Source organism: Streptomyces sp. Ru72 (genome assembly GCF_002920635.1).
Lineage (GTDB): Bacteria > Actinomycetota > Actinomycetes > Streptomycetales > Streptomycetaceae > Streptomyces.
The window spans coordinates 57,187-113,535 of sequence record NZ_PQSR01000013.1 but is presented as its reverse complement, the minus strand read 5'-3'; the positions used below and the strand labels follow the sequence as shown (position 1 = coordinate 113,535).

Here is a 56,349-nt window from a genome sequence, read left to right as displayed (position 1 = left end):
GCCGGGACCGCGGCCGGGCCGCGCCCTGCGCCAGCAGGGCGCGGTACTCGTCCACGTCGAAGTCCGCCGCAGGGTACTGAGGATCCAGCTCGCGCAGGTGTTCCAGCAACAGGCTGCTGACGGCCCAGTTGCGGTACCACTTGTGGTCGGCGGGGACCAGGTACCAGGGCGCGGCCGGGGTGGCGCAGCGGGTCAGGGCCGTCTCGTACGCCCGCTGGTAGGCCGGCCACAGGGCCCGTTCGTCGAGGTCGCCGGGGGCGAACTTCCACCGCTTGTGCGGCTTGTCGAGGCGTTTGAGCAGGCGGCGCCGCTGCTCCTCGTAGGAGATGTGCAGGAAGCACTTGATGATCGTCACCCCGTCGTCCGTGAGGGACGTCTCGAACCCGTTGATCCGGTCGTAGCGGCTCTCGATCTCGTCGTACGGAGCCAGCGAGCGGACCTTGGCGATCAGTACGTCCTCGTAGTGCGAGCGGTCGAAGATGCCGATCTCGCCGGGGCGCGGGAGTGCCTTCACCACACGCCAGAGGAAGTCGTGCCGCCGCTCCTCGGGCGTCGGCGACTTGAAGGCGTGGATGCGGCAGCCCGCCGGGTTCAACAGGCCGATGACATGCTTGACCGTGCCGCCCTTGCCGCTGGTGTCCATGCCCTGGAGCACCAGCAGGACCCGGCGGCGGTCCCCGGCGGTCGCCGCGGCCCACAGGCGTTCCTGCAGGCCGGCCAGGTCCTTGCCGGTACGGGTGGTGGCCGCGAGCCCGGCGGCCTTGTCGCCGGGACCGCCGGGCGTCCCTCCGGCGTCGTGGGCGGTCAGGTCGACGGGCTCGCCGACGGGGAGGCGGAGCAGGTCACGCAGCGGGGCCTCGTCGCGCTTCTTCGCCATGGCGCACCTTGGTCGACGGCCGCACGCATCCGGGTCCTAGAACGGAGGCGTCACCGCGTTCTCGGAGGACAACAGTGCGCGGGTCGCTTCCTCGGGGAGGTCGCGGGTCGCCTCCTCCGGGAGGTCGGTCTCGGGCTCGCTCGTCGGCGGGGGAGCGAGCGGAGCAAGCGGGTCCTCGGCCTCCGGTTCCCGGGGGGCCGCGGCGTCGTCCGGCGCCGGCTGCCCGGCCGTGACCGCCGGTGGTGACTGTGCGGCCGTCGGCGAGGGGGAGCGGGCACCCTCTGCCGCCGGTTGCGCTTCGTGCTGCTGTGCCGCCCGTTCCAGGAACCTGAGCAGCTCCACCGGGAACGGCAGCACCAGCGTCGAGTTCTTCTCGGCCGCGACCGCCACCACCGTCTGCAGCAGCCGCAGCTGGAGCGCGGCGGGCTGGTCGGACATCACTCCGGCGGCCTCCGCCAGCTTCTTGGAGGCCTGCAGCTCCGCGTCCGCGTTGATGATGCGCGCGCGGCGTTCGCGGTCGGCCTCGGCCTGCCGGGCCATCGACCGCTTCATCGCGTCCGGCAGCGACACGTCCTTGATCTCGACCCGGTCGATCTGCACGCCCCACCCCACGGCCGGACTGTCGATCATCAGCTCCAGGCCCTGGTTGAGCTTCTCGCGGTTGGACAGCAGATCGTCCAGATCGCTCTTGCCGATGATCGAGCGGAGCGAGGTCTGTGCCATCTGCGACACCGCGAATCGGTAGTCCTCGACCTGGATCAGCGCGTTCGCGGGGTCGACCACCTTGAAGTAGACGACGGCGTCCACGCGGACGGTCACGTTGTCCCGGGTGATGCCCTCCTGCGCGGGGATCGGCAGCGTCACGATCTGCATGTTGACCTTCTGCAGCCGGTCCATCACGGGAACGATCAGGGTGAAGCCCGGCGGCCGGGGCGCGCCGAGGAGCCGCCCGAAGCGGAAGACCACCCCGCGCTCGTACTGCTTGACGATCCGTGCCGCCGAGGCGAGGCCCACGAGTCCCGCGATGCCGGCCCCCACCAAGGCACCCACCAGCTCCTGGAGCATGACGACCCCCTCGTCGAGAGGCCCGGTATGTGTGCACTTGCCACGATAGTTCCGCGGGAGCCCACCAGGCGAGGGACGGCCGAGGGCCCGCCGATGCACCACCGGCGGGCCCCAGGGGGTCGGGGGCCGAGCGGCCCCGGATCGTCAGGTGCCGGACGCCACCTGCAACGGCTCCGTGCCGGACGTCATCCGCACCGGCTCGGTCCCCGCCGTGCTGTGCCGCTCCGCCCAGTTGTCCAGGGCCGTACGGCAGGCGTGGTCCAGGTGGTGCAACCCGGAGAGGTCCAGCTCCACGGGCCGGTCCTGCGGGAGGGCCTCAAGGCTGTCGAGGATCTTCGGCAGCCGCAGGAACGTCGCGTTGCCCGAGAGGTACGCCTGAATGGGGCCGGCGCCCTTGTCGATGACCTCCAGCTTGACCTTCGACGCCTCCCAGGCGGTCTTGACGACCGACAGGGCCAGACCGATCAGCACGCCCTCGAACATGTTCACCGCGACGATGGAGACGGCCGTGACCACGAGGATCAGCGCCTCGCCCCGGTGCGACCGCCACAGTGACGCGACCTGCCGGAACGGGATCAGCTTCCAGCCGGCGTGGACCAGAATGCCGGCGAGGGCGGGAATGGGGATCAGCGCCAGGGCCCACGGCATCGCGGCGGCGAACAGCAGCAGCCACACGCCGTGCAGGACGCGGGAGGCCTTGGTCTTCGCGCCCGCGTTGACATTGGCGGAGCTGCGCACGATCACCGCGGTCATCGGCAGGGCGCCGAGCAGACCGCACACCGTGTTGCCCGCACCCTGGGCGATCATCTCCTTGTTGTACTCGGTGCGCGGACCGTCGTGCAGCCGGTCCACCGCCGCCGCGCTGAACAGACTCTCCGCGGAGGCGATCAGCGTGAACGCGACGATCGTGCCCCAGATGGCAGGGGAGGCCAGCTCACCCAGGGCCTCGGCTCCTGGCGGCTGGATGACGCCGAGCAGCCCCTCCACCTTCACCGTGGCGACCGGCAGGCTGAAGGCGAGCGTGGCGACCGTGGCCAGCACGACCGCCGCGAGGGCACCGGGCACGGCCTGCGCGGCCTTGGGCATCCTCTTCCACAGCACGATGACGGCGATGGTGCCCGCGCCGATCGCGAGCGAGGTCAGGGCCGCCGTGCTGCTCAGGGCGTCGACCAAAGCCCCCGGCAGGCCCACGATCTTGCCGACGCCGGTCTTGGGGGCCTTCAGGCCCGCCGCCGCGTATATCTGGCCGGCGATGATCACCAGTCCGATGCCGCAGAGCATGCCCTCGACGACGGAGACGGATATCGCCCGGAACCAGCGGCCCACCTTGAGAAAGCCCATGGCGAGCTGGAGCAGTCCGGCCACCAGCACGATCGCGCCGAGCGCCGGGACACCGAACTCGCTGACGGCCTCGAAGACCAGCACGGTCAGGCCGGCCGCCGGCCCCGACACCTGCAGGCTGCTGCCGGGCATGAGCCCCGTGACGAGCCCGCCCACGATGCCGGTGACAAGTCCGAGCTCTGCCGGGACGCCGGAGGCGACCGCCACGCCGACGCACAGCGGCACGGCGACCAGGAAGACGACTATGGAGGCGGCGAAGTCCTGCCTCAGGTAAGGGAACTTGGTCATCGCGTCGCTCACAGGGCCTGGAACGTGTCGGTCTCGGTGCGGTGTTCGTGCACCGATCCTGTGTGGACCTCGTAGTACCAGCCGTGCAGGCGCAGTCGATCCGCCTTCACACGCTGCTCGATGCACGGGTAGGAGCGCAGGCGCAGCAGCTGCGCGAGCACGTGGTTCTGCACGGCCTCCGCGACCGTCGGGTCGTCCGCGGCGGACGAGCGAGGCTCGGGCGCGGCGTGCGCGAGCCAGTCGCGCACGGCCGGTACGGCGGTCAGGTCGTCGCCGCGCACCAGCGCGCCGACGGCTCCGCAGTGGGAGTGGCCGCAGACCACGACGTCCTGGACGCCGAGGACTTCCACGGCGTACTCGATGGTGGCCGCCTCGCTGGTGGGGTGCTCGGAGGCGTACGGAGGCACGATGTTGCCCGCGGTGCGCAGTTCGAACAGTTCACCGGGCCGGGCTCCGGTGATCAGTGCGGGCACGACCCGGGAGTCGGAGCAGGTGATGAACAACACCTGCGGGGACTGGCCCTCGGCCAGCCGTGCGAACTGCTCCGGGCGCTGACCGTGCGCACGGGCGTTGTCGATGAGGGGCTGCATTGTCAGTTCCTCCTGGCGCGCCCTGGATGGCGCGTCGGTGTACGAAACGTGGCATATGCGGGTACGGCGACACGACCCACGTCGACGCGCTCGGCCAACGTGGCGTGGTGAGGGGAGGTCGATGTCAGCCCGTACCGGGTGATCGGCTCAGCAGCGGAACACCTGGAGTGCCGCCGCGGTGTGAGCCGTCGACGATCTCGATATGCGCAGCGACGCGGGCGTGGCGGCATGCGACCGTGCGGCCGTGACGTCCTTCGCCGGCAGCGCGATCGCGGGTGGCTCCGGGGTGGAGTCCGCCGCCGCGCGGTGGCGGTCACGGGTGCGCAGCGGGCCGGTGGGGCTCGCCGGGTGTTCGTGACCGTCGTGGGTGACGACCTCGTCCGCCTCGTCGGTGCGCTTACCGGTGACCGCCTCCGGGGTTTCGGCGACGGTCACATGGGTCTTGTGGTGCGAGGCGGCGGACGACGCGGTGGGTGCGAACAACTGCAGGGCCAGCAGGACGGCGGAGAGGGCCGCGAGCACGAACCGGATGGCCGTACCTCGTATCATGCGTCCCCTCCCGTCCCGTCGCGCAGTCCGCCCAGGTGTCTGGCCAACACGTTAACCCGGCAACCGCCTTTGCAGGGTTAACTTTACGTTTCAGGTAAAGGAAAGCCCAAAAATCGAGGTGGGGATGGCCTGAAGTCGCCACTGCCGCACATCAGTTTGGGTCTGCTATGCGTGAACGGCCCTGCGGTGCTACTGGTCTTGAACGAGGCTCGCGGCGTCGCGTGCGAGCGCGGTGAGACGGGAGATGGCGCGGAAGTACTTCTTTCGGTAGCCGCCCTTCAGCATCTCCTCGCTGAACAACCTGTCGAACGGCAGTCCGGAGGCGAGCACCGGCACCTCGCGGTCGTAGAGCCGGTCCGCGAGGACGACGAGGCGCAGCGCCGTCGACTGGTCGGGCACCGGACGGACGTCCGTCAGGCACACCGCCTTCAGCCCGTCGGTCAGTGCGCCGTACCGGCTGGGGTGCACGCGCGCGAGGTGGTCGAGCAGCTCCGGGAAGGCGTCGAGCGAGGCGCCCGCGGTGGCGTACGCCGTCTTCGTCACCTGCGCGTCGGTGTACGGCGCCGGCGCCTCGGGCAGCCCGCGGTGGCGGTAGTCCTCGCCGTCGATGCGCAGCGTGCGGAAGTGGGCCGAGAGACCCTGGATCTCGCGCAGGAAGTCGGCCGCGGCGAAGCGGCCCTCACCGAGCTTGCCCGGCAGTGTGTTGGAGGTGGCCGCGAGCGCCACGCCCGCCTCGACGAGCTTGCCGAGCAGGGTGGAGACGAGCACGGTGTCGCCGGGGTCGTCCAGCTCGAACTCGTCGATGCACAGCAGGCGGTGGCCCGAAAGCGTCTGCACGGTCTGCTGGAAGCCGAGCGCGCCGACCAGGTTCGTCAGCTCCACGAAGGTGCCGAAGGCCTTGAGCGAGGGCTCGGCCGGGGTCGCGTGCCACAGGGAGGCGAGCAGGTGGGTCTTGCCGACGCCGTAGCCGCCGTCGAGGTAGACGCCGCGGGGGCCCGCGGGCGTCTTGGGGGCCTTGCTCCTGCCGAAACCGAGGAACCCCCGCCTGCCGGTGGACTGCGCCCCGCCGAGCCCGGTCGCGAAGCCCTCGAGGACACGGACGGCCTCGCTCTGGCTGGGCTGGTTCGAGTCCGGGATGTACGTCGAGAAGCGGACCGAGTCGAAGCGCGGCGGCGGCACCATCTCGGCGACGAGCCGGTCGGCGGGGACGTGCGGCTCGCGTGCGCACAGGGACAGCGGGGCCGCGTCGGCTATCGGTTCGGTCCGGGAGGCGGCGGTGGAGGACGACACGCTTCCCCACTGTACGTGTCGTGCCACACTGCACGACATGCGACGCCTGTTCCCTGTGACCGACGAGACAGACGAAACGGCGGCCCGGCCGGGTGCTCCGGCCCTGGAAACCGGGCAGGCGCCGGGCGCCGGCGCGGTGGGCGGCTCCGTCGACCGCGAGTGGTCGCTGGAGGAGCTCGCCGCGGCCTACGCCTACCCGGAGCCCCCGCCCGGCGGCCGGGAGCCCTGGCTGCGCGCCAACATGGTCTCCACGCTGGACGGTGCCGCCCAGCACGAAGGGCGGTCCCACCCGATCTCCAGCGCCGCCGACATGCGGATCTTCGGCACGCTGCGGGGGCTCGCGGACGTGGTGATCGTAGGCGCCGAAACGGTACGGCAGGAGGGTTACCGTCCGGCGCGCGAGCGAGAGGCCTTCGCGGCGATGCGGGAGGCGGCCGGACAGGGCCCGGTGCCCGCCATCGCCGTGGTCAGCTCCAGCCTGGAGCTGGACTTCTCCTGGCCGCTGTTCACCTCGCCCCAGGTGCCCACGCTGGTGCTCACCGGTGCCGCGGCGGCACCGGACCGGGTGGCGGCGGCAGAGAAGGCGGGTGCCCGGGTGGTGATCGCCGGCGACGGCATGGGCGTGGACCCGGTCCGAGCCGTGCGCGCCCTCGCGGAGCTCGGCATGACGCGGCTGCTCACCGAGGGCGGGCCGCGCCTGCTGGGCCAGCTGGTCGTCTCCGGGGTGCTGGACGAGCTGTGCCTGACCGTCTCCCCGATGCTCACGGCGGGCGACGCGCAGCGGATCGCCGGAGGTCCCTCGCTCACGGTGCCCAGGCGCTTCGCGCTGGCGTCGTTGCTGGAGGAGGAGGGTTTCCTGTTCGGCCGGTACCGCCGGACCTGAGGGACAGGAGCGTACGGCCGCATCGACGCGACGTTTCGTGGTGGAAGCTCCCGATTTGCGGTGACGGCGTGGAATCACCCGTTCCGTTCAGTGTTCGGTGGGCACACTAGTTCTCGCGGATCCCGTGCCGGTGCCGGGGCAGGATGGTTTCCGCAAGGGCCGTGACGGCCCACCCGGGAAAGGTTCGCGGTCCCATGGAGGAGAAGGGCGCCTGTCGTGTTCACGAGCGTACTGATGATCGAGAAAGCCCTCACGTCCGCCGACGTCGAGTTCGTCACGACCTTGCACGGTGACGAGCCGGTCTCCTTCCACGTCCTGCTGCAGCCCCGCGGCGACCAGGCGGACCGCCTGCTGCGGGCCATCGACGACATCGCCCTGGGCGAGCTGGACGAGGCGGCGCACGAACGGGAGACGCCGGAGGGCAAGGACGCCGCCGAGCTGGGGCGGCAGGCCCTGGAAGTGTCCCTGGCCGCGCTGCGCGCGGCGGGCAGCGCGGCCAAGGGGCGCCTCATCGAGGACCACCCGCTGGACGCGCTCAAGGATCTGGTCGACGAGGTCCGCGCGGACGAGGTGATCGTGCTGACCGACCCGCACTACGTGGAGGAGTTCTTCCACCGCGACTGGGCGTCCAGGGCACGGCACAAGGTGGGGGTGCCGGTGCTGAAGCTGTTCTCGCACAGCAAGGCGTGAGCGTCAGCGGGGCCCTCTCGTGACGCACTAGGGTGTGTCGCTGAACGTCCGCCGTACCAGCATCCAGGAGACACGCATGGCACCCGGCCTCCCCACCGCCATGGACCGACCGCACTTCATCGGCATCGGCGGCGCCGGAATGTCGGGCATCGCGAAGATCCTGGCGCAGCGCGGGGCCAGGGTGGCGGGCAGCGACGCCAAGGACTCTCCGACCGCAGAGGCCCTGCGCGCGCTGGGCGCGACGGTGCACATCGGGCACGCGGCCGGGCACCTCGCCGACGACGCGAGCTGTGTCGTCGTCTCCTCGGCGATCCGCGAGGACAACCCGGAGCTGGCCCGCGCGGCCGAGCTGGGCATCCCGGTGGTCCACCGCTCCGACGCCCTCGCGGCCCTCATGGTGGGTCTGCGCCCGATCGCGGTCGCCGGCACCCACGGCAAGACGACCACCACGTCGATGCTCGCGGTGTCCCTCACCGAGCTGGGTCTGAAGCCGTCGTACGCGATCGGCGGCGACCTGGACGTCCCCGGCTCGAACGCCCTGCACGGCGAGGGCGAGATCTTCGTGGCGGAGGCGGACGAATCGGACCGCAGCTTCCACAAGTACGCCCCCGAGGTCGCCATCGTCCTCAACGTCGAACTCGACCACCACGCGAACTACGCCTCGATGGAGGAGATCTACGAGTCCTTCGAGACGTTCGTGGACCGCATCGCCGAGGGCGGCACCCTGGTGGTCTCGGCGGACCACGAAGGTGCCCGCGAGCTGACGCGACGCGTCACGGCGTGCGACGTGACGGTGGTGACGTACGGAGCGGCCGAGGACGCCGACGTGCGGGTCCTGTCCGTCGTCCCCCAGGGCCTGAAGAGCGAGGTCACGGTCCTCCTCGACGGCCAGGAGCTCACCTTCACGGTCTCCGTCCCCGGCCGCCACTACGCGCTCAACGCGGTCGCGGCGCTGGCGGCGGGCGTGGCGCTCGGCATCCCGGCGGCGCAGCTCGCCCCGGCCCTGGCCGCGTACACGGGGGTCAAGCGCCGCCTGCAGCTGAAGGGCGAGCAGGCCGGCGTCCAGGTCGTCGACTCCTACGCGCACCACCCCACCGAGATGACGGCGGACCTGGAGGCGATGCGGGCCGCGGCCGGCGAGTCCCGCATCCTGGTGGTGTTCCAGCCCCACCTGTTCTCCCGCACCCAGGAACTGGGCAAGGAGATGGGCCAGGCGCTGGCGCTCGCTGACGCCTCCGTGGTGCTCGACATCTACCCGGCCCGTGAGGACCCGATCCCGGGGGTGACCAGCGAGCTGATCATCGAGGCGGCGCGGGCGGCGGGCGCGGACGTGCAGGCCGTCCACGACAAGGCGGAGGTCCCCGCGGTCGTCGCGGGAATGGCGAAGCCGGGGGATCTCGTTCTCACCATGGGCGCGGGCGACGTCACGGACCTCGGCCCGCGGATCCTGGACCGTCTCGCACAGAGTTAAGGGGTTGGCCTTCATGTCGTACGACGTCGACAAGCCGGACGAGCAGTGGCGCGCGGAGCTGACCCCGGCGGAGTACGCGGTCCTGCGCCAGGCCGGCACCGAGCCCGCCTTCACCGGTGAGTACACGGACGCCAAGACCAAGGGTGTGTACTCCTGCCGCGCCTGCGGCGCCGAGCTGTTCACCTCGGACACGAAGTTCGAGTCCCACTGCGGCTGGCCGTCCTTCTACGACCCGAAGGACACCGACGCGGTGGAGCTCCTGGAGGACCGATCCCACGGGATGATCCGCACGGAGGTGCGGTGCGCCCGCTGCGGCTCGCATCTCGGGCACGTCTTCGAGGGTGAGGGGTATCCGACGCCGACGGATCAGCGGTACTGCATCAACTCGATCTCCCTGCGACTGATCCCTGCCGAGGGGTGACCTGACCGGTCGATCGACGGGGGGTGTTCTCCCCCCTGAGCTGCCGGTACGACCGGGCCGGTGGTCAAGGGGGTCGGGGGCGGCGGCCCGGGTGGTCCCCTCCCGCCACGTCGGCTGCGGAGGGGCCGTGGTTCCGGGGACGCGCGTGGTCCCCGGCTCCGTTCTCCTCGCTGTCGAGCCTCGACGCCTTCTCCGCCTCCTCCGGCGCGATTCTCGCCACCATGTCGGCGAGCTGGCGGCATGCCTGTTCGATCTCCATGCGGTTCTGCTTGTGCTCGCTGATCGTCGCGCTGAGCAGCAGGGCCGTCAGCGCGACCGAGCCGTTGAACGCCTGAATCGTGATCATGTCGATGAGCAGGTCATGACCCGCGAACGGGCCTGTTCTGCGCGCCGCGGCGAGGATGGCGAACGTCGAGACGGCCAGTGCGCAGGGTGCGGCCCCGGCCCGCTGGAAGCGGAAGGCCGCCCAGATCAGCACCGGCAGTCCGAGGAAGAGCAGCGGTACGCGACTGGCCTCGAGAAACCCGACGCCGATGGTGGCCACCAGCAGCAGCGATGCCTCCAGCCACCGGGACGGCGGCACGCCCCTCGGCCGGCGCGCGGAGCGCAGCACCAGCAGGACCGGCGTGACCAGCAGCACCCCCATCGCGTCGCCGGTCCACCAGACCGACCACGTCGGCCAGAACGCGCCGGTGGACAGCGCACCGGCGAGCAGCAGGGTGCAGCCGCCGACCGTCGCGCTGAGGAGCATGCCGGTGAAGGCCCCGAGGAACACCAGCGCCAGCGCGTCCCGCAGCCGGTCCATCTCGGCACGGAACCCGGCGCGACGAAGCAGTGCGTACGAGCACAGCGGCGCGAGCGTGTTCCCGGCCACGATCGCGAGCACGGCGGGGATCGACGGCCCGAGAGAGATGTTGATCGCGAACGCGCCCAGGGTGATCCCCGGCCAGACCCGGGGACCGAGGAGCAGCAGCCCGGCGACGGCGATCCCGGTCGGTGGCCACAGCGGGGTGACCTGACCGCGCACCAGTTGCTGGAGCAGCCCCAGCCTTCCCGAGGCGTAGTACAGCGCGGCGATGACGCAGATCTCCAGGGCGGTCACTGCACCGCGCCGGAGCCTTTCGTGCCGCGCGACGGACATCGGGCGTCTCCCCATCGGCTCGGCCCCGTAGTCCATCGTCCGTCGGCCGCGCGCCATCCACCATGCGGTCACCGAGCGAAGCGGTGCGTCTGCCCGCCGTTCCTCAGAGGGCCGGGGTGCGCAGGGCGAGGACGGCCATGTCGTCGTGACCGTCGCTGGGGCCGTGGTCGGCGAGGGTGTGGACGAATTCCTCCAGGGGCAGGCCGGCATGGGCGGTGGCGAGACCGGCGAGCTCGTCCAGACACTCGTCGATGGGCCGGTGGGGGTGTTCGACCAGACCGTCGGTGAAGAGGACCACGGTGCTGCCCGGGGGCAGTGGGTGGATGTGGTCGGGGCGGGTCTGCCCGGAGTCGACGCCGAGGGGCAGCCCGGGCTCGGCGAACAGGTACTCGGCTTTCCGGCCGGGGACGATCACCAGGGGCGGGACGTGGCCCGCGGCGCTCCAGTGCAGCCGCCAGCCGGGCCCGTCGGGTTCGATGCGGGCCAGGCTCGTGGTGGTGACGGGGGTGTCGGTGATGCCCTGCAGGGTGCGGTCGAGCTGGGCGAGGATCGCGCTCGGCGGGGTGCACCGGTCGAAGAGCAGCGCGCGCAGCATGTTGCGGGTGGAGGCCATGGCGGCCGCGGCCTGGAGATCGTGGCCCACCACGTCGCCGATGACGACCGCCACCGCGCCGTCGGGCAGCAGGATGGCGTCGTACCAGTCGCCGCCGAGCCGGCTCGGCTCGGCGGCGGGCCGGTAGATGGCGGCGGCGGTGAACGGCCGCAGATCGGGCAGGGCCGGCAGCAGAAGCCGCTGGAACTGCTCGGAGGCGCTGCGCACCTGCTCGAACAGGCGGACGTTCTCGATCGCGATGCCGGCGGCGCCGGCCAGGGCGACGACGATGTTCTCGTCGTGGACGTCGAAGGGCTGCCCGTCGAGCCGCTCGGACAGGTAGAGGTCGCCGTAGATCTCGCCGCGCACGCTGACGGCGACGCCGAGCAGGGTGCGCAGCTGCGGGTGGCCGGGCGGGAAGCCGGCGGAGGCGGGGTGCGCGGGGATGTCGTCGACCCGCAGCGGTTCGGGGTTGCTGATCAGCTGCCCGAGGACGCCCCGGCCCTCCGGCAGGCCGACCTCGGCGAGGTCGGCGAATTCCCGCTCCGACAGGCCGACGGCGATGAAGTCCTTCAGGGACCGCCCGGACTCGTCGAGCACCCCGAGAGCCCCGTAGCGGGCGCCCACCAGGTCCATGGCGGTGGTCACGATGCGGTTCAGCACCCCGGGCAGCTCCACCTCCCGGCTGATGGCCACGACGGCCTCCAGCAGCCCCTGCAGCCGGTCCATGGCGGCGAGCAGGGCCTGCAGCTGCTCGTCGATCCGGCCCAGCTCGTCGCGCAGCCGCAGACGCAGGTCATGGGGGTGCGACTGCCGTGGTTGCCGCCTCGGTCCGGTCATGACGGACGCTCTTGCGGCAGCGGCCACTCACGCGGACGGTACACACCGGCCTCCTGGCACGACCCTGATCGAACGCGACGGCAGCATGGCACGATCCGGCAGTGCGAAATCACTCATATCACCGCAAAAGCTACATGCTGTCGTCCTCGCTCGAAAGGCCCGACCCGGAGCGTGCCGTCGGGCGGGCGCCGGGCCGGGCGGCCCGGGCCGGGAGTCCGGAGACCGGCGTCCAGGGTCCGGCGTCACGGAGATCATCACAATGCGGCAGCAACAGCCGACTACCGGGGGTCGCTCACTTGACCACGGGCGGTCACCCGCGATTGGCTCCGGCACAGCGCGAGCCACCGAGCCGGTACCCCCTCGGCTCACTCCGCTCTTCCCGTACGACCGCCGTCCTCTGGCTCGGCTGCACAGCGAGGTGCCGCACCCCCATGAAGACCCCTCCCCCTCCGCGCAGGTCCCGCAGAACCCTGTTCGGCACCGCCGTGACCGCCGCCCTCGCCGCCTGCCTGCTGCTGGCCGGCTGCTCCGGCCTCGGCAGCGCCGGGTCCGGCGCGGACGCGAAGGCGTCCGACCCCGGCCGGCTCAAGGTCGCCCTGGTCACCCACGGAGCCAAGGACGACGCCTTCTGGGAGCTGGTGCGCAAGGGCGCCGAGGCGGCCGCGGCCAAGGACGGCGCCGAGTTGACGTACGCGGGGGACCCGGACCCCGCGGGACAGGCGGAGTTGGTGCGGGACGCGGTCAAGGACCGGGTCGACGGCATCGCGCTGACGCTGGCCAAGCCGGACGCGATGAAGGGAGCGATCGCCGACGCCAGGGCGGCGGGCATCCCGGTCGTGGGGCTCAACTCCGGGATCGACGCCTGGCGTTCGGAGGGCGTGCTCGAGTACTTCGGCCAGGACGAGAGCGTCGCGGGCCGCGCCGTCGGCGACAAGCTGGACGACCTCCACGCCAAGCACGCCCTGTGCGTCATCCACGAGCGCGGCAACGTCGCCCTGGAGGCGCGCTGCGCCGGGGTGAAGAAGGCCTTCGTCGGCCAGACCGACCTGCTCTACGTGGACGGCACCGACATGAACGCCGTGACCGGCGCCGTCGCCGCCCAGCTGCGGCAGGACCCGACCATCGACGAAGTGGTCACGCTGGGCGCGCAGTTCGCGCTCGCGGCCGTCAAGTCGGTGCAGCAGGCGGGCAGCAGGGCGCGCGTCGCCACCTTCGACCTCAACACCGACCTGGTCAAGGCCGTGCAGAACGGGGACGTGCAGTTCGCCGTGGACCAACAGCCCTACCTCCAGGGCTACCTCGCCGTGGACTCGCTGTGGCTCTACAAGACCAACGGCAACGTCAGCGGCGGCGGCACCGCCCCGGTGCTCACCGGCCCCGCCTTCGTGACCAAGGCGAACATCACCTCGGTGGCGAAGTTCGCGGCGGGCGGCACCCGCTGAGCGGGGGCCCGAGGCCCCGACAGGCGCCGGTTGCGAGAAACGCCGAAACGATACGATCCCTGTCGGTGCGCCAGGTCACACGGACGGATAACATCCTGCGCACCCCTGTGTCGCACCGGACACGCGCCCACCCCTCGCGTCCGTCCCCCTTCCCCGTACCCCATGGACCGCTCTAGGACCACGATGTCTCGACGGACACCGACACCTATCCGGCGCCGTCTCGGCTCCATACGCCTCTCCCTGATCCTCCTGGCCCTGGTCCCCAGCGTCACGCTCGCCGCCGTCTGGGCCGTGACCACCACCCAGATGTTCTCGGAGGGACTGCGGCTGCGCGCGCAGACGGAACTGAGCCGGTCCACCGGCGCCATGGGCACCGAGGCGGCGCTCGCCCTCCAGCGGGAGCGGCAGCTGTCCGCCGCGTGGCTGGCCTCCCCGCACGGCTCCCGGGCCGCCCTGGAGGCCCAGCGCAGCGCGACGGACGCGGCGGTGGCGGAGCTCACCGGGCAGGCCGAGGCGATCAGACGGGCGGCCTCCCGCATCAAGGACCCGATGTACTCCGTCGTCGCCTCGGTGGGCAGCCTGGAGTACTACCGCGACCAGGTGGACCGTCCCACGGACATCACCGCCCAGCAGGCGCTGGACCAGTACACCGCGATCATCGGCCGGCAGATCCAGGCCTTCCAGGAGCTCTCCCAGGTCGACGACGGCGACCTCACCTCGCAGGCCGGCCCACTGGTCGCGCTGGAGCACGCCGCGGAGCTCGCCTCCCAGGAGGACGCGGAGCTCACCCTGGCCTGGCCGTCGCGGCACATGGACCAGGCGTCGTGGGAGCGGTTCATGCAACTGGTCCACGCCCGCCGCTGGCTGGTCCAGGACCAGATCGTGCCCTCGCTCCAGGGGAGCATGAAGACACAGGCCGAGAGCATCCTGCAGTCGCCCGAGTGGGCGACCCTGCAGAACGTCGAGGACCAGGTGCTCGCGGCCCGGACGGCGCCCGGCGCGCACGGGATCGCGCTGCCGGACGTCCGGCAGCGCTGGAGCAGCGCGATGAACACGCTCGCCGACCAGTACACGGCCCTGATCCGGCAGCAGACCGCGCAGCTGCTCGACCGCAGCGCAGCCACAGCGGACGGCCTGCTCCTCAAGGCCGGCTCGCTGAGCGCGGGAGGACTCGCCGCCCTCCTGCTGTGCGTCGGCATGTCCTGGCGGATCACCCGCTCCCTGTCCCGGCGGCTGCGCGGGCTCAGGCTCGCCACGCTCTCCCTGGCCGAGGAGCGGCTGCCCGACGTGGTGGCCCGCCTCGAACGGGGCGAGAAGGTCGACGTGGAGTCCGCCACGCCGCCGCTCGACTACGGGCGCGACGAACTCGGCCAGGTGGCCCAGGCGTTCAACACGGCGCAGCGCACCGCCGTGCACACCGCCGTCGAACTCGCCGAGACCCGGCGTGGTTTCCAGAAGGTGATCCTCGGCATCGCCCGGCAGAGCCAGAACCTGGTCAACCTGCAGCTCAGCAAGCTGGACGCGCTGGAGAGACAGCACCAGGACCCGGACGTCCTCAAGGGGCTGTACGAACTGGACTCCACGGCGAGCCAGTTGCGCCGGTACGAGGAGAACCTCGTCATCATCAGCGGCGAGCAGCCCCGGCGCAGCTGGAGGGAACCGGTCGCGCTGATCGACATCGTGCGCAGCGCCGTCGGCGAGGTCGCCGAGTACCAGCGGGTGGAGGTGCACACCGACGAGGACGTGTACCTGTCCCCGCCCGCGGTGGCCGACCTGATCCACCTGCTGGCCGAACTCATCGACAACGCGACCGTGTACTCGCCCGCCCCGAGCCCCGTCGAGGTGCGGGCCGCGCTGGTCGCCAAGGGCCTCGCCATCGAGATCGAGGACCGCGGCCTCGGCATGTCCGAGGACGACTACGCGCAGCTCAACGCCCAGTTGGCGGTGGCGCCGCAGTTCGACGTGGTGGCCCTCGCCGACGACCTCAGGCTCGGCATGTTCGTCATCGCCCGCCTCGCCACCCGGCACGGCATCGCCGTGACGCTGCGCCCGTCGCCGTACGGCGGGACCACGGCGATCGTGCTCGTCCCGCACGACATCGTGGTGCGCGAGGCCCCCGGGACCTCGCAGGCGCCCGACGCCGAGCCCGTACGGGAGCCCCGGCACGCCCGCCCGGCGGCGCGCACCACCGGGACCGCCCCGGCGGCCGACGCGCGGCGCCGGGAGCCCACCCGGAAGGAGGGCGCCGTGCACACCGATGAAGCCGGGCGCGCGGGAGGGCTTCCCCCGCTGCCGCGCCGGGTGCCGCAGACCAGTCTGGCCGCCGAACTGCTCGAGGAGGCCGCGCCCGAGGGGGACGGTGTGCTCGACGAGTTCACCGCGGAACGCGCCGCCTCCTCCCTCGCCGGGTTCCAGCGCGGCACGCTCCGGGCGCGTGACGAGGGCACCCTGGAGCAGTACGACCAGGAGGAGCCCGCCGTGGCCGACGCACCCGGGGCCGCACCGACGTCCACACCGCTCGCCGACCGCTCGTGAAGGACACCGACATGACACGCTCCCCTGCCACCCACAGCCAGCTCGACCAGTTGCTCACCTCACTCGTGGACCGGGTCGCCGGGGTCGCCCATGCGGTGGTGCTCTCCGAGGACGGACTGGTCGTGAGCCACTCCACCGGATTCGTCCGCGACGACGCCGAACGGCTCGCGGCGACCGCCTCCGGCCTGATGAGCCTCAGCAAGGGCGTCAGCATGGACTTCCGCGGCGGCCCGGTGCGCCAGGCGCTCATCGAGATGGCCCACAGCTACCTGATCCTCACCCAGGCCGGCCCCGGCGCCCACCTCGCCGTCCTCACCGGCCCGGGCGCCGACGTGGGTGTCGTGGCGTACCAGATGAACATGCTGGTGAAGAAGATCGGCGAGCACCTGAGTGCGGCACCACGTGCGGGCGTCGGCGCGTCCGACAGCGGCGAGTGAGGTGAGCGGAGGCGACGCGGCGGGCCGGCTCGTCAGGCCGTTCACGCTGACCGGCGGACGGACCCGGCCCAGCCGCGCCGACTTCACCCTCATCACGACGGTGACGGCGGTGGACCCACCGCCCGCGTGGGCGCCGCGGCTCCAGCCCGAGCACGCGCGGATCCTGAAGCGGTGCGTGGAGCCGATCGCCGTGGCGGAGCTCGCCGCCCATCTCGATCTGCCGGTGAGCGTGGTCGTGATCATGCTGTGCGATCTGCTGGAGGCCGGCCGGATCACCATCCGCCCGCCGCACCCCGTCTCGCGCACTCCGGACCTTCAACTCCTGCAGAAAGTGAGGGACGGCCTTGGCCGGCTCTGACACCGCCACCGCTTCGGCGCCGGCCCCCGACACGGTGAAGATCCTCATCGCCGGGGGCTTCGGCGTCGGCAAGACCACCATGGTCGGGTCGGTCAGCGAGATCGTCCCGCTGCGCACCGAGGAACCGCTGACCACCGCCGGGCTCGACGTCGACGACCTCGTCGGCATCGAGGAGAAACGGGCCACCACCGTGGCCCTGGACTTCGGCCGCATCACGATCGGCCGGGACCTCGTGCTGTACCTCTTCGGCACGCCCGGTCAGCAGCGGTTCTGGTTCATGTGGAACGACCTGGCGATCGGCGCGCTCGGCGCCGTCGTCCTGATCGACGTCCGCCGCCCGGAGTCCAGCTTCGCCGCCATCGACTTCTTCGAACGCCGCGGCATCCCCTTCGTCGTCGCCGTCAACGGTTTCCACGGGAAGCACCCGTACCCGCCCGAGGAGATACGGGACGCCCTGGCGCTGCCCGAGCACGTCCAGGTGCTGCTGTGCGACGCGCGCGAGCGCGAGTCGTGCCGGGACGTCCTCATCGCCCTGATCGACCAGCTGATCGCCTCGGTGGTGTGACACAGGCCCCAGGAAGGGCCCTGACCCCACGTCAGTCCAGCGCGTCCGACAGGCGGACGAAGGTATGACCGCTCGCCAGCAGCCGCGGTACGGCGGCGGCGATGCCCCGGGCGGTGCCGCCCTCGGGGTGGTTCATGTGGCAGATGACGATGGAGCCGCCGGGCGCGGACGCCACGGTGGTACGCACCTGCTCGGGGGTGAAGGTGGCGCCGCCGTCGCCGTTGACCGAGAAGCTCGCGAAGCGTTCCCCCAGGTCGCCGACGATCCGTGCCGCGACGTCGTCGCAGTACGCGGTGCCGGACCGGAAGAAGCGCGGCGGGGCGCCCAGCAGCCGGGTGAGTTCGGCCCGGTTGCCGGCGATCTCGTCGTACACCTCTCCGGCGTCCCGGGTGCCGGCGATGCCGTAGGCGGAGCGCCCGGTGACCGACAGCGGGCGGTGCCGGGTGCCGTGGTTGGCGATCTCGAACAGCGGCTCGGCGGCCAGCCGGCGGAAGAGGGCAGGGTTGGCGTCGATCCAGCGGGAGTTGATGAACAGGGTCGCCGGTACCTCCCGCCTGCGCAGGAAGTCGATCAGCGCCTCGTCGTAGCCGCTGCCGCCCGGGCCTCCGCAGGCGTCGAAGGTCAGCGCGATCTCACGCCTTCCCCGCGGCAGCGCGTGCACCACCCCGGGCGCCTGGAAGCCCCAGGTGTGCGGCACGGCATGCCCGTAGCGGGCCACGATCTCGGCACGGGTCACCGCCGGTGCCGTCGCCGAGGGGGTGGGCGTCGGGGTGGCCGTGGCGTTCGGCGCGGGAGCACCGGGCGGTCCGGACGTGGGCGTCCCGGCGCTCGTCGCGCTCTTCCGGCCCGCGCATCCGGCGAGCACGCTGGACGCCATCGCGGCCAGAACGGCCCGGCGACCGGTCGTCATCCACACTCCCAGCTGGTCGAAAGGTCGGCGACGGACAGCCGCCGCACCACCGCAACCGTACGGGGCGGAAGATCCACGGCCGGGAAGGCACCGGTAAGGGTTCCCCAACAATCCCGTCATGTCGCCCGGTGGCACGATACGGCGTCGTACCCTTGATCGGCCGCACAGCTCAGGGAGCGCCGAACTCCGGCGCCGGGACCGGGAGGAGGCGAGATGGACAGTAGTCCGGGCCATAGTCGGCCCCGTTCCGCGTTGTCCTGGTCGTCCTTCCGCGGCCCGGGGCAGCACGTCCTTCCCCGCTGACCGCCCGGCGACCTCAGCCGGTGCCGCACGCGGCCCCGCCGGGCCGCGTGTTGCCGTGTGCGCACCGGCGGGAAGGCCGCTGCCGTGGGCCGCCCGGTGCCCCGCCCCGACGGGGCGAGGGGGTGTTCCCCGTGGCTGCCCACACTCTGCTCATGTCCACCGGTGCCCGGCTGCGTGACCGCCGGGTCCGTCTGGAGCGACGTGCCACCGCCTCCAAGGCGGTCCGCGGCTCCCTGGTCTCCCTGGCCGGCCTGGTCGGCGGACCCGTCACCAACCAGGCCGGAGAGGAGGTCGGCCGCCTCGTGGACGTCGTCGCCCGGCTCTACGGGGCGGAGTCGTACCCGCCCGTCACCGGGCTGATCCTGCGCATCGGGCGGCGGCGCACCTTCCTGGCCGCCGACGCGATCGGCAAGGTGCACGCCGGACACGTACGACTGCGCGCCGCCCGGGTGGACCTGCGGGACTTCTCCCGCCGCCCCGGCGAGGCGTTGCTGGCCAGGGACGTCCTCGACCACCAACTGGTCGACGTGGACGGGGTCCAGGTCACGCGCGCCGCCGACCTGTACCTGGCGCCGCTGGTCGACCGCGTCGTCCTGGTCGGGGTCGACGTCTCGCTGCCCACCCTGCTGCGCCGGCTTGGCCCGCGCCGCTGGCAGGCCCGGCCGACCCCGGAGCGGGTCCTGGACTGGCAGGCGGTGGCCCCGTTCGCCGAGGAGGCCACGGAAGGGCCGCCCGAGGTGCGGTTGCGCGCCTCCCGGACCGCGCTGCACCGGCTGCGCCCGGCCGATCTCGCCGACATCCTCGAGGACCTCGGCCGCGCCGAACGCCAGCAGCTGCTGGGCTGGCTCGAGCCCGAACAGGCCGCCGACGCGCTGGAGGAGATGGAGCCGGCCGAGCTGGAGAACCTGCTGCGGGAGGCGCAGCCCGAGCACGCCGCCAGGCTGGTGGACGAGATGGAGCCGGACGAGGCGGCCGACGCGCTGCGCGACCTCACCCCGGAGGAACGCGAGTCGCTGCTCATCCGTATGCCGGACGACCAGTCCGCGGAGCTGCGCCGGCTGCTGGCGCACCGGGAGGGCACGGCGGGCGGCGCCATGACCACCCTGCTGGTCACCGTCCACCGGGACGCGACGGTGGCCGAGGTGCGGGCCCGGCTCGCAGAGCAGACCGAGCACCGCACCGAGATCGACGCCGTCGCCGTCGTGGACGACGAGGGCCGGCTGCTGTGCGACATGGCGCTGTTCGACCTGGCGGTGGCCGAGGACGCGGCGCCGGTGGCCGATCTGGTCGCCTGGCGGGCCCAGTTCGGCCCTCCGGTCACCGTGCGCGCGGACACACCGCTGTCCGAGGCCGCCGACCAGCTGGTCGCCGCCCGCGCCTCCTCGCTGCTGGTGGTCGACGACACCGACCGTCCCCTCGGCCGGATCCTGGCCGACGACCTGCTCGACGCCCTGCTGCCCGAACGCGGGCGCGTGCACTTCAGGAGGTTCCTCCAGTGACCCGCGACCCTCACACGCCCCCGACCACCACGGCACCGGGCACCACCGGCGCACCCGCCGCCCGCCCCACCGGATGGCGCCGCCTGACCATGGTCGCCGCGATCGCGGGCCCCGGGCTGGTCGCGGCCAACGCCGGCAACGACGCGGCCGGGATCGCCACCTACGCCTCGGCCGGGTCCCAGTTCGCCTACGGCACGCTGTTCTTCATGGTCCTGGTGACCGTCGCCCTCGTGATGGTGCAGGAGATGGCCGTCCGCCTCGGCGCGCACACCGGCAAGGGCCTCGGCGCCCTGATCCGCGAACAGTTCAGCCTGCGCCTGACCGCGCTCGCCCTGTTCTGCCTGCTGCTGGCCAACACCGGTCTGGTCGTCAGCGAGTTCGCGGGCATCGGCGCCGCCTTCGAGCTGCTGGGAGTGCCCAAGTGGGCGGTCGTCCCGCCGGCCGCGATCCTGCTGTGGGCGCTGGTGCTGTTCGGCTCCTACCACTGGGCCGAACGCATCTTCCTGATCATGTCGCTGGCGTTCTTCGCCTATCCGGTGGCGATGATCCTCGGCCACCCCGACTGGGCGTCGGTCGGCCGCCACCTCGTCGTCCCGCACGTCGAGCCCAGCAAGGACTTCATCCTGCTCGCGGTCGCCCTGATCGGCACCACGGTCAGCCCCTACATGCAGTTCTACGCAGCCGCCGGTGTCGTCGACCGCGGGGCCAAACCCGCCGACTACCCGCTGATCCGCGCCGACGCCGTCCTCGGCGCGGTGTTCGCCTGCGTCATCAGCCTGACCATCATCGTCGCCACCGCCGCCGTGATCGGCGGCACCGGCCCGCTCGACTCCGCCGCCCAGGCCGCCGAGGCGCTCAGACCCGTCGCCGGACAGAACGCCGAACTGCTGTTCGCGCTGGGTTTGATCGGTGCCTCCGCGCTCGCCGGAGCCGTCGTCCCCCTGTCGGCCAGCTACGCCATCGGGGAGGCCGTCGGGGTGGAACGCTCCGTCTCGCGCAGCTTCCGCGACGCCCCGCTCTTCCTCGGCCTGTTCACCGCCCAGATCGTCCTGGGCGCCACCCTGGCCATGACCCCGATCGACGTCATCCGGCTGCTGATCGGCACCCAGGTCCTGCAGGGCCTGATCAGCCCGGTCGTCCTGGTCTACCTGCTGGTGCTGACCAACCGCCGCTCCGTGCTCGGGCCTGCCGCCAACGGGCCCCGCTACCGCATCGCCGCCACCGCGGTGGTCGTCGGCGTGGCCACCATGTCCACGATCCTGCTCGTGCAGACCGTCCTCGGCTGGTTCCGCCTGGGCTAGGCACCTCTCAGCCGTGCTGCCGGCGGATGCGCTGGGCGACCTCGTTGTCCTCGGTCTCCCACCAGGGGCGTACGCGGTCCTCGTCGGCCGTCTGGCCGGGAGCGGGGGCCGCGGGGACCAGTTCCGTCTCCAGGCGGCGGTCCAGTGCGACCGTCTGGGCGCGCTCGGTGCGGGCCCACTGCACCAGGATCGCGAGCAGGAAGGGCAACGCCACCAGCTCCGCGATGCCGACCATCGCACCGCCGCCGAGCTGCTGGTCGTGGAGCACGTCCGGATCCCAGGGCGGGGCGTGGTGCAGGTACCAGGCGCCTGCGATCAGCGTGCCGTGGGTCATCACCACGATCCCCGGTACGGCGTCGATGATCCCGTCCACGAACACCAGCGCCGCGCGCACCGGGTGGGTGCACCAGGCGGGCAGCGCCCCCTCGTGGGTGAGGACCGGCACGACGAACAGGGTCCCGGCGAGCAGCAGGTGGAGATACATCAGCTCGTGCAGCCAGCCGAGGCGCAGGGCGGTCGCGAAGTACGGCGTGAAGTACACCGTCAGCTCGGTGGCGAGCACCAGCGCCGTGCTGACCAGGGGGAAGGTGAGCAGCCGCACCACCCGCCCGGTCATCGCCCGCCGCACCCGCCCCGAGGCCCGCTCGGGGAGGGCGCGGACCGCCAGATGCAGCGGGTCGCCCAGTGCCAGCCCGAGGGGAGCGATCAGGTCGAGCAGGACGTTCTGCACCGCGGCGGGCCAGAACAGCGCGTGGTCGTACACCGCGAGCGCGGACATGGTCGCCACGACGAGCGAGCCGAGGCCCAGCAGGGCGAAAGTCGCTGTGCGGGCCGCGGGCCACGGCTCGCCCCGGCGTCTCAGTCTCGCGGCGCCCCAGCCGTAGAGCGTGCCGAGGAGGAGGACCAGGAGGAGCGCCGGGACGTCGAGGTGCCACGAGGACAGCAGCCGTCCCGTGGTGAGCTCCGGCAGGCTCGCCGTCGTCAGGGCCATCTCGTTCAGCGGCATGCCGGTCATGCTCCCCCTCGCCTGCGGATGTGCGCAAACCGGCAAGTCAAGGATTCACCTCGTCCCGGCCCCGGCGGTTCCCGCGAGGTCCCGCCGCGCGCCACGGCGCCGCAACACCCGCCGTCTACACTCTCCCCGCAACGGCCCGTGCGACACCGGCCGAGGTGAGGCCGCTCTCCGCGACACCCGAAGGGCATTCGGCGTTTTGATACGGATAGATTCAGTCACCAAGCGGTATCCGGACGGCACGGTGGCGGTCGACAGGCTGTCTCTCGAGATACCGGACCACTCGATCACCGTCCTCGTCGGCCCCTCGGGCTGCGGCAAGACCACGACGCTGCGCATGATCAACCGGATGGTCGAGCCGAGCGAGGGCACGATCACGCTCGACGGCGTCGACATCGGCAAGCAGCCGGTCAACGTCCTGCGCCGGTCCATGGGGTACGTGATCCAGAACGCCGGGCTCTTCCCGCACCGCACCATCGTCGACAACATCGCCACCGTGCCCCGGCTGCTCGGCTGGAGCAAGGACCGCGCCCGTGACCGGGCCCGGGAGCTGATGGAACGCGTCGGGCTCGACGCCTCCCTCGCCAAGCGGTACCCCTACCAGCTCTCCGGCGGACAGCAGCAGCGCGTCGGCGTGGCCCGGGCGCTCGCCGCCGACCCGCCGGTGCTGCTGATGGATGAGCCGTTCTCCGCCGTCGACCCGATCGTCCGCAAGGGCCTGCAGGAGGAACTGCTCAGGATCCAGGACGAGTTGGGCAAGACCATCGTCTTCGTCACCCATGACATCGACGAGGCGATCCGGCTCGGAACCATGGTCGCCGTCCTGCGCACCGGCGGCCGGCTCGCCCAGTTCGCACCGCCCGCCGAACTGCTGTCGTCCCCCGCCGACGCCTTCGTGGAGGACTTCCTCGGCACGGACCGGGGCATCCGGCGGCTGTCGTTCTTCTCCTCCGAGACCCTTCAGCTGCTCAAGACCCCGATCGTCGCCGTCGACTCCACCGCCGAGCAGATCGCCTCCCGCGCCACGCCCGAGGCGCCGTACCTGCTGGTCACCGACCTCGACGGCAGACCGCTCGGCTGGGGCGAGCCGGGGGAGCTGACCGCCGGGGACATCGCGCCGGAGCGACTGCTGCCGTACGGACGGCCGTTCGCCCACGGCAGGGACTCGCTGCGCGCCGCGCTCGACGGCGCCGTGCTCTCGCCCACCGGGTGGGCCGTAGCGGTGGACGACACCGGCCGGGTGGTCGGCGTGGTCTCGCAGGCCACCATCGCGGAGGCGATCCGCAGCGCCCACGCCGAGGGCCTCAGCGACACGAAGGTCACCGGATGAACGGGTTCTTCGACATCCCGAGCGATCTTCAGCACAGCTGGCTGGGGCTGATCGGACTGCACCTGAGAGAGGCCCTGCTGCCGGTCCTCGCCGGCCTGGTCGCCGCCCTGCCGACCGCCCAGCTGTGCGTGCGGTTCCGCTGGCTGTACCCGCCCGTCCTCGGTGTGACGACGGTCCTGTACGCCATCCCGTCGCTGGCGTTCTTCGTCGTCCTCATCGACTACACCGGCCAGAGCGAGCTCACCGTGATGATCCCACTGGCCGTGTACAGCCTGGTGGTGCTGGTCCCGGCGATCGTGGACGGTGTCCGCTCGGTGCCGCAGGAGACGCTGGCGGCGGCCACCGCCATGGGCATCGGGCCCGTACGGCGCTATCTCCAGGTGCAGTTGCCGATCGCGGCGCCCGCCATCCTGGCCGGCCTGCGGGTCGCGACCGTCTCCAGCATCAGCCTGGTCAGCGTCGGCGCCCTCATCGGCAACCAGGGCGCGCTCGGCAACCTCCTGGCCGACGCGATGTTCTACCACCGGCCCGTCCTCGCGGTGAACTCCGTGGTCACCACGGCCGTCCTCGCGATCCTCGTCGACGCCCTCCTCGTCCTGGTACGCGTCCTGCTGACGCCGTGGATGCCGCGCGGCACCGGCAGGAGGCGGAAGGCCGCCGCACGGCCCGAGCCGTCCGCACTCGTCCTTGAGGACGTGACCCGGTGAACGTCCTGAACTTCGTCAACGCCTTCTTCAGCGACGGCGCCCACTGGCACGGCTACGACGGCATCCCGCAACGCCTGCTCGAACACGTCCAGTACTCCCTGACGGCCCTCGCCGTCGCCGCCGCCATCGGGCTGCCGGTGGGTCTGCTCACCGGCCACACCGGGCGCGGCGGCAACGTCCTCGCGTTCGTCGCCACCGCCGCCCGCGCGCTGCCCAGCTTCGGTCTGCTGGTCCTGATGTTCGTGCTGCTCGGCCTCGGGCTGTTGCCGGTCATGATCCCGCTGGTGGTGCTGGCCGTGCCGCCGATCCTGGTGACCACCTACGAGGCCGTGCGCTCCCTCGACCCGTCCCCGGTGGACGCCGCGCGGGGCATGGGAATGAGCGAGCCCAGGATCCTCTTCCAGGTCGAGGTGCCCGTGGCGCTGCCGCTGATCCTCAGCGGTCTGCGCTCGGCGGCCATCCAGATCGTCTCGACGGCCACGATCGCCGCGTACGTCAGCCTCGGCGGCCTCGGTCGCTACATCGTGGACGGGCTCTACCAGCGCGACTACGAGAAGGTCGTCGGCGGTGCCACCCTGGTGGCCGTGCTGGCGCTCGCCACGCTCACGGTGTTCTGGGCGGTGTCGCGGGCGGCGGTGTCGCCGGGAGTGCGCAGGAGAGCCTGACGGCGCGCCTCCCCAACCGGCCGTGTATCGAGGCCGATCGGTGACCAGGGAGCTCTTGACTGACCAAGAAGGTGCTGGATTGGATCGGTGAAGTGCGTACCGGCACCCCACACAGCTCCGCGCACTCCGCCCAATCCCCAAGTACGGAACGGGAATCGTGACCTCTACCGCGAACGCCAGCACGTCCAGCAGGAGACTCCCCGGCGCGGCCGCAGTCGCACTCGCCGCCACGGCGGCACTGCTCGCGGGGTGTTCCTCGTCCTCCGACACCAAGTCCGACAACCCGCTCCAGGGCGGCAAGGCGAGCGGCGACACGGTCGTCGTCGGCTCGAACAACTTCTCCGAGAGCATCCTGCTCGCCGACATCTACGGCGAGGCCCTGAAGGCCAAGGGCATCAAGGTCACCTACAAGCCCAACATCGGCAGCCGCGAGACGACGTACGGCCTGCTGAAGAACGGCTCCATCACGGTGCTGCCCGAGTACAACGGCGCGCTGCTGGCCTACCTCGACAAGAAGGCCGCCCCGAAGACGGTCGCCGCCACCACCGCCGCCATCAACGCCAAGCTGGACCCCGCCCTCACGCTCCTGGAACCGGCGCCCGCGCAGGACAAGGACTCCGTCACCGTCAACCAGGACACGGCGAAGAAGTACAACCTCACCGAGAAGTCCTCCATCGCCGACCTCAAGGACGTCGCCAAGGACCTGGTGATCGGCGCCTCGCCGGAGTTCCAGACCCGGCAGCAGGGTCTGCTCGGCCTGAAGAGCGTCTACGGCCTGCAGTTCAAGTCCTTCAAGGCGCTCGACGCGGGCGGCCCGCTCACCCAGGCGGCGCTGAAGAAGAACACCGTGCAGGTGGCCGACATCTTCACCACGGACCCGACCGTCGTCAAGGAGAAGTTCGTCGTCCTTCAGGACCCGAAGAACCTCTTCGGGTTCGAGAACGTGCAGCCGCTCGTCTACAAGAGCGGGCTCGACCAGAAGGGCGTCGACGCGCTCAACGCGGTCTCGGCCAAGCTCGACACGGCGGCCCTGCTCGAGATGGACACCCAGGTGCAGCTTCAGAACAAGGACCCGCTCGACGTCGCCAAGGCCTGGCTGAAGTCGGTCGGCCTGGACTGACGTCCGCGGACACCACCGCGCAGGGACCGGCGCGGGTGCCCCCGGCCCTTCGGGGCGGCCGGCGCCCGCGCCGTCGCACTGTCCCGAGACGGAACCGGCCGTCGCCGCAGGGGGGTTGCGCCTGCGCCCCGTCCCGTCCGCCGTCCCGGATCACCGACGGCCGAACGCCGCCCTTGCGGACGGCACGGAGGAGCGCCCCTGACGGCGGCCGTGCCGGCGGCGGCCGAACTCCTGACCCAGCGCCCGGAGTTGCAGCCAGCCGCCTCACAGGGGGGCGCGGCCGTGGGCTACGGCTTTCGGGCGATGGCCCCGTACATCGCGATGTCCTCGTCCCGAATACCCTGTTCCCCCGTGCCGTCCGGGTGCCACTTGTGCACCTGGACGATCCCCGGCTCCACCAACTCCAGCCCCTCGAAGAACTCGTGGGCCTCGTCGATCGTCCGCAGCCGCATCGGCATGTTCCGGGCCGCGTACTCCCGTGCCACCCGTCCCACCTCCTCGGGCGCGAACTCGGCGGTCCCGATGGTCATCGCCAGGTAGCTTCCGGACGGCAGCGGTTCGAGCAACCGCCGTACGATCCCCACCGCGTCGTCCTCGTCCAGGATGAAGTGGACGATCGCGATGACCGTGAGGGCGACCGGCCTGCCCAGATCGAGGGTCTCCCGGAACTCGGGAGCGCCCAGGATGGCCTCGGGGTCGCGGAAGTCCGCCTCGATGTACGACGTCTTCCCCTCGGGCGCGCTGGCCAGCAGCCCCTGGGACAGGGTGAGCACGATGGGGTCGTTGTCGACGTACACCACCCGCGACTCGGACGCCACCGACTGGGCGATCTCGTGCAGGTTGGGGGAGGTGGGGATGCCGGTACCGATGTCCAGGAACTGGCGTATGCCCGCCTCCTCGGCGAGCCAGCGCACCGCCCGGTTCATCCAGTCCCGGTTGGCGCGCATGTGGACGGGCAGGGCGGGCCACTCCCGCGCCATGGCGTCGCCCGCCTCCTTGTCGGCGGGGTAGTAGTCCTTGCCGCCCAGGATGTAGTCGTAGATGCGCGCCGAGTGCGCGCTCTCGGTGTCGATGCGGTCGGCCGGCCATCCGTTGTCGGGCAACGCCGTCTCCTGTTCCGGGTCTCGGTCGTGAGGTCTCGTGGTGAGGTCTCGGTTGTGGGGTCTCGGTTGTGGTGTGGGAGGGCAAGGCTCTGCTGGGGACGCAGAGACAAACACACAGGACGCAGAGATAAAAGGGGATCGGCAGCGGCCGGCGGCCGCGCTTCACAGCAGGAAGTCGGCCTCGCCCGCCTTCACGCTCGCCAGGAAGCCCGCCAGCTCGGTGCGGCTGAGCACCAGCGCCGGGCCGTCGGGGTCCGTGGACTGCCGCAGGGCCACGCTGCCGTCGGCCAGTTTCTTCGCCTCCACGCAGGCGCCGCCCGCGTCGTCGCTCCAGGGCTTGGACCAGCCGCGGGTGCCGAGGGCGTGGGACGGCACACAGGTGCGTATCGGGTCGTGCACTTCTCACAACTCCTTGCGGATCGCGCCGAGGACGGCCTCGGTCTTCTTCGCGGGCGCGGACTGCGCGCCCAACCGGTCCAGGGCCTCGCGGTAGACCACGACGTCGTCCGCCTTGTCCAGGTAGACGGCGCCCACGAGACCGCTCAGGTAGACGATGTCCGGCAGCTCGGGCGCCCGGAACCGGAAGAGGTGGAACGCACCGGCGCGCATGGCCGGGTGCGGGCCGTTGCCGAACGGCATGACCTGCAAGGTGACATGGGGGAGGGCGTTCATCGCGATCAGATGATCGATCTGGGCACGCATCACCTTCGGGCCGCCGACCGGCCAGCGCAGCACCGTCTCGTCCATCACCACCCACACGCGCGGCGGCGAGGGCCGCGACAGCAGCTCCTGGCGCCGCATGCGCAGCGCCACCCGGCGCTCGGTCGCCTCGGTGGGGGCGTGCGGGTTGCCGGCGCTCAGCAGGGCCCGCGCGTAGTCCTCCGTCTGCAGCAGGCCGGGCACGAACTCGGCCTCGTACGCGCGGATCTGCAGGGCCGCCTGCTCCAGGCTGAGGTACGCGGCGAACCAGTCGGGCAGCACATCGCGGTAGGTGTGCCACCAGCCGCGCTTGTTGGCCTCACGGACCGACTTCAGGAACGTGTCGATCTCCTGCTGGTCCGTGACGCCGTACGTCTGCAGCAGCTTCTCGACGTCCGCGATCCGCAGCCGGGCCACCTTGGCGGCCTCCATACGGCGGATCGTGGAGTGGCTGACCCCGATCGCCTCGGCGGCCTGCTCGTACGTCAGACCGGCCCGCGTGCGCAGCTCTTCCAGCTGCCGGCCGAGGATCATGCGCAGAACGGTGGGGGCGCCGCCCCAGTCGGTTTCCGCGGTCACGCCTACCCCCTCACACGGGATGCACGGTCGCAGTCTGTCACGATCTTCCGTCGACCGGAGCAGGATGCACCTCACGAATTGCAATTTTCAACTTGCCGGTTGCGGGGCGTTGTTGCCGGATGCCACAGTGTTCATACCGCCCGAAGACGGTGAACCATGGTGCTCAGCAGCTCAGTTGGGGGAGACGGGGCTGCTTCGGCGCCTGCGACGCGAGGTACGCGGATCGCGCCGTGGTCGGAGGGCGGTGGGTACCGGCCAGGTCCGGCCAGGTCCCCAGGCAGACGAAAGGCGAACGGCGATGGCTCCGCCCTCCCTCCCCCAGTCCGTGGACCGCCTGCCCGCGGACGCGGCACAAGCGAGAACCGGTGTCTTCGACCTCCCGGCGGTCCCCGCCGCCGTGGGCCTGGCCCGCGCAGGTGTCCGGCGGCTGCTCGAGCGCTGGGGCACCGGGGACTGCACGACCGACAACGCCGTGCTGGTGACCTCGGAGCTGGTCACCAACGCGGTCAAGCACAGTGCCGGCGACCGGATCGTCTGCCGGATCCGCACCGACGGCCACCGGCTGCGCATCGAGGTCGAGGACGAGAACCGCGGCGGCACGCTCCCGACCCGGCGCCGGCCCGGGCCGGACGACCAGGGCGGCCGCGGGTTGATGCTGGTCGGCATGCTCAGCGGCGACTGGGGCGTGCGGGACGCCCCGGACGGCTCCGGCCGCATCGTCTGGGCCGACCTGGCACCGGAACCCGGCGAGACCGTGGCCACCGGGCCGCCCGCTGACCCGGTCCCGCACACCCTCAGGCCCGACCCCCACCCGGCCGCTTAAGCCGAAGGGGCGCGCCGGTGCCGAGAGGCCGATCGCGCGCAGGCCCGGCGACGGAGGGCTGAGCCCGGTCGCCTCTCAGCACCGGCTCAGGTGCCCCGGAGGCAAATGATCAACAAGGATCCGCATCGCATGGAACGACCGCACGTCTTCGACCCGCTGTCCCATCCGACTCCCTCCGCGTCTCCGTCCACGGCCCCGTCCCTCCTGTCCGAGCAGCCCGACCGCCTGTGCCTGCCCGAGGAGCTGACCGCCGCTCTCGGGTACGACGCCGTGGGCATCCCCGCGCGCCACGGCGAACGGATCACGAAGTGCCTGCCCCGCGTCGGCTGCGTCTTCGCCGACGACCTGCGCTGGTGGTGGATCGTTCCCGCGGGCTCCGACATCGGAGTCACCTGGCCACCGACGACGAGCTACGCCGTCGACGCGCGCGTGGGACCGGGCGCGGCGGCGGACGCACACCACCGTGACCCCTCCTGGAGCGGCCCCCGCCCGGGTCGGCCCCGGCTGATCCACCGACCGGACGGTGACTCTCCGTACACGCCCCCCATCCCGCTGTACTTCCTCGCCTGCCGCCTGGCCGGCAGCACCCCGCACTGGTCGCTGGGTGTGGGCGCCTGAGGCGGTTCCGGGCCTCAGGCGCCCAGGGTCTGTCTGCCAGGACCCGTGACGCCGAGCTGATCCGAAAGACAGGCCCCGGCCCCGTCTCGGGATGAAACCCGGCGCTCGGTGGCGCATCCTTGCAAAGGTGCGATCGGGGTACCCGGAGGTCCTCAGCGAACGATGCAGTAGGTGCCCGGCGCCTCCCCTCGGACGAGCCGCGGGGTGCACCGGAGGCGAGCGGTCGAGCGCGCGCAGGCCCGCAGGGCTGAGCACGGTCGGCCGCTCGGCGCCGGCTCAGGCGCCCCGAAGGCGGAGTCGTGGAAAACGTACCGGGCGGTGTGGTCATGGAGAAGAACGAGACACGTGGCAAGGGGGAAGTAACCAGTCACTCGGTGTTCGGCGCACCGTGCTGGGTGAGTCTGGCCACCCGCGACCTGGAGGGCGCGGAGGAGTTCTACCAGGCCGTCTTCGGCTGGAAGTGGCGGCCCAACAGCCTCGGCGACCGGTTCCGGGTGGCGCTCGCGGACGGGGTGCCCGTCGCCGGGATCGCCGCCGTCGCCTCGATGTGGCAGATGGCCGTGGCCTGGACCGTGTACTTCGCGGTCGACAGCGCCGACGACGCCGCGGCCCGCTGCCGGGAGCGCGGCGGGACGACGGCCGTGGGACCGCTCGCTCTCCCGCCGGGCCGGGCGGCCCTGCTCGCGGACCGTGACGGGGCCGTGTTCGGCATCTGGGAGGGTCCGCTCATCACGGACTGGGTGGAGTGGCGGGCCGCCGCCCCCACCTTCATAAGGCTGCACACGCGCGACGCCTTCGACGCCGCCATCTTCTACGGCGAGGTCCTGGAGTGGGCCGCCGCGCGCCCCGGCTGCTGCGAGGTGCACTACGACGGTGACGAGGTCGTGCTGCGCAGCAGCGGAGTGGTGGTCGCGCGGATCCACTCGGGAGCGGTGGAGGCGGCGCCCGATCCCACGATCCGGCCGCACTGGCAGATCCACTTCACGGTCGACGACGTCACCGCCTGCGTCCTGGCGGCCCGCGCGCACGGCGGGTCCGTGCTGCAGTGGGAGGAGGGCGCGGGCGAGGCGGTGCTGGCCGACCCGGACGGCGCACGCTTCACGGTGACCGCGAGGCAGCGGGAACGCTGAGCCCGCCGGCGGCGCTCGGACGCCCGTTCGCGGTACGGCCTCGGCGGGCGGGATCGGGAGGGGAACCCCGCTTGGTGTGGGATCGGGGCGACCGTCCGCCCGCCGAGGGGCGCGAGGGGTCAGGACACGGCCGAGCCGGCGGTGGGGGCCTGATCGCGACGACGGCGCAGCACGCCCTTGCGCGGTTCCTGGTCCGGCAGCCAGCCGAAGGCCAGAGAGCTGCCCACCGCGCCCAGCAGCAGGCCGATCAGGAAACCGCCCAGGTTGGACGTGAGCCAGGTGCCCAGCGACGTCAGGATGCCGATGAGCGAGTAGAACAGGCGCTGGGTTGGGTTGAAGAGGATCAGCAGACCGGCCAGCACCATCACGGTCGGCAGCAGGTACCCCGCGAGGCCCTGCATGCCGATGTGCATGACCACCTTCAGCGACGCCTTCTCGGTGAGGAGGATCTCCGCCCCGCCCAGGGCGAGCAGCAGCCCGCCCCAGAAGGGCCGGTTCGCCCGCCATCGCCGGAAGGCGGCCCTCGGCCCGCTCGTCATGAGGGGCAGTCCGAGTCGCTGAAGCTGAGCTTGAGCCCCGGGAGCTTGAAGGTGCCCGCCGTGGTGGCGTAGTTGGTCTGCCGCAGGTTGGCGATGTGCACGGTGTCGGACTGCTGGCTGAAGACACCGTGGGGGCCCTTCACCCCTGCCTTGTTCAGCGTGCCGGCGTCGTTGCCGATCTCGATGTTGGTGAAGTCGGCGTCACCGGTCAGCTGGGTCGAGTCGGTGGTCAGATCGCTGGCGACGACCTTGTCCTTGCCGCCGCCCGCGGTGATCTTCAGATATGAGCCGCCGAGGTCGACGCTCTGGCACAGCTTGGTGAGCGTCGCGTTCTTGATCACGGAGGTGACGACCGCCACCTCGTCACCGACGGTCTCTCTCAGCGGGTTGTCCTTGTCCAGCGTGTCGAGGCCGCCGAACTGCTCGAAGCCGGTGCCGTTCAGGTCGGTGGCGGTGACCGTGAAGGCCATGCCGGAGATCGCGAACTGCACGCCCAGTGCTCCCTGGGCGGTCATGATCGCGAGTCCCGCGGCGATCGCGGTGGCAGGCACCGCCATCACCGCGGCGCGGCGCAGGCGGACCCGTCCGCGTCGTGCGGGGGACCCCTCGGCGGCGGAACCGCTTTCCGGGGGCTCGGGGGTGGAACCGGGGGACGCCGTGACGTCCGAGGACGAGGCCATGTCTGCTCCTGGGCATGGTCAATGCGAGTAGGGCTTCACTGGCACGGTGTCCTGGCGCGGACAGCGGCTGCCGCGCACGCCTCCTCACACCTCCCGGCGTGTGCAAGGGCTTGCTCGTGGTGCGGCAGTGGCCACCAAGGAAGTTACCGGGGGTTACACCCAGGGGTCAAGGGAGTTGTGGCAGAAGCGTGCTGATTGTGTGGCGCCGGTGATCGGCCGGGTGGCCGGCGAGGCCGAAGCGCCCGGCGGTGTATTGCTGCGGCCTGCGCCTCGCGGGTCGACACTCCAACTTGTGTGTGGTGTATTGACGTTGACGACTGATCAGGTCTACAACATCCCGTGTTTTCCGCGGATCCGTGGCGCCGGATCCGTCGCACGGCGCACGTCGCCCTCCCGGCCCCGCCTTCCGGGGCGTGTGGTGACACCTCCGCACACGCGGTGCGCCGCACGGATCCTTCACATCCACCGGCGATCCGGTCACCCCTCCGCGTCACCGGCACGTCCGCTTTCCCCCTGTCCACGGACCATTCCCGGTGGCCCGGCCGCCGCTGCCGCCCCGTCACGTACGGAGAAGGCGTGACGGGGCGGCAGCGGCACCCACCACCCGCACAGCCCCCCACTTCGGAAAGAGGCACCCCATGCGTACCACCCGATCCCTGCTCGCCGTCGCCGGCGCCGCCGTGGCCCTCGCCGTGGCCACGTCGTCCCCCGCCTCCGCGGACGGCGCGGTGCTCACGACCGGCGGCGCGGGCGGCACCGCCGTCGCCGTCGGCGACGTCCTCAACGCGTCGCTCGCGAGCGGCACCACGGCCACGCTCCACTCCAGCGCCACCGGCACCAGCGGTGTCTCCTGCACCTCCTCGACGTTCACCGCCACCGTCACCGACAACCCGGCGGCCCCCGGCACCGCCACCGAGTCGCTCACCGGCCACAGCTTCGACAGCAGCAGCTGCACCAGCAACGTCACCGGCGTACTGGGCGTCGGCAGCATCACCGTCGACAACCTGCCCTACACCACCACGGTCGCCTCCGACGGCACCGTGACCGTCACCCCGGCCGCCGGCTCCCCCATCCAGACCACCGTCAAGCTGCGCACCCTGCTCGGCACGATCACCTGCGTCTACCAGGCGCCCAGCCTGACCGGTACGGCGAGCAACACCGACAACAGCATCGCCTTCACCGGCCAGCACTTCACCAAGACCTCCGGCTCGTCGCTGTGCTTCGCCAACGGCTACTTCACGGCGAAGTACGCCCCGGTCACCGACACCAGCCAGCCCGGCAGCCCGGTCGTCTCCGTCAACTGACGGCCCACGGCCTACGGCCGCCCCGGTCTCCGGCGGGACCGGGGCGGCCGTCTCAGCCACGCCTGCGGCGCAGCACGGCGAGAGCGGCGCCCCCCACGACCAGCGCGACCGCCGCCGCGGCGCCACCCGCCGGCAGCGGCACCGAGGGGCCACGGTCCTTGCGGGGCGCGGTGGCCGCGGCCGGGGTGCCGGGCACGGTCGTGGCCGGGTCACCGGGAGCGGCGGTCGCCCGAGCACTGGGTACGGTGGCCGCGGGGGCGCTGGGCGACGGAGCCGGCGTGCCGCTCGGCCTGCCCTTGGCCGTGCCGGCGCCCGAAGCGCCGGAGGTGGCGAACACCACGTCGGAGCACGAGTAGTAGGTGTCCGTCGTGCTGGAGTTCTGCCAGATCGTGTACAGGACGTGGTGCCCCGAGCGGTCCGCCGGAAGCGTCGCCCTGATCCGGTAGGCGCCGTTCCGCAGTGGCGGGTCCGTGACTTCCGCGAACGGCTTTGCCGGAAGGTCCGACCAGGTCAGCGGCTTTGTGGGGTCGTAGCCGCGTACGGTCAGGAACAGTTTGAACGTGCCTGTGTGCGCGATGGTCGAGCTGTACGTCATCGTCAGCGTCGCACCGGGTGTGAGCCGGGTCGACGGCCAGTCGGAGCGCGCCAGGTCCAGGCCCTTGTACGCCGGCAGCCCTCCGCTGCACAGCCGGCCGTCGGGGATCAGCTGCCGGTCCCTGCCGTTCACGTCCGCCACCCGCAGGTTGTCCCAGGCGGTGAACGGGGCGCCGTTCGCCGCGACCGCCGCCCGGCACGCGGCGGTCCGCGCCCGTTCGCCGCCCTCCGGTGAGCACGCGACCACCCGGCTGACCGGATCCGTGGGCGCGCCGTGGGCGAGGGCCGGGGTCGCGGGCAGCAGCGTGGCGGCCACGGCGAGAGCGGCCGCGGTGACGGTGCGGTGAGCGGGCATCCGGTGTCTCCAGGCGCGTCGGGGTCCGGCGGGCGAGGTGCGCATCGAGGAGTACGGGGATACGACGGCGCCTGTTCAGACCTGCGGCGCCGCGCGACGGCTCGACCGGCGCCCCGGGGGAGGGCGGAAGCGCCGGTTAGCGTAGGCGCATGACAACGGAGAGCGCCCCAGGGGCGGTTGGCGTGAAATGTCCGGGCTGCGGCTCGGCCGCCGTGCGGGCGGTCCCCGAGGCCTGCGCCGATCACGCGTCCATGCGCGACGGCCTGGCCGACCGGCTGGCGCGGTCGCCGGACGCGCCGTCACGGTTCGACAGCTGTGTGCACTTCCTGGAGGGCATGCTGATGGCCGGCGTAGGTGCCGCCCTCGCCTACGGCGGCGTCGCCCACCACCAGCCGCTCTACACCGCAGGCGGATCGCTCCTCGCGGTCCTGCTGCTGGTCGGGACGGTCGTCGTGGTCCGTCGCGAGGCCCACGAACGCGCCTTCGTCACCGCCGGCGAGCCCCGCGCCGAGGCGCTGTGGCGGCCGGCGTACCACTGTGCCGGGTGCGCGTCGGTGTTCTGCCCCGGCGGCACTCCGTGGCAGGGTCTGCTGACGCCGGAACAGTTCAAGAAGTTGGTGTGGACCGAGGCCGGCTACGACCAGCAGCTCGAGGAGCGGTTCGCGGACGTGGACCTGCCGCCCGGAATCCCCGCCGGCCCCTGAGGAGCCCGTGACCATGCCTGACGCCCCCGTGATCCTCGCCGACGAGCCGGGCTCCTTCCCGCACGGTGTGCTCTCGGCACGGCATCCCGCACTGATCCGCGCGGTGCTGGACGCCTTCCCGTACGGACCCGACCGGCGTCGCGCCCTGGAGGCGCTGCTGACCAGCGCCACCGAGGGCGTCATCGAGCCCCTCGGCACGGAGGACGACGTGCGGTGGGCGCAATGGGGCGCCCGGGAGTACCTGGGCCGGTCCTGGTTCGAGGTGCCCTTCCTGTGGTCCGAGAGCTACTTCTACCGGCACCTCCTCCAGGCGGTCGGCTACTTCGGCCCGGGTCCCTGGCAGGGCATCGACCCGTTCCGCCCCTTCAAACTCGCCGAACTCGACTCCGCGGAGACCGACGAGGAACTGGCTGCCCTGGACCGGCTGGCCGGCGAGCCTGCCGACGCGCGGGCGCGGGCCCTGCTGCACGGCTCGCTCTGGGGCAACCGCGCGGACCTCGGCTTCCGCCTGTCCGCACCCGACGCCTCGACGACGGCTTCCGGGCTCGTGGCCGACGACAGCGACGTGCTGTGGTCCCTGCTGCCCTGCGACACGGTCTGCCTGGTCGCCGACAACGCGGGCCGGGAACTGATCCCGGACCTGCTCCTGCTGGACCACCTGCTGAGCCAGGGCCGGGTACGGCGGGCCCTGCTGCACGTCAAGGCGTATCCCTACTACATCTCCGACGCCACCACAGCCGACGTCGTGGACGCCGTGCGCCGCCTCACCGCCGCACAGGGCGAGGCGGCGGCCGCCGGGGAGCGCCTGTGGACCGCTCTGGCCGAGGGGCGCCTGGAGGTCCGGGCGCACCCGTTCTCCTGCGCCCCGCTGCCGTACGCCGACATGCCCGACGACCTGCGCGCCCAGTTCGCGGAGGCGGACCTGACGATCCTCAAGGGCGACCTCAACTACCGCCGCCTGGTGGGGGACCGGCTCCACCCGCCGACGACGCCGTTCGCCGACGCCACGGCGTACTTCCCCGGCCCGGTCGCGGCGCTGCGCACCCTGAAGTCGGACGTGATCGTGGGCCTCACCGCGGCGACCGAGGCGGCGCTGGTCGCCGCGGAGGAACAGCGCTGGCGCACGAGCGGCACGCACGCGCTGATCCAGGTCAGACCCTGATCCTTCAAGTCAGCTGGAGAGAGAGTGCCTTGATGCCGTTGATGAAGTTCGAGACGAGCCTTCTGGGCGGGGCGGCCAGGCGAAGATCGGGCAGGGCCTCGAGCACCTCCTGGTAGAGCACGCGCAGTTGCAGTCGGGCGAAGTGCGCGCCGAGACAGACGTGCGGACCGTCCCCGAAGGAGACGTGCGGGTTCGGCGTCCGTGCCAGGTCGAGCCGGTCGGGCGCGGCGAAGGCCCGCTCGTCCCGGTTGGCGGAGGCGTGGAAGACGACCACCTTGTCCCCGGCCCTTATGTGCCGCCCGGCCAGCTCCGTGTCACGGGAGGCCGTGCGCCGGAAGCTGAGCACGGGCGGGTGCCAGCGAAGCAGCTCCTCCACGGAGAGGCTGAGCTGCCCGGGCTGTGCACGGAGCCGCTGATACGCATCAGGGTGCTCGGCGAGCGCGAGCAGGCCGCCGGGTGCCGCGCTGCGCACCGTGTCGTTGCCTGCGACGGTCAGCAGGAAGAAGAACATCTCCAGCTCGGGGCCGGCGAGTTCGGCGTCGGTGGCGAGAGTGGTCATGATGTCGTCGCCGGGGTGGGTTCGCTTGTGGGCGGCCAGTTGCCGGGCGTACGCGAACATGTCCCGCAGCGCGGACGGCGAGCGGGGGTCGACGGGCCGGCCCGCGGCGTCGCGGAGCGGCTCGCCCGCCTCGTCCGGATCCTGGTAGCCGATCACGCGACGGGTCCAGTGCAGCAGCAGGGCCCGGTCGGACTCGGGCACGCCGAGCAGGTCGGCGAGGTTGAGCAGGGCGTAGTCGTCGGTGATGGCGGAGACGACGTCACACGTGCCGTCGCCCGCGCGGGCCCGGTCGAGGGCGCTCGCGCACAGCATCCGGGCGCGTCGGCGGACGACGGCGGTGAAGCGGTCGATACGACGCGGAGTGAAGGCACGGCTGACCAGCCGCCGCAACCGCCCGTGCGCCGGCGCGTCCTGGTTGAGCATCATGCGGCGGATGAACGGCAGGTCGGCGGGGTCCGGGTCACGGATCTGGGTGGCGCCCAGCCAGGAGGAGAACGTCGCGGAGTCCTTCAGCACGCGCACCACGTCCGCGTGCCGGGTCACCGCCCAGAAACCGGGCCCCGCCGGCCAGCCGAGCACCTCCGGTTCGTCCTGCCAGGCGACCGGGTGGCGGTCTCGGAGGGTGCGGTAGGCGCAGTAGGGGACTCCCTCGGCGTAACGGCGGGGGTCGAAGACGTCGGGGACGGGTGGAGCGCTCTCGCCGACGCTCACGCTTCCGCGCCGTCCGCACGCAGGAAGTCCTCCACGGCCCGGATGAGGTCGAGCGGTGTTTCGTCCATCGCGTAGTGGCCCGCGGAGGGCAGTTCGAGGAGCGAGCCGTGCGGGTACCAGCGCAGCCAGGTGTCGCGCAGCAGGTCGGCCGTCAGCGCCGGGTCGAGTGCTCCCGCGATGGCCAGAGCGGGCACCACCGAACCCTTGACCTCCTCGTGGAAGTCCTCCCCGGCCCACGAGTCCAGCCATGCCCGGAACGCCTCGGGGTCGCTGTGCGCCAGCGAACGGGCGACCATCCGGTCCAGCCAGGCGGCCGGGCGCCGGCCGCCGGTGGTGAAGTCGATGATGGCGCGCCGGTTCTCCGGCTTGTGCGCGGCACCTGTGAACAGCTCCCACTGCTCGGCGGGCATCGCCAGCCCGGAGGCGGGCACGGGGGAGACCCCGACGATCCGGCGCAGGCGTTCGGGCGCGAGGGCCAGCAGCCGCTGGGCGACCGCGCCACCCATGGAGTGCCCGACCACCGAGAACCGCTCCCAGCCCAGCCGGTCGGCGAGTTCGAGAAGGTCTGCGGCCGCCTGACCGGTGTCGAACGCCCCAGGGGCGTCCTTGGCGGCACCGTATCCACGCAGGTCGACCAGGGCATAGGTGAAGGTGGCGCGATCGAGATCCGGCACCACCGCCGAGTAGGCACCCCGGTCACCGAACCAGCCGTGCACCGCGAACACCTTGTGGAGGCCGTCACCTTGCACGTCATGGGGCAGCACGAAGGAGGTCATGCGACCACGGTGGCGCGGGGCAGATGGCTCGGCAAGTAGCAGGTCGGGTTTTCCACTGTGCGGGTGGCAGCACGGGGCGGCGGGGACGCGGTCAGGCCCGAACCAGCGGCAGTTCGCTCCCGATTCACGCGATGGTGTGATCACGCGCCGCCCCGCGGATGCCCCGCCCGGCCCCTGGGCAGGACCCGCCCATGACGCAGCCGTTCGACCTCCCGCACTTCTACATGCCGTACCCCGCGCGGCTGAACCCGCATGTCGACGAGGCGCGGGCCCACTCCACGGAGTGGGCCCGCGCCATGGGCATGCTGGAGGGCTCCGGCATCTGGGAGCAGGCCGACCTCGAGGCACACGACTACGGGCTGCTGTGCGCGTACACCCACCCCGACTGCGACGCCCCGGCCCTCTCCCTGATCACCGACTGGTACGTGTGGGTGTTCTTCTTCGACGACCACTTCCTGGAGACCTTCAAACGCACCCAGGACCGCGAGGGCGGCAAGGCCTATCTGGACCGCCTGCCGCTGTTCATGCCCCTGGACCTCGGTACCGCGGTGCCGGCCCCGGAGAACCCGGTGGAAGCGGGTCTTGCCGACCTGTGGGCACGCACGGTGCCGTCCATGTCCCCCGACTGGCGCAGGCGGTTCGCCGTCGCCACCGAGCATCTGCTCAACGAATCCCTGTGGGAGCTGTCCAACATCAACGAAGGGCGGATCGCCAACCCGGTCGAGTACATCGAGATGCGCCGCAAGGTGGGCGGCGCCCCCTGGTCAGCGGGACTCGTCGAGTACGCCACCGCCGAGGTGCCCGACCGTGTGGCCGGCTCCCGCCCGCTGCGCGTGCTCATGGAGACGTTCGCCGACGCGGTCCACCTGCGCAACGACCTCTTCTCCTATCAGCGCGAGGTCGAGGAGGAGGGCGAGAACAGCAACGGCGTCCTCGTCCTGGAGACCTTCTTCGGCTGCGGCACCCAGGAGGCGGCCGACGCCGTCAACGACATCCTCACCTCGCGCCTGCACCAGTTCGAGCACACCGCGTTCACCGAAGTCCCCGCCCTGGCCCTGGACAGGGGGCTCACCCCGGACGAGCTCGCCGCCGTCGCCGCGTACGCGAAGGGGCTGCAGGACTGGCAGTCCGGCGGCCACGAATGGCACATGCGCTCCAGCCGCTACATGAACGAAAACGCCCGCTCCCGGCAGCGCCCCTTCGGGCTCTCCGGCCTCGGCACGTCCGCCGCCGACGTGCGCGGGCTGCTCGCCGACGCCGGGGCGGAGCGGCTGCGTGCCTACACGCATGTTCCCTTCCAGCAGGTGGGTGCTTCGCTGATCCCCGACCTCCACATGCCCTACGAGGTGGAGCTCAGCCCGCACCTGGACGGCGCCCGCAGCCGCCTCACCCCCTGGATGCACCGGATGGGCATGCTCCAGGAGGGCGTCTGGGACGAGGACAAGCTGGCCGCGTACGACCTGCCCCTGTGCGCGTCAGGACTCGATCCGGACGCGACCCCCGAGGCGCTGGACCTCAGCTCCCAGTGGCTGTCCTGGGGCACCTACGGCGACGACTACTACCCTCTCGTCTTCGGCCACCGCCGCGACCTCGCCGCGGCCAGGCTCTGCACCGAGCGGCTGTCGTCGTGCATGCCCCTCGACGGTGCGGAGTTCCCCGTCCCCGCGAACGGGATGGAGCGCGGCCTGATCGACCTGTGGGCGCGCACCACGGCCGGCATGACCCCGGAGCAGCGGCGATCGTTGCGCGCCGCCGTCGACGACATGACCGAGAGCTGGCTGTGGGAGCTGTCCAACCAGCTCCAGAACCGCATCCCGGACCCCGTCGACTACCTGGAGATGCGTCGCGCCACCTTCGGCGCCGACCTCACCAAGAACCTCTGCCGCATGGGCCACGGTCCCGCGGTCCCGCCCGAGGTGTACCGCAGCGGCACGGTCCGCGCACTGGAGAACGCGGCCATCGACTACGCGATGCTCGTCAACGACGTCTTCTCGTACCAGAAGGAGATCCAGTACGAGGGCGAGATCCACAACGCGCTCCTCGTGGTGCAGAACTTCTTCGGTTGCGACTACCCGACGGCGGTGCGCATCGTGGGCGACCTGATGAACCAGCGGATGGAGCAGTTCCAGCACGTGGCCGCCCGCGAACTGCCCGTGTTGTTCGACGACTTCGCGCTCACCCAGGAGGCGCGCGAAGTCATGGACGGCTATGTGGCCGACCTGCGCAACTACATGGCGGCCATCCTGAACTGGCACCGCAACTGCCGCCGCTACGGCGCCGAGGACCTGGCCCGCCGCTTCCACGGCTTCGTCCCGGACCTGGCTTCGGCCGTCACCCTGCGGGCGGCGCCGGTGGCACGCTGAAGCGCACCCCGGGCCGCCTCGGAGAGCTCCGCGAGGAGCACCACGGTGGCTTCGGACACCTCGCGCCGCCCGGCGGCCGGGTCCGGGACGTCCTCGGCGGCACGCGGGCCGCCGAGGCTCTGCCACCGACCGACTGCGCGAGGCGCCGGGAGCTGTGGTCAGACGAACTGCGCCTGCGCGCGCCGCCCGGCGTGCTCCACCGCGGCTTGCGCCAGTGCCCGTACGACGGGGTGCGGGCGCGAGCCGTCGCCCGCGAGTTCCGGCTGGAAGAGGGTCGCCAGGAAGAAGGGGTGGCCGGGCAGTTCGGCGATCCGCACCTGCCCGTCCTCGTCGTGTCCGCTGAACCGCAGCCCGTGCGCCCGCAGCGTGTCCAGGTGCCGGGAGGGGCCGTACGCGCAGTAGTACCGCTCGACGGTCCGCGGGGAGCCGATCACCGTGTGGGCCAGCGATTCCGGGACGATCCGGACCGCCGCCTCGTGGCCCACCAGGGAGCAGGCCAGCGGCTCGATGAGGAGGTCGTCGGCATCCGGGTCGTTCTCCGCGTGCGCCACCCGGGACAGACCGCACACGGTGCGGGCGTACTCCAGCAGCGCGTGCTGGAAGCCGCCGCACGTGCCGAGGAAGGGGATCTGCTCCTCGCGCGCGGTGCGGATCGCGGCGAGGACCCCGGCCTCGCTCCGGTACGGACTGCCCGGCAGCACCCAGACCGCGTCGAACCCGCGCACGGCGCCCTCGTCCGCGGCCTCCTCGGACGGGATCCAGTAGGCGTCGAGGACGAGCCGGTCGCGCCCGGCGAGCGCCTCCAGCAGCAGGGGGATGCGCGAGTGCGAGACCACGGCGGGCGAGCGGTCGCCGACCAGGGCGAGACGGGCGGTGTGCGTCGTGTCGGATGTCATGCCGACCATGCTCGTCCCGCCGCGTCGTTCACGTCCAACGATGATTCCTGCACTCTTGATAAGCGACACTGATGCCATGCGACATGCTGGAGCGCATGGACCCGCACCTCCTGCGCACCTACGTCACCGTCGCCCGGCTCGCATCCTTCTCCGAGGCGGCCCGCGAACTGGGCTACACCCAGTCCGCCGTGTCGCAGCACATCGCCGCGCTCGAACAGGACCTCGGCGCCCCGCTGCTGACCCGGCGCCCGGTCGCACCCACCGCGGCGGGTGAACGGCTCCTGGAACACGCCGGTCCGTTGCTGCTGCGTCTGGAGGCGGCCAGGGCCGATGTCACACGGCTGGCGGCCGCGCCCGCGCTCGGGGTGACGCTCGCGGCGACGCCGACCGCGCTCGGGCCGCGCGTCCTCGCCGCGCTGCCCGCCGCGGGCGTCACGCTGAGAGTGCTCACCCGTAAGGAGATCCCCGCCGCGGTCGCCACCGGCGGCGCGGACCTCGGGCTCGTGGACGGCCTGGCCGCGCCCAGTGATCCGCTGCGGCTGCCCGACGTGGCGCCGCTCGTGACCGGGAGCGCCGGCGAGGAGCCCGTCTGCGTGCTGCTGCCGTGCGGCCATCCGCTCGCCCGACGCGCCGGGCTCCGGCTCGGCGACCTGGCCGACGCCCGCTGGCTCGACGCCCCCGACGCGGGCCTGCCACTGGACCGACTGCGAGCCGTGGCGGGCGGCACGGGCTTCCGGCCGGCCCTGCGCCATGAGGGCACGGATCTGCGCACGCTCACGGGGCTCGCGGCCGCCGGCCACGGCCTCGCGGTCCTGCCGCGCTCGGCGGCCACCGGCGTACCGGGAGCGGTCGCCGTCCCGCTCACGGCACCCCGCGTGGTGCACCGCACGGAACTCGTGCACGGCCGGGGACTTCGGGGAGCCGCGGCGGCACTGGCCGAGCGGCTGCTCCGGCCGGCGGCTCGGGTCGCGGGGTGACCCCGTGCGCGGGTGGGTGCCCCGGCCCGCGGGCCGTCATGGTCGCAATGGGCTCGCGTCCGTCCCTGCGGAGGGGCAGGATGCTGCCCGTAGGCCCTGGCAGGACCCGGACCAGCGGAGGTTATGGATGACCGGCACGCCCGTACCGCCCGACACGGACGGTCCCGCGCCCTTCACCGCCGAGGACTACGCGGCCCGGATGCGGCGCGCCTCGGACGCCGCCGCCCAGGCCGGGCTCGACGGGATCCTCGTCGCGCCCGGACCCGACCTGGTCTGGCTGACGGGATACCGCCCGGTGGAGACCGAACGCCTCACCCTGCTGGTCCTGCGGGCCGGGCACGACCCCGTCCTCGTCGTGCCCACCCTGGAGGCGCCCGACGCCGCCCGGGCGCCCGGCGGGAGCGCGCTGACGCTGCGCGACTGGACCGACGGCAAGGACCCCTACGAGGCGGCTTCCTCCCTGCTGACCGCCGACGGCCGCTACGGCATCAGCGACAACGCCTGGGCCCTGCACCTGCTCGGCCTGCGCGAACGGCTGCCCGACGCCGGCCACGTCGCGCTCACGCGCGCCCTGCCGATGCTGCGGGCCGTCAAGGACGCAGCGGAACTCGACCGGCTGACCGCCGCGGGTGCCGCCGCGGACGCGACGTACGAGGAGATCCGGAAGGTCCCCTTCGCCGGTCGCCGGGAGCGCGAGGTCGCCGCCGACCTCGCCGACCTGCTGCGGCACTTCGGCCACTCCCAGGTCGACTTCACCATCGTCGCCTCGGGTCCCAACGGCGCCAACCCGCACCACGAGGCCGGCGAGCGCGTCATCGAGCGCGGCGACATGGTCGTCCTCGATTTCGGCGGCCTCAAGCACGGCTACGGCTCCGACACCACCCGCACGGTCCACGTCGGCGAACCCACCGACGAGGAGCGCCGGGTGCACGACCTGGTGCGCGCCGCCCAGGAGGCGGGTTTCCGCGCGGTCAGGCCCGGCGCGGCCTGCCAGGACGTCGACCGGGCGGCCCGCGCGGTCATCGCCGATGCCGGGTACGGGGAGTACTTCATCCACCGCACCGGGCACGGCATCGGCGTCACCACGCACGAGCCGCCGTACATGATCGAGGGGGAGGAACAGCAACTGGTCCCCGGCATGTGCTTCTCGGTGGAACCCGGCGTGTACCTGCCCGGCCGCTTCGGGGTCCGCATCGAGGACATCGTGACGGTGACCGACGACGGCGGACGCCGCCTGAACAACACGCCCCGTGAGATGGCGATGGTCGACTGATGGAGTGAAGGAGGCAGTGGCCGCCCGCCGACGCGACCGCGACGGCCGCCCGACCCGGCAACACGACCCGCAGCACGCCCACCGAGACGACAACGGCGCGATCATGACCCAGGTACCGACACCGACGGCGGAGACCGTACGCCGACTGGTCCGCACCCTGCTCCACGACGGCGACGGACCGGACGTGACGCCCGTCGCCGAGGGCGGGCACGCCACCTGGTGGGTCGGTGCACGCCATGTGCTGCGGCTGGCCGCCGACCGGGACGCCACCGCCCGCCAGCGCCGTGAACTGCGGCTTCGGGCCCTGGTGCGGCCGCACATCGGGACGGCGGTGCCGATGAGCGTGGCGCACGGGGAGTGGGCCGCCGGCCTGGGCTACACCCTCGACGCCAGGCTGCCCGGCTCGACCGGAAGGGAACGGGACGTCTCGGCGGTCGGCGAGGCGGACCTCGCGGCCCTGCTCTCGGGGCTGCGCGAGGTACCCGTACGTCAGGCCGAGGCGCTCGGCGTGCCGCGCGTCCCGCCCCGCTCACTGGAGGCCCTGCGCACCGCCGCAGCGCACGCCGCGGAGCGTCTCGCCGAGCGGGACGAGTTCGACCCCGCCCGGCTCGCCCAGTTCGCCGCCCCGGCCGCCCGCCAGCTCGCCCCCCAGCCCGGCGCGGCCGTCCTGGTGCACCGCAACCTGCGGGACGACCACCTCGTCGTCAGCGACGACGGGCGGGTGCGCGGCGTCCTCGGCTGGGACGACGCGGTGATCGGCGACCCGGCCGAGGACATCGCAGGACTCGCGGCGGCCGTCGGCGCTCCCGCCGCGGTGCGCGCCGCCACCCTCGCCGGCTACGGCGCCCGCCCCTGCCTGCGCGGCCTGTGGCTGGCCCGCTGCGACGCGCTCGTCGCCCTGGCCGGCGGACTCCAGGGCCGGGGGGACCTCACTCTGCCGGACCTCCGGGCCCGCCTGCGCCGTGCCTGGGAGCCGATTCTGCTGGAACGCGTCACGGAACTGCCGGGGGAGGAGACGCCGTAGGCGTCGGCGGGGCGTCCGGCCGCGCGGGCGCGCCGGCCCGTGCCGCCACCGCATCCGCCCGGCCGCGCCGGGCGCGGAGGCCTGTGCCCCGGCCGCGGCGCCCAGCGCCTGTGGGCGGCCGGGTGCGTGCGCCGTCACGTCGACGCGAGCGCAAACGCTCGCGCGCACGTCTGCCGCCAGCGGGTGCGCCTCCACCTCACTCCTGCGTCAGCACCACGCACGACTCGCCCGGCAAGGTCACCACGCCGTCCTCGTCCGGTGGCTGAACCGGCTCCCAGGCGGCCAGCACACGCGCGTCGCGGAGACCCAGGGAGATGCGCGCCGGCTCCTTGGCGAGGTTGACGGCGACCCGGACGTCCCCGCGGCGGAAGGCGAGCCAGCGCGCGTCCTCGTCGTAGGTGACCTTCACATCCCCGAGGTCGGGGTCCGAGAGGTCGGGCTGTGCGCGGCGCAGGGCGACCAGCTCCCGGTACCAGGCCAGCACGCGCGCGTGGGGCTCGCGTTCCGGCTCGGACCAGTCGAGGCACGAGCGGTCCCGGGTCGCCGGGTCCTGAGGGTCGGGCACGTCCTCCTCCGCCCAGCCGTGCGCGGCGAACTCCCGTCGCCTGCCGCGTCGTACGGCGTCGGCGAGGTCGGGATCGGTGTGGTCGGTGAAGAACTGCCAGGGCGTGCCCGCGGCCCACTCCTCGCCCATGAACAGCATCGGTGTGAAGGGGGCGGTGAGCACCAGCGTCGCCGCGCACGCCAGCAGGCCGGGGGAGAGGGACGCCGAGAGCCGGTCGCCCTGGGCGCGATTGCCGACCTGGTCGTGGGTCTGGGAGTAGCCGAGCAGGCGGTGGGCGGACACCCGGCTGCGGTCCAGCGGGCGGCCGTGCCGCCGGCCCCGGAACGTCGAGTACGTGCCGTCGTGGAAGAAGCCGGCCGTCAGGGTCTTGGCGAGGGCCGCGAAGGGCGCGCGGGCGAAGTCCTCGTAGTAGCCCTGCGACTCGCCGGTCAGCGCGGTGTGCAGTGCGTGGTGGAAGTCGTCGTTCCACTGCGCGTGGACGCCGAGGCCGTTCTCCGCGCGGGGAGTGATGAGGCGCGGGTCGGCCAGGTCCGACTCGGCGATCAGGAACAGCGGCCGATCCACCTCGGCGGCCAGTGCGTCCACCGCCTCGGACAGCTCCTCCAGGAAGTGGATCGCGCGCGTGTCGTGCAGCGCGTGGACCGCGTCCAGGCGCAGGCCGTCGATCCGGTAGTCGCGCAGCCAGGCCAGTGCGCTGCCGATCAGATACGCGCGCACCTCGTCCGAGCCGGGCGCGTCCAGGTTCACGGCGGAGCCCCAGGGCGTGTGGTGGGTGTCGGTGAAGTACGGACCGAAGGCGGGGAGGTGATTGCCGGAGGGGCCGAGATGGTTGTGGACCACGTCCAGCACCACGCCCAGGCCGAGTTCGTGCGCCCGGTCGACGAACCGTTTCAGCGCCGCGGGGCCGCCGTACGGCTCGTGCACCGCCCACAGCGAGACGCCCTCGTAACCCCAGCCGTGCCGCCCCGGGAAGGGGCACAGCGGCATCAACTCGACGTGCGAGACGCCCAGTTCCGCCAGGTGCTCGAGCCGCTCGGCCGCCGCGTCCAGCGTGCCCTCACGGGTGTACGTGCCCACGTGCAGCTCGTACAGCACCGCGCCCGGCAGTGCGCGCCCCGGCCACGCGGCACGCCACGCGTACCGTCCGTGGTCGACCACCGCGCTCTGCCCGTCGGGCCCGTCCGGCTGGCGCCGCGAGCGCGGATCGGGCAGCACCGGGCCGTCGTCCAGCGCGAAGCCGTAGCGCGTGCCGTCCTCGGCCTCCGCCTCGCCCGCCCACCACCCGGCGCGCTCCGGATCGCGCTCCAACGCGCGCGTGGCGCCGCCGCAGTGGAGCGTGACCCGGCCGGCCTGTGGCGCCCACACCTCGAACCGCACTGACGTTCCCCCTCGTCTGCCCATCGTGATGTAGTCCGTCCATGGTGCGTCAAAACGCGATCACTTCGCCGCCCGATCGACCCTTTCGTCACACGGAACGACCCTGACGGCGGCTTGGCCCACTCTTTGCGTCTTCTGGACACCTCCGGGCCGACTGACCGACAATCACGTCCGTGACGTCGTCCTTCGAGTTCCACACGTACCCCGCGCGGCTCTCGGACGCCGAACGCGACAGGGCGCTGAAGATGCTCCGCGACGGCGTCGCCCTGGGGCGTCTGTCGCACGACACGTTCCTGCGGCGCATGGAGTTGGCCCTGGTCGCCCGGCAGCCGCACGAGCTGGCCGCCCTCACCGCCGATCTGCCCACCGAGAAGCGCTGGTCGCGGATCGTGTTCGGGACCGTGGAGGCGGTCTCCGGGTTCCCCGTTCGGCTGCGGCGGGCCTGGCAGGCCGAGCGGCTGCCCAAACTGCTGCTGCCCCACCCGGGCAGCCCCTATCCGCTGCGGATCGGCCGCGACCCGGCGAGCGGCCTCAGGCTCAACCACGAGACGGTCTCCCGTGTGCACGCCGAACTGAGCCGTCAGGGCGGGCTGTGGATACTGCGCGACCTCGGCTCCACGAACGGCACCACCGTCAACGGCCGCCGGGTGATCGGCGCCGCGGTCGTCCGAGAGGGCGACCAGATCGGCTTCGGGAGGGTGACGTTCCGCCTGGCGTCGGTGTAGGACGCCCTCCCCGCGAGGACCGGCCCGCCGGGCCGGAGCGCGTTACGCCGTCGGAGTGCCGTGCCGTCACCACCCGGTCTTCGGTACCTCCCACGGTGTTGACGTACCTGCTCAGCCGTGACTGACTGTGCGTACGCCATGCACAGCAGGTGAATCGACGGCGCCACACAGGGGAGGTGTGCCCTGCCGCCCCTCCTCCGCTACCCGACCGTGGACGAACTCGGCGCCCGTGCCGCCGCGCTGGCCGCCGGCCACCCGCGCGACGCCCGGCTCCGCCGCGTGGGCACGTCCCGCGGCGGCACGCCCCTGTGGCTGCTCTCCGTCGGCCACGGCAGCCGCCACGCCCTCGTCGTCGCCGGACCGCACGCCAACGAGCCCGTCGGCGGCGCCACCGCCCTGCGCCTGGCCGAACGGGCGCTGGCCGACCCCCGGCTCGGCCGGGACGCAGACACCACCTGGAACCTGCTGCTGTGCCTCGACCCCGACGGCGCCCGGCGCAACGAGGGCTGGCTGTCCGGCCCGTACACCCTCGGCCGGTACTTCCGGAACTTCTTCCGCCCCGGCTTCCTCGAACAGCCCGAGTGGCTTCCCGACGGCGCCGATCGCGCCGCCCTGCCCGAGACCCGCGCCCTGCTGGACCTCCAGGACGAACTGCGGCCCTTCTTCCAGTGCTCCCTGCACGGCGTCGACGTCGGCGGCGGCTTCGTCGAACTGACCCACGACCTGCCGGGCATGGCCCAGCGGCTCGCCCACGCCGCGGCCCGGCTCGGCATCCCGCGCGAACTCGGCCCCTACGACACCCTGTACTGGCCGCTCCTCGGCCCCGCCGTGTACCGCATCCCACCCCCGCGCCGCGGCGACCTGGCCGCCGCGATCACGGAGGCCGCGGTCGAGTCGACCTGGTTCCACCCGCACCGCTACGGCACCGTCACCGCGGTCGTGGAGGCACCCATGTGGGGCGTGGCCGCCGTGGAGGACCCCTCACCGCTCGCCGACCCCGACGCGGTCCTGCGGGCCGTCAGCGGCACGCTGCGCCGTGACACGCGCCTTCTGGAGGACCTGCTGGCCCGTGTCCGCCCCCACCTGGACACCGTGCCGGACGCGGCCCGGCTGCTCGCCCCGGTGGACGACTATTTACTGGTCGGACCCGGACTCGCCGACTCCTGGGACCCCGACCTGTACGGCGCCGGCCGGCGGCCGCTGCCGCCGTTGGACACCGCACGGCTGACCGCCCTCGGTATCTCCGGCCGCCGGGTCGCGCTGCGCACCGCGGGACTGCTGCACCAGCTCGCCAGGGCCGCCGGGCGCGCGGCGGCCGACCTGCTGCCCGAGCTGGACCGGCTGATCGACGCCTGGTGCGCCGACTACCACGACGGCTACGGCGCACGCTGGATCCCGGTGGCGCGCCAGGCCGAGTACCAGGCGCGGGTGGTGCTCGCCGCCTTCGAACTCGCCGGGCAGTACGCGGCCGTACGCTCCCATTCGGGTGAGAAGGACTGGGGTTCGGAGCCCGCGGTGCCGATGCACAGGGAATGAACAAGACGATCCTGGCCCTGCGCGGCGCCCTGCTCGCCGCGACCGCCTTGCTCATCGCGACACCGGCCCAGGCCACGCCGCGGGCGGCCACCGGCGGCAACTGGCTCTATCTGACGGTCACCAAGGGCGACGCCCGTTCCCGCGACGTCCGCGGCACGCTCCTGATCTGCGACCCGCCCCAGGGACACGCACGGGCCGCCCAGGCCTGCGACCAACTGGCCGCCGTGCAGGGGGACATCCGCCGCATCCCGCCCGCGGAGTCCTACTGCACCATGCTCTACGCCCCCGTGACCGTCTCCGCGCGCGGCGAGTGGAACGGCCACAAGGTGGACTACACCCACACCTTCGCGAACAGCTGCGACCTGACCGCGAAGACCGGCGCGGTGTTCGCGCTGTCGGACCAGACACCGGTCCGCTCGGTGCCGGGCGGTCGGCACGCGCCCGGGGCCCTCACCGGCACCCCACGCGCGCGGGGGAGGGGCTGACGACCCCCCCGCGCGCGTGCGTGGACGCGCGGGCTCGCCGCTGGTGCAGCCCGCGCCCCGCGGGGGTGAGGAACGCCTCGTACGGCGCGCAGGGGCACGGCCTCACCGCCCGCCCACCCGCTCCAGCAGCGCCACCGGCAGCCGTGCGAACAGGTCCGCCAGGCGCGTGCGCCCCTCGTACTCCCGCTCCGGTGCCAGCGCGTCGGCCCAGCGGCCGGGCGGCAGCGGGAGGGACGTGTCGTGCCAGCCGCCCGCCTCCGCCAGCCGCAGCGACAGCCGGGTGACCGCCGTGAGCACCTCACCCGAGCGCACGAAGGCCACACAGTGCGCGGCACCCGGGCCGTCGGCCGCCAGCGGCGCGTACGTCGCCGAGGCACCGAAGACCTCCGGGCGCCGGCGGCGAAGGAGCAGCGCGGCCCTGGTGAGGTCCGCCTTGTCCGAGGCCGTCCGCTGCGGTGCGAACGGCTGCCGGTTGTCCGGGTCGACCAGCGCCCGGTACTCGCCCTCGGTGCCCTGGTAGACGTCGGGCACGCCCGGCATCGTCAGCTGGACCAGAGCGGCCCCCAGGACGTTCGCCCGGATGTGCGGTGCCAGCTCGTCCCTCAGGGCCGTCACGAGCCGCCCTGGCGCCCCGCACGGACCCTCGGAGACGAACGCCGCCACCGCCTCCTCGTAGGCGGGGTCCTGTTCGGTCCACGAGGTGTGCAGTCCCGCCTCCCGGACGTGCTTGAGCAGCGCCCCCTTCAGGCGTTCCTCGTCCGCCTGCCCGAGCCCGAACAGGGTCTGCCAGGCCGCCCACGCCAGCTGCGGGTCCGGTGCGTCACCGTCCGCGCGAGTCACCTCGGCCAGCACGTCGTCCCAGCGCTGCGGGCACTGCGTGAGCACCGAGATCGCCGCCCGCACGTCCGCGCTGCGCTTGGTGTCGTGGGTCGACAGCGCCGTCCCGGTGACGGGCCGGTCGCGCTGCACGCGCGCGCAGTACGCGTGGAAGTCCTCCGGGGTCACGGCCGGGACACCGGGCTCTGCGCCCACCTCGTTCGCCGACAGCAGCGGCACATAGCGGTAGAACGCCGTGTCCTCCACGGACTTGGCGCGCAGCGCCGACGCCGTCTGCGCGAACCGGGCCCGGAACTCCTCGAGGCCGGGCCCCTCTCCGGCCCGCCCCAGCACCAGGGCGCGTACGACGGTCACCGCGTGCGCCTCCTCGGGCACCGTGAACGCGGCCCGGGCCTCGGCGGCGGCCGTCTCGGTGACCACCTCGGCGGCGTCCTGCGAGGCGTACGGCCGGTACACCTCCATGCGGACGAGGAGTTCCCGCAGCGCCGTGCGCAGCGCCCAGGGCGCGTGGTCGCGCAGGGCAGGGTCCGGGGACGTCGCGCACAGCCGGCTCGCCACGCGGGTGAGGCGCTCCACCTCGGTCGCCAGCTCGTGCGTGACCACCTCGTAGGCGGCGCGCCGCACCGTCGAGGCCCACTGGCCGCCGCGGTCGCCGCGCGGGATCGCGAAGAGCCGGTAGTGGCCGAGCAGCTCCTCGGCGCCCGCGGGGTCCGCGAAGAGCCCGTCCACGTGCCGCAGCGCGTCGTACCCGGTGGTGCCCGCGACCGGCCAGGCGGTGGGCAGGTGCTCGCCGTCGGCGAGGATCTTCTCGACGACGGTCCAGCGCCCGCCGGTGGCCGTGTCGAGCCGGCGCAGATACACCTCCGGGTCGGCGAGACCGTCCGGATGGTCGATGCGCAGACCGTCGACGACTCCCTCGTCGAGCAGCCGCAGCAGCGTGTCATGGGTCGCGGCGAAGACCTCCGGGTCCTCCACGCGCACCCCGATCAGCTCGGAGATGCTGAAGAACCGCCGGTAGTTCAGCTCGGTACGGGCCAGCCGCCACCACACCGGGCGGTACCACTGGGCGTCGATCAGCTGGGGCAGCGGCAGCTTCCCGGTGCCCTCGCGCAACGGGAAGACGTGCTCGTGGTAGCGCAGCACGTCCCCGTCGACCTCGAGGTCCTCGATCACCTCGCCGAGCCGGCCCCCGAGGACCGGCACCAGCAGCTGCCCGCCCTGCGCGTCCCAGTCGATGTCGAACCAGCGGGCGTACGGCGACGCCGGACCTTCGCGCAGCACCTCCCACAGGGCCCGGTTGTGCCGGGGGGAGGCGGCCATGTGGTTGGGCACGATGTCCACGACGAGGCCCAGCCCGTGCTCCCGCGCCGTGCGCGCCAGGGAGCGCAGCCCCGCCTCGCCGCCGAGCTCGTCCCGCACGTGTGCGTGGTCGACCACGTCGTAGCCGTGCGCCGACCCCGGGACGGCCTCCAGGATCGGCGACAGATGCAGGTGCGAGACGCCGAGGGCGGCCAGGTACGGCACGGCCGCCTCCGCCGCACCGAACGGGAACCGCGGCTGCAACTGCAGCCGGTACGTGGCCGTGGGCACCGTCGGGCCGGGACGCTCAGGTGTCATGGAAAGCTACGTACCCGCCTCGCCGCCTTTCGTGTCATCGACGCGCCGCCGACCCGGCCGCCCCCGGAAAACGTCCGCCACGCGCGCGTGCCCCGCGCCCGGACCACCCGCTAGTCCGGCCGCTGCAGCACCACCAGGCTCCGGTCCACCAGGGTCAGCCGCCCCCCGGCCTCGATCTTGGTACCGGTGCCCGGCGGCAGCCCCTCCGGGACGGCCGTGTCGACGACCACCTGCCACTGGCGCCCGTGGTCGACCGGTACCACGAAGTCGAGGGTCTTCGGCGAGGGGTTGAACATCAGCAGGAACGAGTCGTCCGTGATCCGCTCCCCGCGCTGCCCCGGCTCCGAGATCGCGTTGCCGTTGAGGAACACCGTCAGCGCGCTCGCCTGCCCCGACGTCCAGTCCCGCTGGGTCATCTCCTCGCCCTCCGGGGTGAACCACGCGATGTCGGACAGCTCGTCGTGGGTGCCCTGCACCGGGCGGCCGTGGAAGAAACGGCGCCGGCGGAAGACCGGGTGGTCGCGGCGCAGCCACACCATCGCGCGGGTGAACTCCAGCAGATCGCTGCCGTCCTCGGGCCACTGGACCCAGGAGAGCTCGCTGTCCTGGCAGTACGCGTTGTTGTTGCCGTTCTGGGTGCGCGCGAACTCGTCGCCGTGGCTGAGCATCGGCACGCCCTGGGAGAGCATCAGTGTGGCGATGAAGTTCCGCATCTGCCGGCCCCGCAGCTCGAGCACCTCCGGGTCGTCGGTCTCGCCCTCGGCACCGCAGTTCCAGGACCGGTTGAAGCTCTCGCCGTCGCGGTTGTCCTCGCCGTTGGCCTCGTTGTGCTTCTCGTTGTACGAGACCAGGTCGTGCAGCGTGAAGCCGTCGTGGCAGGTCACGAAGTTGATGGAGGCGAGCGGGCGGCGGCCGTCGTCCTGGTAGAGGTCCGAGGACCCGGTCAGCCGGGAGGCGAACTCCGCGAGGGTGCGCGGCTCGCCGCGCCACAGGTCGCGCACGGTGTCGCGGTACTTGCCGTTCCACTCGGTCCACATGGGCGGGAAGTTGCCCACCTGGTAGCCGCCCTCGCCGACGTCCCACGGCTCGGCGATCAGCTTCACCTGGGAGACCACCGGATCCTGCTGCACCAGGTCGAAGAACGACGACAGCCGGTCCACCTCGTGGAACTGCCGTGCCAGGGTGGCCGCCAGGTCGAACCGGAAGCCGTCCACGTGCATCTCGGTGACCCAGTAGCGCAGCGAGTCCATGATCAGTTGCAGGACGTGCGGCGAGCGCATCAGCAGGGAGTTGCCGGTCCCCGTGGTGTCCATGTAATACCGCGGGTCGTCCGCCAGCCGGTAGTACGAGGGGTTGTCGATGCCCCGGAAGGACAGCGTGGGGCCCAGGTGGTTGCCCTCGGCGGTGTGGTTGTAGACGACGTCCAGGATGACCTCGATACCGGCCTCGTGCAGCGCCTTCACCGCCGACTTGAACTCCAGGACCTGCTGGCCGCGGTCGCCCCACGAGGCGTACGCGTTGTGCGGGGCGAAGAAACCGATCGTGTTGTAGCCCCAGTAGTTGCTCAGGCCCATGTCCGCCAGACGGTGGTCGTTGACGAACTGGTGTACGGGCATCAGTTCCAGTGCGGTGACGCCCAGCTCGGTCAGGTGCTCGATGATGGCCGGGTGGGCGAGCGCGGCGTACGTGCCGCGCAGCTCGTCGGGAAGCGCCGGGTGGCGCATCGTCAGGCCCTTCACATGGGCCTCGTAGATCACCGTACGGTGGTACTCGGTGCGCGGCCTGCGGTCGTCGCCCCAGTCGAAGTACGGGTTGATCACCACGGACGCCATGGTGTACGGCGCCGAGTCCAGGTCGTTGCGCTTGTCGGGGGACCCGAACGGGTAGCCGTACACCTCCTCGCCCCACCTCACCGTGCCACTGATCGCACGCGCGTACGGGTCGAGCAGCAGCTTCGCCGAGTTGCAGCGCAGCCCACGTTCGGGGGCGTACGGACCGTGCACCCGGAACCCGTACCGCTGCCCGGGCATCACCCCCGGCAGATACGCGTGCCGGACGAACGCGTCCGTCTCCCGCAGCTCGATCGCCGTCTCCGAGCCGTCGTCGTGCAGCAGACACAGCTCGATCCGGTCGGCGGCCTCCGAAAAGACCGCGAAATTGGTTCCGGCGCCGTCATAGGTGGCACCGAGCGGATACGCCTCTCCAGGCCAGACCTGCATGAATTCGACTCTCCCAGCTTTGCCGGCCCTCTGGGGGCGCCCTGCGGCCGAGTTCCCGAAAGTGACTGCTCCCCCTCCTGAGCCGGTGGGAATCCTGACCCATCCTGCTCGGTCCCTCTTCGAGTGACGAGTATGGCGCGAATCGCCCGCGGCGCCCCCGGATCCCTTGGACGAGGGAACCTCCCCTCACGTGCACCCCTCTTAACGGCCGACCAGCGCACACCCGGCGCGCGCGCTGACCACCGCGCGCCGTGGTGTGCCGAACCAGTGGGGCTCGAGCCACTCCCGCAACGCAGGGGGAGTAGGGGGAAATGTGCGCAGTACAGTGCGTCGCCACCTGGGCAAGGTGGTGGCGGGTGCGGCCATCGCGGTGACAGGGACCGCCGTCATGGTCGGGATCACGCTGCCGGGCTCGGCGGGGGCCGAGGAGCCCGGTGGCAGGGGCGGCGGGCTCGCTGCCCGGCAGGCCGCCCGGCAGCAGGACCAGTCCGTGGGGCCCGGTGTCGTCGAGCAGGCTCCCGCAGAGGGGGCGACCGGCAAGGGCGACGACCCGCTGACCGACGACGAGGTGCGGCGCGCCGAGCGCATCGCGCTGAGCGGCCCGCAGCTCGCCGCCGGGCAGAACGTCGAGGGCGGCAAGGGCCCGCAACGCCTCGCCGTCGACCTCGCCGAGCCGGACGCGGACGAACTGGACGACCCGAACGCGCCCCGACGCGCGGAGGTCACTCTCTACGACTACAAGAGCGACGCTCTCGTCACCAAGACCGTCGAGCTGCGCTCCGGGAAGGTCGAGGGAACGGGCGCCCAGCACGGTGTGCAGCCGCCCCTCACCCGCGAGGAGAACGCCGAGGCGGCCCGGCTCCTCATCGCCGACCCGCTCGGCGCGGGTCTGAAGGCCGACTACAAGGACGCCACCGGCAAGGAGCTCACCTCGCCCGGCCAGCTGATGCTCACCGGCATCGTCTACCGAGCGGTCCCGGGTGCCCAGCCCCCGGTCCTCGACCAGTGCGGCACGCACCGCTGTGTGCGGCTCCTCCCGAAGATCCCGAACGGTGCCTGGATCGACGGCCGGTCCTTCGTGATCGACCTGAGCGCCCGAAAGGTCGGCAGGCTCGGCTGAACCGCCTCGCCTTCCCTTCGTCCTTCTCACTCAGTGCGACAGGAGTCTCTTCGTCATGCGCGTGAACAGAAACAGCCGTGCCCGGCGGTGGTCGCTCCACCGGCGGGCCATGGCCGGCCTGCTGACCGCCGGGCTCGCCTTCGGCGGCACGGCGGCCACCCCGGCTTTCGCCGGGCCGAGGACCGCCGCGGCGCCGGCCGCCGAGTGCGGTGCCGCCTACCGGATCGAGCAGAAGCTCTCCACCGGCACCACCTGGCGGATGTGCCGGCGCTACGACAGATACGCCGGTCTGGTGCTGGAGCACGTCTCCTACCAGCCGCCGGGCGAGAGCCGCCCGATCAAGGTCCTGAACAGCGCCCGGCTCGCCCAGATAGACGTCCCCTACGACGACGGCTCGGTCGAGTACAGCGACCTGACGGGCGCCGGGTTCGCGCAGGGCCTGATGAACATGGCGCCCGCCGAGTGTCCCGGCGGCACCATCAAGTCGGTGAAGGTGCCGAACGCCGTGGACCCGCGCCACCCGAACGTGAACGGCCTGTGCGTCACGACCCGTTCACGCGGACACGCCTACCGTATGCAGAGCGACGACGGGAACAAGGTCTACCAGGCCCAGGGCAAGGACCTGTTGGTCTACACCGTCAACAAGGTCGGCTGGTACGAGTACATCACCGAATGGCGCTTCCAGGACGACGGCACGGTCAGCATGAACGTCGGCGCCACCGGCAGCCTCTCGCCGTACGACTACGACGCGGGCGACGGCCGCGGCTGGCCGATCGG

52 protein-coding genes (2 of these 52 cut by a window edge) are annotated in these 56,349 nt (G+C 72.3%); 30 read left to right on the top strand and 22 right to left on the bottom strand.

The features are described 5' to 3' along the window. The 6 genes from C3488_RS09290 to zapE form a co-directional block, all read right to left on the bottom strand. On the bottom strand, nucleotides 1-877 hold the 5' portion of the coding sequence (locus C3488_RS09290) for a PPK2 family polyphosphate kinase (protein ID WP_103838852.1). It extends 11 nt beyond the left edge of the window; 877 of the gene's 888 nt are visible here — the first part of the coding sequence; its start codon is at nucleotides 875-877; the stop codon falls past the left edge of the window. Between the two features lie 36 nt (nucleotides 878-913). Then, complete coding sequence (locus C3488_RS09285; protein WP_103838851.1) at nucleotides 914-1,942, bottom strand: slipin family protein; 1,029 nt, start codon at nucleotides 1,940-1,942, stop codon at nucleotides 914-916. 144 nt (nucleotides 1,943-2,086) lie between these two features. Then, nucleotides 2,087-3,571 (bottom strand): SulP family inorganic anion transporter, encoded by a 1,485-nt coding sequence (locus C3488_RS09280; protein WP_103838871.1) that lies wholly within the window; start codon nucleotides 3,569-3,571, stop codon nucleotides 2,087-2,089. A gap of 8 nt (nucleotides 3,572-3,579) precedes the next feature. Next, the gene (locus tag C3488_RS09275; protein WP_103838850.1) at nucleotides 3,580-4,161 is read right to left on the bottom strand and encodes a carbonic anhydrase; all 582 of its coding nucleotides are present in this window, start codon (nucleotides 4,159-4,161) and stop codon (nucleotides 3,580-3,582) included. A 147-nt stretch (nucleotides 4,162-4,308) separates the two neighbouring features. Further along, entirely contained in the window at nucleotides 4,309-4,710 is a 402-nt protein-coding gene (locus C3488_RS09270; protein ID WP_258053348.1) for a hypothetical protein, read from the bottom strand. A 189-nt stretch (nucleotides 4,711-4,899) separates the two neighbouring features. Next, nucleotides 4,900-6,000, bottom strand: a complete 1,101-nt coding sequence (gene zapE / locus C3488_RS09265; protein ID WP_103838849.1) for a cell division protein ZapE — start codon at nucleotides 5,998-6,000, stop codon at nucleotides 4,900-4,902. 37 nt (nucleotides 6,001-6,037) lie between these two features. Here zapE and C3488_RS09260 point away from each other — a divergent pair, with 37 nt between their 5' ends. The 4 genes from C3488_RS09260 to msrB all read left to right on the top strand — a co-directional run bounded on the left by C3488_RS09260 (nucleotide 6,038) and on the right by msrB (nucleotide 9,465). Further along, the gene (locus C3488_RS09260) at nucleotides 6,038-6,883 is read left to right on the top strand and encodes a pyrimidine reductase family protein (protein WP_103838869.1); all 846 of its coding nucleotides are present in this window, start codon (nucleotides 6,038-6,040) and stop codon (nucleotides 6,881-6,883) included. Between the two features lie 216 nt (nucleotides 6,884-7,099). Next, on the top strand, nucleotides 7,100-7,573 hold the full coding sequence (locus C3488_RS09255; RefSeq protein ID WP_103838848.1) for an indole-3-glycerol phosphate synthase: 474 nt from the start codon (nucleotides 7,100-7,102) through the stop codon (nucleotides 7,571-7,573). 76 nt (nucleotides 7,574-7,649) lie between these two features. Then, nucleotides 7,650-9,044 (top strand): UDP-N-acetylmuramate--L-alanine ligase, encoded by a 1,395-nt coding sequence (murC, locus tag C3488_RS09250; RefSeq protein WP_103838847.1) that lies wholly within the window; start codon nucleotides 7,650-7,652, stop codon nucleotides 9,042-9,044. A gap of 13 nt (nucleotides 9,045-9,057) precedes the next feature. After that, nucleotides 9,058-9,465 carry a peptide-methionine (R)-S-oxide reductase MsrB gene (gene msrB / locus C3488_RS09245; protein ID WP_103838846.1) on the top strand — a complete coding sequence of 136 codons (408 nt, stop codon included), beginning with the start codon at nucleotides 9,058-9,060 and terminating at the stop codon, nucleotides 9,463-9,465. A gap of 64 nt (nucleotides 9,466-9,529) precedes the next feature. Here msrB and C3488_RS09240 read toward each other — a convergent pair whose 3' ends face one another. Continuing rightward, nucleotides 9,530-10,606, bottom strand: coding sequence for an MASE1 domain-containing protein (locus C3488_RS09240; RefSeq protein ID WP_103838845.1), 1,077 nt, complete (start codon nucleotides 10,604-10,606; stop codon nucleotides 9,530-9,532). A 103-nt stretch (nucleotides 10,607-10,709) separates the two neighbouring features. Beyond that, nucleotides 10,710-12,038, bottom strand: coding sequence for a PP2C family protein-serine/threonine phosphatase (locus C3488_RS09235; RefSeq protein WP_103838844.1), 1,329 nt, complete (start codon nucleotides 12,036-12,038; stop codon nucleotides 10,710-10,712). Nucleotides 12,039-12,469: 431 nt separating this feature from the next. Between C3488_RS09235 and C3488_RS09230 the strand changes: the two genes are divergently transcribed. The 5 genes from C3488_RS09230 (at nucleotide 12,470) to C3488_RS09210 (ending at nucleotide 17,375) form a co-directional block, all read left to right on the top strand. Then, the gene (locus tag C3488_RS09230; RefSeq protein WP_103838843.1) at nucleotides 12,470-13,480 is read left to right on the top strand and encodes a substrate-binding domain-containing protein; all 1,011 of its coding nucleotides are present in this window, start codon (nucleotides 12,470-12,472) and stop codon (nucleotides 13,478-13,480) included. A gap of 183 nt (nucleotides 13,481-13,663) precedes the next feature. Continuing rightward, nucleotides 13,664-16,015, top strand: a complete 2,352-nt coding sequence (locus C3488_RS09225; protein ID WP_103838842.1) for a nitrate- and nitrite sensing domain-containing protein — start codon at nucleotides 13,664-13,666, stop codon at nucleotides 16,013-16,015. Between the two features lie 11 nt (nucleotides 16,016-16,026). Next, nucleotides 16,027-16,452, top strand: coding sequence for a roadblock/LC7 domain-containing protein (locus tag C3488_RS09220; RefSeq protein WP_103838841.1), 426 nt, complete (start codon nucleotides 16,027-16,029; stop codon nucleotides 16,450-16,452). A 1-nt stretch (nucleotide 16,453) separates the two neighbouring features. Next, on the top strand, nucleotides 16,454-16,810 hold the full coding sequence (locus C3488_RS09215; RefSeq protein ID WP_103838840.1) for a DUF742 domain-containing protein: 357 nt from the start codon (nucleotides 16,454-16,456) through the stop codon (nucleotides 16,808-16,810). Next, a complete protein-coding gene (locus tag C3488_RS09210; RefSeq protein WP_103838839.1) occupies nucleotides 16,797-17,375 on the top strand; it encodes an ATP/GTP-binding protein in 579 nt (192 codons plus the stop codon). The genes C3488_RS09215 and C3488_RS09210 overlap by 14 nt, the downstream gene beginning before the upstream one ends. Before the next feature lie 31 nt (nucleotides 17,376-17,406). Here the strand turns inward: C3488_RS09210 and C3488_RS09205 are convergent, their stop codons facing one another. Then, the gene (locus C3488_RS09205; protein WP_103838838.1) at nucleotides 17,407-18,285 is read right to left on the bottom strand and encodes a polysaccharide deacetylase family protein; all 879 of its coding nucleotides are present in this window, start codon (nucleotides 18,283-18,285) and stop codon (nucleotides 17,407-17,409) included. 434 nt (nucleotides 18,286-18,719) lie between these two features. On the opposite strand from C3488_RS09205, the gene C3488_RS09200 reads away from it, so the two are divergent. Next, nucleotides 18,720-20,087: a magnesium transporter MgtE N-terminal domain-containing protein gene (locus C3488_RS09200; RefSeq protein ID WP_103838837.1), complete on the top strand. Its 1,368-nt coding sequence runs from the start codon at nucleotides 18,720-18,722 to the stop codon at nucleotides 20,085-20,087. Then, the gene (locus C3488_RS09195; protein ID WP_258053347.1) at nucleotides 20,084-21,388 is read left to right on the top strand and encodes an NRAMP family divalent metal transporter; all 1,305 of its coding nucleotides are present in this window, start codon (nucleotides 20,084-20,086) and stop codon (nucleotides 21,386-21,388) included. The genes C3488_RS09200 and C3488_RS09195 overlap by 4 nt, the downstream gene beginning before the upstream one ends. 7 nt (nucleotides 21,389-21,395) lie before the next feature. Here the strand turns inward: C3488_RS09195 and C3488_RS09190 are convergent, their stop codons facing one another. Beyond that, complete coding sequence (locus tag C3488_RS09190; protein WP_258053346.1) at nucleotides 21,396-22,394, bottom strand: cytochrome c oxidase assembly protein; 999 nt, start codon at nucleotides 22,392-22,394, stop codon at nucleotides 21,396-21,398. A 205-nt stretch (nucleotides 22,395-22,599) separates the two neighbouring features. On the opposite strand from C3488_RS09190, the gene C3488_RS09185 reads away from it, so the two are divergent. From C3488_RS09185 to C3488_RS09170, 4 genes are all read left to right on the top strand, one after another. Next, on the top strand, nucleotides 22,600-23,730 hold the full coding sequence (locus C3488_RS09185; RefSeq protein ID WP_103838835.1) for an ABC transporter ATP-binding protein: 1,131 nt from the start codon (nucleotides 22,600-22,602) through the stop codon (nucleotides 23,728-23,730). Further along, nucleotides 23,727-24,437, top strand: coding sequence for an ABC transporter permease (locus tag C3488_RS09180; protein WP_103838834.1), 711 nt, complete (start codon nucleotides 23,727-23,729; stop codon nucleotides 24,435-24,437). The genes C3488_RS09185 and C3488_RS09180 overlap by 4 nt, the downstream gene beginning before the upstream one ends. Then, nucleotides 24,434-25,102 (top strand): ABC transporter permease, encoded by a 669-nt coding sequence (locus C3488_RS09175; protein ID WP_103838833.1) that lies wholly within the window; start codon nucleotides 24,434-24,436, stop codon nucleotides 25,100-25,102. Before C3488_RS09180 ends, C3488_RS09175 begins: the two co-directional genes overlap by 4 nt. Nucleotides 25,103-25,259: 157 nt before the next feature. After that, nucleotides 25,260-26,222: an ABC transporter substrate-binding protein gene (locus C3488_RS09170; RefSeq protein ID WP_103838832.1), complete on the top strand. Its 963-nt coding sequence runs from the start codon at nucleotides 25,260-25,262 to the stop codon at nucleotides 26,220-26,222. Between the two features lie 287 nt (nucleotides 26,223-26,509). Here the strand turns inward: C3488_RS09170 and C3488_RS09165 are convergent, their stop codons facing one another. The 3 genes from C3488_RS09165 to C3488_RS09155 all read right to left on the bottom strand — a co-directional run bounded on the left by C3488_RS09165 (nucleotide 26,510) and on the right by C3488_RS09155 (nucleotide 28,603). Further along, nucleotides 26,510-27,325, bottom strand: coding sequence for an SAM-dependent methyltransferase (locus C3488_RS09165; protein ID WP_103838831.1), 816 nt, complete (start codon nucleotides 27,323-27,325; stop codon nucleotides 26,510-26,512). A 162-nt stretch (nucleotides 27,326-27,487) separates the two neighbouring features. Further along, the gene (locus C3488_RS09160) at nucleotides 27,488-27,724 is read right to left on the bottom strand and encodes a DUF397 domain-containing protein (protein WP_103838830.1); all 237 of its coding nucleotides are present in this window, start codon (nucleotides 27,722-27,724) and stop codon (nucleotides 27,488-27,490) included. 3 nt (nucleotides 27,725-27,727) lie between these two features. After that, nucleotides 27,728-28,603, bottom strand: a complete 876-nt coding sequence (locus C3488_RS09155) for a helix-turn-helix transcriptional regulator (RefSeq protein ID WP_103838829.1) — start codon at nucleotides 28,601-28,603, stop codon at nucleotides 27,728-27,730. Between the two features lie 298 nt (nucleotides 28,604-28,901). Here C3488_RS09155 and C3488_RS09150 point away from each other — a divergent pair, with 298 nt between their 5' ends. From C3488_RS09150 to C3488_RS09140, 3 genes are all read left to right on the top strand, one after another. After that, nucleotides 28,902-29,426, top strand: coding sequence for an ATP-binding protein (locus C3488_RS09150; RefSeq protein WP_103838828.1), 525 nt, complete (start codon nucleotides 28,902-28,904; stop codon nucleotides 29,424-29,426). A 129-nt stretch (nucleotides 29,427-29,555) separates the two neighbouring features. Next, nucleotides 29,556-30,044, top strand: coding sequence for a hypothetical protein (locus tag C3488_RS09145; RefSeq protein WP_258053345.1), 489 nt, complete (start codon nucleotides 29,556-29,558; stop codon nucleotides 30,042-30,044). 326 nt (nucleotides 30,045-30,370) lie between these two features. Next, nucleotides 30,371-31,174 (top strand): VOC family protein, encoded by an 804-nt coding sequence (locus C3488_RS09140; RefSeq protein WP_103838866.1) that lies wholly within the window; start codon nucleotides 30,371-30,373, stop codon nucleotides 31,172-31,174. Nucleotides 31,175-31,293: 119 nt separating this feature from the next. Here the strand turns inward: C3488_RS09140 and C3488_RS09135 are convergent, their stop codons facing one another. Next, entirely contained in the window at nucleotides 31,294-31,713 is a 420-nt protein-coding gene (locus C3488_RS09135; protein WP_103838827.1) for a DUF6114 domain-containing protein, read from the bottom strand. Next, the gene (locus C3488_RS09130) at nucleotides 31,710-32,393 is read right to left on the bottom strand and encodes a DUF6230 family protein (RefSeq protein ID WP_103838826.1); all 684 of its coding nucleotides are present in this window, start codon (nucleotides 32,391-32,393) and stop codon (nucleotides 31,710-31,712) included. The genes C3488_RS09135 and C3488_RS09130 overlap by 4 nt, the downstream gene beginning before the upstream one ends. Nucleotides 32,394-33,031: 638 nt before the next feature. On the opposite strand from C3488_RS09130, the gene C3488_RS09125 reads away from it, so the two are divergent. Then, complete coding sequence (locus tag C3488_RS09125; protein ID WP_103838825.1) at nucleotides 33,032-33,697, top strand: Tat pathway signal sequence domain protein; 666 nt, start codon at nucleotides 33,032-33,034, stop codon at nucleotides 33,695-33,697. A gap of 52 nt (nucleotides 33,698-33,749) precedes the next feature. On the opposite strand, the gene C3488_RS09120 is transcribed toward C3488_RS09125, so the two are convergent. Beyond that, nucleotides 33,750-34,646, bottom strand: a complete 897-nt coding sequence (locus C3488_RS09120) for a lytic polysaccharide monooxygenase (protein ID WP_103838824.1) — start codon at nucleotides 34,644-34,646, stop codon at nucleotides 33,750-33,752. Between the two features lie 251 nt (nucleotides 34,647-34,897). Here C3488_RS09120 and C3488_RS09115 point away from each other — a divergent pair, with 251 nt between their 5' ends. Both C3488_RS09115 and C3488_RS09110 read left to right on the top strand, forming a co-directional pair. Further along, nucleotides 34,898-35,350: a hypothetical protein gene (locus C3488_RS09115; protein ID WP_308460661.1), complete on the top strand. Its 453-nt coding sequence runs from the start codon at nucleotides 34,898-34,900 to the stop codon at nucleotides 35,348-35,350. Between the two features lie 13 nt (nucleotides 35,351-35,363). Continuing rightward, nucleotides 35,364-36,512 (top strand): damage-control phosphatase ARMT1 family protein, encoded by a 1,149-nt coding sequence (locus C3488_RS09110; protein ID WP_103838822.1) that lies wholly within the window; start codon nucleotides 35,364-35,366, stop codon nucleotides 36,510-36,512. A 4-nt stretch (nucleotides 36,513-36,516) separates the two neighbouring features. On the opposite strand, the gene C3488_RS09105 is transcribed toward C3488_RS09110, so the two are convergent. After that, complete coding sequence (locus C3488_RS09105; RefSeq protein WP_103838821.1) at nucleotides 36,517-37,782, bottom strand: cytochrome P450; 1,266 nt, start codon at nucleotides 37,780-37,782, stop codon at nucleotides 36,517-36,519. After that, nucleotides 37,779-38,558, bottom strand: coding sequence for an alpha/beta fold hydrolase (locus C3488_RS09100; protein ID WP_103838820.1), 780 nt, complete (start codon nucleotides 38,556-38,558; stop codon nucleotides 37,779-37,781). The genes C3488_RS09105 and C3488_RS09100 overlap by 4 nt, the downstream gene beginning before the upstream one ends. Nucleotides 38,559-38,749: 191 nt before the next feature. Here C3488_RS09100 and cyc2 point away from each other — a divergent pair, with 191 nt between their 5' ends. Continuing rightward, nucleotides 38,750-40,921: a germacradienol/geosmin synthase Cyc2 gene (gene cyc2 / locus C3488_RS09095; RefSeq protein WP_103838819.1), complete on the top strand. Its 2,172-nt coding sequence runs from the start codon at nucleotides 38,750-38,752 to the stop codon at nucleotides 40,919-40,921. A gap of 158 nt (nucleotides 40,922-41,079) precedes the next feature. On the opposite strand, the gene C3488_RS09090 is transcribed toward cyc2, so the two are convergent. Beyond that, nucleotides 41,080-41,817 (bottom strand): hypothetical protein, encoded by a 738-nt coding sequence (locus tag C3488_RS09090; RefSeq protein WP_103838865.1) that lies wholly within the window; start codon nucleotides 41,815-41,817, stop codon nucleotides 41,080-41,082. 95 nt (nucleotides 41,818-41,912) lie between these two features. On the opposite strand from C3488_RS09090, the gene C3488_RS09085 reads away from it, so the two are divergent. The 3 genes from C3488_RS09085 to C3488_RS09075 all read left to right on the top strand — a co-directional run bounded on the left by C3488_RS09085 (nucleotide 41,913) and on the right by C3488_RS09075 (nucleotide 45,091). Next, nucleotides 41,913-42,794 (top strand): LysR family transcriptional regulator, encoded by an 882-nt coding sequence (locus C3488_RS09085; protein ID WP_103838864.1) that lies wholly within the window; start codon nucleotides 41,913-41,915, stop codon nucleotides 42,792-42,794. 127 nt (nucleotides 42,795-42,921) lie between these two features. After that, nucleotides 42,922-44,067: an aminopeptidase P family protein gene (locus C3488_RS09080; RefSeq protein ID WP_103838818.1), complete on the top strand. Its 1,146-nt coding sequence runs from the start codon at nucleotides 42,922-42,924 to the stop codon at nucleotides 44,065-44,067. 103 nt (nucleotides 44,068-44,170) lie between these two features. Next, a complete protein-coding gene (locus tag C3488_RS09075; RefSeq protein WP_103838863.1) occupies nucleotides 44,171-45,091 on the top strand; it encodes an aminoglycoside phosphotransferase family protein in 921 nt (306 codons plus the stop codon). A gap of 196 nt (nucleotides 45,092-45,287) precedes the next feature. Here C3488_RS09075 and treZ read toward each other — a convergent pair whose 3' ends face one another. Next, nucleotides 45,288-47,033 carry a malto-oligosyltrehalose trehalohydrolase gene (treZ, locus tag C3488_RS09070; protein WP_103838817.1) on the bottom strand — a complete coding sequence of 582 codons (1,746 nt, stop codon included), beginning with the start codon at nucleotides 47,031-47,033 and terminating at the stop codon, nucleotides 45,288-45,290. A 173-nt stretch (nucleotides 47,034-47,206) separates the two neighbouring features. Here treZ and C3488_RS09065 point away from each other — a divergent pair, with 173 nt between their 5' ends. The 3 genes from C3488_RS09065 (at nucleotide 47,207) to C3488_RS09055 (ending at nucleotide 49,779) form a co-directional block, all read left to right on the top strand. After that, nucleotides 47,207-47,758, top strand: coding sequence for a DUF1707 and FHA domain-containing protein (locus C3488_RS09065; RefSeq protein ID WP_103838816.1), 552 nt, complete (start codon nucleotides 47,207-47,209; stop codon nucleotides 47,756-47,758). A 210-nt stretch (nucleotides 47,759-47,968) separates the two neighbouring features. Beyond that, nucleotides 47,969-49,294, top strand: coding sequence for a M14 family zinc carboxypeptidase (locus C3488_RS09060; protein ID WP_181138945.1), 1,326 nt, complete (start codon nucleotides 47,969-47,971; stop codon nucleotides 49,292-49,294). Next, complete coding sequence (locus C3488_RS09055) at nucleotides 49,291-49,779, top strand: SSI family serine proteinase inhibitor (RefSeq protein WP_103838814.1); 489 nt, start codon at nucleotides 49,291-49,293, stop codon at nucleotides 49,777-49,779. The genes C3488_RS09060 and C3488_RS09055 overlap by 4 nt, the downstream gene beginning before the upstream one ends. Nucleotides 49,780-49,881: 102 nt before the next feature. Here C3488_RS09055 and treY read toward each other — a convergent pair whose 3' ends face one another. Then, entirely contained in the window at nucleotides 49,882-52,233 is a 2,352-nt protein-coding gene (gene treY / locus C3488_RS09050; RefSeq protein WP_103838813.1) for a malto-oligosyltrehalose synthase, read from the bottom strand. Nucleotides 52,234-52,343: 110 nt separating this feature from the next. Continuing rightward, entirely contained in the window at nucleotides 52,344-54,452 is a 2,109-nt protein-coding gene (gene glgX, locus C3488_RS09045; protein ID WP_103838812.1) for a glycogen debranching protein GlgX, read from the bottom strand. Nucleotides 54,453-54,765: 313 nt separating this feature from the next. On the opposite strand from glgX, the gene C3488_RS09040 reads away from it, so the two are divergent. After that, complete coding sequence (locus C3488_RS09040; RefSeq protein WP_103838811.1) at nucleotides 54,766-55,572, top strand: Tat pathway signal sequence domain protein; 807 nt, start codon at nucleotides 54,766-54,768, stop codon at nucleotides 55,570-55,572. 55 nt (nucleotides 55,573-55,627) lie between these two features. Further along, nucleotides 55,628-56,349 carry the 5' portion of a copper amine oxidase gene (locus C3488_RS09035; protein WP_103838810.1) on the top strand. The gene runs 610 nt beyond the window's last position, so only the first 722 of its 1,332 coding nucleotides appear in the window; it begins with the start codon at nucleotides 55,628-55,630; its stop codon lies beyond the right edge, outside the window.

Bases quoted from the DNA above. Each gene is read 5' to 3' on its own strand.
- C3488_RS09140 (WP_103838866.1), top strand. From the start codon at position 30,371: ATGGAGAAGAACGAGACACGTGGCAAGGGGGAAGTAACCAGTCACTCG.
- C3488_RS09205 (WP_103838838.1), bottom strand. From the start codon at position 18,285: ATGACGACCGGTCGCCGGGCCGTTCTGGCCGCGATGGCGTCCAGCGTG.
- C3488_RS09275 (WP_103838850.1), bottom strand. From the start codon at position 4,161: ATGCAGCCCCTCATCGACAACGCCCGTGCGCACGGTCAGCGCCCGGAG.
- C3488_RS09100 (WP_103838820.1), bottom strand. From the start codon at position 38,558: ATGACCTCCTTCGTGCTGCCCCATGACGTGCAAGGTGACGGCCTCCAC.
- C3488_RS09120 (WP_103838824.1), bottom strand. From the start codon at position 34,646: ATGCCCGCTCACCGCACCGTCACCGCGGCCGCTCTCGCCGTGGCCGCC.
- cyc2 (WP_103838819.1), top strand. From the start codon at position 38,750: ATGACGCAGCCGTTCGACCTCCCGCACTTCTACATGCCGTACCCCGCG.
- C3488_RS09280 (WP_103838871.1), bottom strand. From the start codon at position 3,571: ATGACCAAGTTCCCTTACCTGAGGCAGGACTTCGCCGCCTCCATAGTC.
- C3488_RS09080 (WP_103838818.1), top strand. From the start codon at position 42,922: ATGACCGGCACGCCCGTACCGCCCGACACGGACGGTCCCGCGCCCTTC.
- C3488_RS09115 (WP_308460661.1), top strand. From the start codon at position 34,898: ATGCGCGACGGCCTGGCCGACCGGCTGGCGCGGTCGCCGGACGCGCCG.
- C3488_RS09240 (WP_103838845.1), bottom strand. From the start codon at position 10,606: ATGTCCGTCGCGCGGCACGAAAGGCTCCGGCGCGGTGCAGTGACCGCC.
- C3488_RS09180 (WP_103838834.1), top strand. From the start codon at position 23,727: ATGAACGGGTTCTTCGACATCCCGAGCGATCTTCAGCACAGCTGGCTG.
- msrB (WP_103838846.1), top strand. From the start codon at position 9,058: ATGTCGTACGACGTCGACAAGCCGGACGAGCAGTGGCGCGCGGAGCTG.
- treY (WP_103838813.1), bottom strand. From the start codon at position 52,233: ATGACACCTGAGCGTCCCGGCCCGACGGTGCCCACGGCCACGTACCGG.
- C3488_RS09130 (WP_103838826.1), bottom strand. From the start codon at position 32,393: ATGGCCTCGTCCTCGGACGTCACGGCGTCCCCCGGTTCCACCCCCGAG.
- C3488_RS09225 (WP_103838842.1), top strand. From the start codon at position 13,664: ATGTCTCGACGGACACCGACACCTATCCGGCGCCGTCTCGGCTCCATA.
- C3488_RS09150 (WP_103838828.1), top strand. From the start codon at position 28,902: ATGGCTCCGCCCTCCCTCCCCCAGTCCGTGGACCGCCTGCCCGCGGAC.
- glgX (WP_103838812.1), bottom strand. From the start codon at position 54,452: ATGCAGGTCTGGCCTGGAGAGGCGTATCCGCTCGGTGCCACCTATGAC.
- C3488_RS09135 (WP_103838827.1), bottom strand. From the start codon at position 31,713: ATGACGAGCGGGCCGAGGGCCGCCTTCCGGCGATGGCGGGCGAACCGG.
- C3488_RS09190 (WP_258053346.1), bottom strand. From the start codon at position 22,394: ATGCCGCTGAACGAGATGGCCCTGACGACGGCGAGCCTGCCGGAGCTC.
- C3488_RS09055 (WP_103838814.1), top strand. From the start codon at position 49,291: ATGAACAAGACGATCCTGGCCCTGCGCGGCGCCCTGCTCGCCGCGACC.
- C3488_RS09230 (WP_103838843.1), top strand. From the start codon at position 12,470: ATGAAGACCCCTCCCCCTCCGCGCAGGTCCCGCAGAACCCTGTTCGGC.
- C3488_RS09090 (WP_103838865.1), bottom strand. From the start codon at position 41,817: ATGACATCCGACACGACGCACACCGCCCGTCTCGCCCTGGTCGGCGAC.
- C3488_RS09125 (WP_103838825.1), top strand. From the start codon at position 33,032: ATGCGTACCACCCGATCCCTGCTCGCCGTCGCCGGCGCCGCCGTGGCC.
- C3488_RS09285 (WP_103838851.1), bottom strand. From the start codon at position 1,942: ATGCTCCAGGAGCTGGTGGGTGCCTTGGTGGGGGCCGGCATCGCGGGA.
- murC (WP_103838847.1), top strand. From the start codon at position 7,650: ATGGCACCCGGCCTCCCCACCGCCATGGACCGACCGCACTTCATCGGC.
- C3488_RS09145 (WP_258053345.1), top strand. From the start codon at position 29,556: ATGGAACGACCGCACGTCTTCGACCCGCTGTCCCATCCGACTCCCTCC.
- C3488_RS09075 (WP_103838863.1), top strand. From the start codon at position 44,171: ATGACCCAGGTACCGACACCGACGGCGGAGACCGTACGCCGACTGGTC.
- C3488_RS09270 (WP_258053348.1), bottom strand. From the start codon at position 4,710: ATGATACGAGGTACGGCCATCCGGTTCGTGCTCGCGGCCCTCTCCGCC.
- C3488_RS09085 (WP_103838864.1), top strand. From the start codon at position 41,913: ATGGACCCGCACCTCCTGCGCACCTACGTCACCGTCGCCCGGCTCGCA.
- C3488_RS09220 (WP_103838841.1), top strand. From the start codon at position 16,027: ATGACACGCTCCCCTGCCACCCACAGCCAGCTCGACCAGTTGCTCACC.
- C3488_RS09110 (WP_103838822.1), top strand. From the start codon at position 35,364: ATGCCTGACGCCCCCGTGATCCTCGCCGACGAGCCGGGCTCCTTCCCG.
- C3488_RS09235 (WP_103838844.1), bottom strand. From the start codon at position 12,038: ATGACCGGACCGAGGCGGCAACCACGGCAGTCGCACCCCCATGACCTG.
- C3488_RS09260 (WP_103838869.1), top strand. From the start codon at position 6,038: ATGCGACGCCTGTTCCCTGTGACCGACGAGACAGACGAAACGGCGGCC.